Origin of the sequence: Mycobacterium sp. SM3041 (assembly GCF_039668335.1) — a bacterium.
In the GTDB taxonomy this organism is placed as follows: Bacteria; Actinomycetota; Actinomycetes; order Mycobacteriales; family Mycobacteriaceae; genus Mycobacterium.
In genome coordinates, this window is record NZ_JAYXBQ010000066.1 from 1 (window position 1) to 49,116 (window position 49,116).

General features: G+C 68.0%; 52 protein-coding genes, 1 pseudogene and 1 riboswitch. Of the genes and pseudogenes, 28 read left to right on the forward strand and 25 right to left on the reverse strand.

Going from position 1 to position 49,116, the window contains the following annotated elements; all coding sequences use genetic code 11:
* Positions 1-63: 63 nt before the first annotated feature.
* The 6 genes from VXD91_RS21175 to VXD91_RS21200 all read right to left on the reverse strand — a co-directional run bounded on the left by VXD91_RS21175 (position 64) and on the right by VXD91_RS21200 (position 6,513).
* Positions 64-687 (reverse strand): pyridoxamine 5'-phosphate oxidase family protein, encoded by a 624-nt coding sequence (locus tag VXD91_RS21175; RefSeq protein ID WP_318987348.1) that lies wholly within the window; start codon positions 685-687, stop codon positions 64-66.
* Between the two features lie 39 nt (positions 688-726).
* On the reverse strand, positions 727-1,386 hold the full coding sequence (locus VXD91_RS21180; RefSeq protein WP_346416311.1) for a histidine phosphatase family protein: 660 nt from the start codon (positions 1,384-1,386) through the stop codon (positions 727-729).
* A gap of 123 nt (positions 1,387-1,509) precedes the next feature.
* The gene (locus VXD91_RS21185; RefSeq protein WP_346416312.1) at positions 1,510-4,083 is read right to left on the reverse strand and encodes a cellulase family glycosylhydrolase; all 2,574 of its coding nucleotides are present in this window, start codon (positions 4,081-4,083) and stop codon (positions 1,510-1,512) included.
* A gap of 126 nt (positions 4,084-4,209) precedes the next feature.
* A complete protein-coding gene (locus tag VXD91_RS21190; RefSeq protein ID WP_346416313.1) occupies positions 4,210-4,860 on the reverse strand; it encodes a hypothetical protein in 651 nt (216 codons plus the stop codon).
* Between the two features lie 59 nt (positions 4,861-4,919).
* Positions 4,920-5,591 (reverse strand): MspA family porin, encoded by a 672-nt coding sequence (locus tag VXD91_RS21195; RefSeq protein WP_064981960.1) that lies wholly within the window; start codon positions 5,589-5,591, stop codon positions 4,920-4,922.
* 253 nt (positions 5,592-5,844) lie between these two features.
* A complete protein-coding gene (locus tag VXD91_RS21200; RefSeq protein ID WP_064981957.1) occupies positions 5,845-6,513 on the reverse strand; it encodes an MspA family porin in 669 nt (222 codons plus the stop codon).
* A 433-nt stretch (positions 6,514-6,946) separates the two neighbouring features.
* Between VXD91_RS21200 and VXD91_RS21205 the strand changes: the two genes are divergently transcribed.
* From VXD91_RS21205 to VXD91_RS21230, 6 genes are all read left to right on the forward strand, one after another.
* Complete coding sequence (locus tag VXD91_RS21205; protein WP_346416314.1) at positions 6,947-7,474, forward strand: hypothetical protein; 528 nt, start codon at positions 6,947-6,949, stop codon at positions 7,472-7,474.
* Positions 7,475-7,510: 36 nt separating this feature from the next.
* Positions 7,511-8,209, forward strand: coding sequence for a sensor domain-containing protein (locus tag VXD91_RS21210; protein WP_346416315.1), 699 nt, complete (start codon positions 7,511-7,513; stop codon positions 8,207-8,209).
* Between the two features lie 64 nt (positions 8,210-8,273).
* On the forward strand, positions 8,274-8,714 hold the full coding sequence (locus VXD91_RS21215) for an SRPBCC family protein (protein ID WP_133426512.1): 441 nt from the start codon (positions 8,274-8,276) through the stop codon (positions 8,712-8,714).
* Positions 8,715-8,761: 47 nt separating this feature from the next.
* Positions 8,762-9,841 (forward strand): CaiB/BaiF CoA-transferase family protein, encoded by a 1,080-nt coding sequence (locus tag VXD91_RS21220; RefSeq protein WP_346416316.1) that lies wholly within the window; start codon positions 8,762-8,764, stop codon positions 9,839-9,841.
* A gap of 65 nt (positions 9,842-9,906) precedes the next feature.
* On the forward strand, positions 9,907-10,344 hold the full coding sequence (locus VXD91_RS21225; protein ID WP_029104636.1) for an SRPBCC family protein: 438 nt from the start codon (positions 9,907-9,909) through the stop codon (positions 10,342-10,344).
* Between the two features lie 27 nt (positions 10,345-10,371).
* Positions 10,372-11,082, forward strand: coding sequence for a GntR family transcriptional regulator (locus VXD91_RS21230; RefSeq protein ID WP_346416317.1), 711 nt, complete (start codon positions 10,372-10,374; stop codon positions 11,080-11,082).
* Between the two features lie 48 nt (positions 11,083-11,130).
* Here VXD91_RS21230 and VXD91_RS21235 read toward each other — a convergent pair whose 3' ends face one another.
* The gene (locus VXD91_RS21235; protein WP_346416343.1) at positions 11,131-12,291 is read right to left on the reverse strand and encodes a pyridoxal phosphate-dependent aminotransferase; all 1,161 of its coding nucleotides are present in this window, start codon (positions 12,289-12,291) and stop codon (positions 11,131-11,133) included.
* Between the two features lie 11 nt (positions 12,292-12,302).
* Complete coding sequence (locus VXD91_RS21240) at positions 12,303-12,803, reverse strand: DUF2834 domain-containing protein (RefSeq protein ID WP_346416318.1); 501 nt, start codon at positions 12,801-12,803, stop codon at positions 12,303-12,305.
* A 70-nt stretch (positions 12,804-12,873) separates the two neighbouring features.
* On the opposite strand from VXD91_RS21240, the gene VXD91_RS21245 reads away from it, so the two are divergent.
* The 5 genes from VXD91_RS21245 (at position 12,874) to VXD91_RS21265 (ending at position 18,210) form a co-directional block, all read left to right on the forward strand.
* The gene (locus VXD91_RS21245) at positions 12,874-13,458 is read left to right on the forward strand and encodes a TetR/AcrR family transcriptional regulator (RefSeq protein WP_346416319.1); all 585 of its coding nucleotides are present in this window, start codon (positions 12,874-12,876) and stop codon (positions 13,456-13,458) included.
* 60 nt (positions 13,459-13,518) lie between these two features.
* On the forward strand, positions 13,519-15,069 hold the full coding sequence (locus tag VXD91_RS21250) for an NAD(P)/FAD-dependent oxidoreductase (protein WP_346416320.1): 1,551 nt from the start codon (positions 13,519-13,521) through the stop codon (positions 15,067-15,069).
* 66 nt (positions 15,070-15,135) lie between these two features.
* Positions 15,136-15,837 (forward strand): GntR family transcriptional regulator, encoded by a 702-nt coding sequence (locus tag VXD91_RS21255; protein ID WP_346416321.1) that lies wholly within the window; start codon positions 15,136-15,138, stop codon positions 15,835-15,837.
* A gap of 83 nt (positions 15,838-15,920) precedes the next feature.
* Positions 15,921-17,468 carry an NCS1 family nucleobase:cation symporter-1 gene (locus tag VXD91_RS21260; RefSeq protein ID WP_346416322.1) on the forward strand — a complete coding sequence of 516 codons (1,548 nt, stop codon included), beginning with the start codon at positions 15,921-15,923 and terminating at the stop codon, positions 17,466-17,468.
* Positions 17,469-17,487: 19 nt separating this feature from the next.
* Positions 17,488-18,210: an aspartate/glutamate racemase family protein gene (locus tag VXD91_RS21265; protein WP_346416323.1), complete on the forward strand. Its 723-nt coding sequence runs from the start codon at positions 17,488-17,490 to the stop codon at positions 18,208-18,210.
* Here VXD91_RS21265 and puuE read toward each other — a convergent pair.
* Genes puuE through VXD91_RS21280 form a run of 3 tightly spaced genes read right to left on the reverse strand, consistent with a single transcriptional unit; the run spans position 18,207 to position 21,279 of the window.
* Positions 18,207-19,109 (reverse strand): allantoinase PuuE, encoded by a 903-nt coding sequence (puuE, locus tag VXD91_RS21270; protein ID WP_318986789.1) that lies wholly within the window; start codon positions 19,107-19,109, stop codon positions 18,207-18,209. The two genes, VXD91_RS21265 and puuE, sit on opposite strands and share 4 nt — an antisense overlap.
* Complete coding sequence (alc, locus tag VXD91_RS21275) at positions 19,106-20,068, reverse strand: allantoicase (protein ID WP_318986788.1); 963 nt, start codon at positions 20,066-20,068, stop codon at positions 19,106-19,108. The genes puuE and alc overlap by 4 nt, the downstream gene beginning before the upstream one ends.
* On the reverse strand, positions 20,065-21,279 hold the full coding sequence (locus VXD91_RS21280; RefSeq protein WP_346416324.1) for an aldolase/citrate lyase family protein: 1,215 nt from the start codon (positions 21,277-21,279) through the stop codon (positions 20,065-20,067). The genes alc and VXD91_RS21280 overlap by 4 nt, the downstream gene beginning before the upstream one ends.
* A gap of 104 nt (positions 21,280-21,383) precedes the next feature.
* On the opposite strand from VXD91_RS21280, the gene VXD91_RS21285 reads away from it, so the two are divergent.
* The 4 genes from VXD91_RS21285 to VXD91_RS21300 all read left to right on the forward strand — a co-directional run bounded on the left by VXD91_RS21285 (position 21,384) and on the right by VXD91_RS21300 (position 27,213).
* Positions 21,384-22,406 (forward strand): alpha/beta hydrolase, encoded by a 1,023-nt coding sequence (locus VXD91_RS21285; RefSeq protein WP_346416325.1) that lies wholly within the window; start codon positions 21,384-21,386, stop codon positions 22,404-22,406.
* Positions 22,407-22,494: 88 nt separating this feature from the next.
* Positions 22,495-23,631, forward strand: coding sequence for an alkene reductase (locus VXD91_RS21290; RefSeq protein ID WP_346416326.1), 1,137 nt, complete (start codon positions 22,495-22,497; stop codon positions 23,629-23,631).
* Positions 23,632-23,838: 207 nt separating this feature from the next.
* Positions 23,839-25,050, forward strand: coding sequence for an acetyl-CoA C-acetyltransferase (locus tag VXD91_RS21295; RefSeq protein WP_020098862.1), 1,212 nt, complete (start codon positions 23,839-23,841; stop codon positions 25,048-25,050).
* A 15-nt stretch (positions 25,051-25,065) separates the two neighbouring features.
* Positions 25,066-27,213, forward strand: coding sequence for a 3-hydroxyacyl-CoA dehydrogenase NAD-binding domain-containing protein (locus VXD91_RS21300; RefSeq protein WP_133426524.1), 2,148 nt, complete (start codon positions 25,066-25,068; stop codon positions 27,211-27,213).
* Positions 27,214-27,300: 87 nt separating this feature from the next.
* Here the strand turns inward: VXD91_RS21300 and VXD91_RS21305 are convergent, their stop codons facing one another.
* The 6 genes from VXD91_RS21305 to VXD91_RS21330 form a co-directional block, all read right to left on the reverse strand.
* Positions 27,301-27,900, reverse strand: a complete 600-nt coding sequence (locus VXD91_RS21305) for a MarR family transcriptional regulator (RefSeq protein WP_346416327.1) — start codon at positions 27,898-27,900, stop codon at positions 27,301-27,303.
* Positions 27,901-27,973: 73 nt separating this feature from the next.
* Positions 27,974-28,411 carry a TIGR03618 family F420-dependent PPOX class oxidoreductase gene (locus tag VXD91_RS21310; protein WP_346416328.1) on the reverse strand — a complete coding sequence of 146 codons (438 nt, stop codon included), beginning with the start codon at positions 28,409-28,411 and terminating at the stop codon, positions 27,974-27,976.
* Between the two features lie 7 nt (positions 28,412-28,418).
* Positions 28,419-28,841, reverse strand: coding sequence for a PPOX class F420-dependent oxidoreductase (locus tag VXD91_RS21315; protein ID WP_318986782.1), 423 nt, complete (start codon positions 28,839-28,841; stop codon positions 28,419-28,421).
* 60 nt (positions 28,842-28,901) lie between these two features.
* Positions 28,902-29,513, reverse strand: coding sequence for a methyltransferase domain-containing protein (locus VXD91_RS21320; RefSeq protein ID WP_318986781.1), 612 nt, complete (start codon positions 29,511-29,513; stop codon positions 28,902-28,904).
* Positions 29,514-29,517: 4 nt separating this feature from the next.
* Positions 29,518-29,943: a pyridoxamine 5'-phosphate oxidase family protein gene (locus tag VXD91_RS21325; RefSeq protein WP_212813242.1), complete on the reverse strand. Its 426-nt coding sequence runs from the start codon at positions 29,941-29,943 to the stop codon at positions 29,518-29,520.
* A 58-nt stretch (positions 29,944-30,001) separates the two neighbouring features.
* Positions 30,002-31,189: an FAD-dependent monooxygenase gene (locus tag VXD91_RS21330; RefSeq protein ID WP_346416329.1), complete on the reverse strand. Its 1,188-nt coding sequence runs from the start codon at positions 31,187-31,189 to the stop codon at positions 30,002-30,004.
* An 81-nt stretch (positions 31,190-31,270) separates the two neighbouring features.
* Here VXD91_RS21330 and VXD91_RS21335 point away from each other — a divergent pair, with 81 nt between their 5' ends.
* Both VXD91_RS21335 and VXD91_RS21340 read left to right on the forward strand, forming a co-directional pair.
* Positions 31,271-31,822 carry a helix-turn-helix domain-containing protein gene (locus VXD91_RS21335; protein ID WP_346416330.1) on the forward strand — a complete coding sequence of 184 codons (552 nt, stop codon included), beginning with the start codon at positions 31,271-31,273 and terminating at the stop codon, positions 31,820-31,822.
* 111 nt (positions 31,823-31,933) lie between these two features.
* Positions 31,934-32,950, forward strand: a complete 1,017-nt coding sequence (locus VXD91_RS21340; protein WP_318986778.1) for a VWA domain-containing protein — start codon at positions 31,934-31,936, stop codon at positions 32,948-32,950.
* Here the strand turns inward: VXD91_RS21340 and VXD91_RS21345 are convergent, their stop codons facing one another.
* Positions 32,951-33,256, reverse strand: a complete 306-nt coding sequence (locus VXD91_RS21345; protein ID WP_318986777.1) for a type VII secretion target — start codon at positions 33,254-33,256, stop codon at positions 32,951-32,953.
* 83 nt (positions 33,257-33,339) lie between these two features.
* On the opposite strand from VXD91_RS21345, the gene VXD91_RS21350 reads away from it, so the two are divergent.
* The 4 genes from VXD91_RS21350 (at position 33,340) to VXD91_RS21365 (ending at position 35,916) form a co-directional block, all read left to right on the forward strand.
* Complete coding sequence (locus VXD91_RS21350; protein WP_346416331.1) at positions 33,340-34,332, forward strand: LLM class F420-dependent oxidoreductase; 993 nt, start codon at positions 33,340-33,342, stop codon at positions 34,330-34,332.
* Positions 34,333-34,337: 5 nt separating this feature from the next.
* The gene (locus tag VXD91_RS21355) at positions 34,338-35,060 is read left to right on the forward strand and encodes a DUF2071 domain-containing protein (protein ID WP_346416332.1); all 723 of its coding nucleotides are present in this window, start codon (positions 34,338-34,340) and stop codon (positions 35,058-35,060) included.
* A gap of 83 nt (positions 35,061-35,143) precedes the next feature.
* Positions 35,144-35,530: a hypothetical protein gene (locus VXD91_RS21360; protein ID WP_346416333.1), complete on the forward strand. Its 387-nt coding sequence runs from the start codon at positions 35,144-35,146 to the stop codon at positions 35,528-35,530.
* Between the two features lie 47 nt (positions 35,531-35,577).
* Complete coding sequence (locus VXD91_RS21365; RefSeq protein WP_346416334.1) at positions 35,578-35,916, forward strand: cupin domain-containing protein; 339 nt, start codon at positions 35,578-35,580, stop codon at positions 35,914-35,916.
* Here the strand turns inward: VXD91_RS21365 and VXD91_RS21370 are convergent.
* The 3 genes from VXD91_RS21370 to VXD91_RS21380 form a co-directional block, all read right to left on the reverse strand.
* A complete protein-coding gene (locus VXD91_RS21370) occupies positions 35,897-37,492 on the reverse strand; it encodes a GMC family oxidoreductase (protein ID WP_346416335.1) in 1,596 nt (531 codons plus the stop codon). The two genes, VXD91_RS21365 and VXD91_RS21370, sit on opposite strands and share 20 nt — an antisense overlap.
* 79 nt (positions 37,493-37,571) lie before the next feature.
* Complete coding sequence (locus VXD91_RS21375; RefSeq protein WP_020098878.1) at positions 37,572-39,221, reverse strand: DNA repair helicase XPB; 1,650 nt, start codon at positions 39,219-39,221, stop codon at positions 37,572-37,574.
* Between the two features lie 122 nt (positions 39,222-39,343).
* On the reverse strand, positions 39,344-41,581 hold the full coding sequence (locus VXD91_RS21380; RefSeq protein ID WP_346416336.1) for a helicase-associated domain-containing protein: 2,238 nt from the start codon (positions 41,579-41,581) through the stop codon (positions 39,344-39,346).
* A gap of 92 nt (positions 41,582-41,673) precedes the next feature.
* On the opposite strand from VXD91_RS21380, the gene VXD91_RS21385 reads away from it, so the two are divergent.
* Genes VXD91_RS21385 through VXD91_RS21400 form a run of 4 tightly spaced genes read left to right on the forward strand, consistent with a single transcriptional unit; the run spans position 41,674 to position 43,230 of the window.
* Positions 41,674-41,859: a hypothetical protein gene (locus tag VXD91_RS21385; protein WP_110811866.1), complete on the forward strand. Its 186-nt coding sequence runs from the start codon at positions 41,674-41,676 to the stop codon at positions 41,857-41,859.
* A 41-nt stretch (positions 41,860-41,900) separates the two neighbouring features.
* Positions 41,901-42,335 (forward strand): cyclic pyranopterin monophosphate synthase MoaC, encoded by a 435-nt coding sequence (gene moaC, locus VXD91_RS21390; RefSeq protein WP_346416344.1) that lies wholly within the window; start codon positions 41,901-41,903, stop codon positions 42,333-42,335.
* Positions 42,332-42,811: a MogA/MoaB family molybdenum cofactor biosynthesis protein gene (locus VXD91_RS21395; protein WP_346416337.1), complete on the forward strand. Its 480-nt coding sequence runs from the start codon at positions 42,332-42,334 to the stop codon at positions 42,809-42,811. Before moaC ends, VXD91_RS21395 begins: the two co-directional genes overlap by 4 nt.
* The gene (locus VXD91_RS21400) at positions 42,808-43,230 is read left to right on the forward strand and encodes a molybdenum cofactor biosynthesis protein MoaE (protein ID WP_346416338.1); all 423 of its coding nucleotides are present in this window, start codon (positions 42,808-42,810) and stop codon (positions 43,228-43,230) included. Before VXD91_RS21395 ends, VXD91_RS21400 begins: the two co-directional genes overlap by 4 nt.
* 240 nt (positions 43,231-43,470) lie before the next feature.
* Here the strand turns inward: VXD91_RS21400 and VXD91_RS21405 are convergent, their stop codons facing one another.
* The 4 genes from VXD91_RS21405 to VXD91_RS21420 form a co-directional block, all read right to left on the reverse strand.
* Positions 43,471-44,595 carry a transglycosylase family protein gene (locus tag VXD91_RS21405; protein WP_346416339.1) on the reverse strand — a complete coding sequence of 375 codons (1,125 nt, stop codon included), beginning with the start codon at positions 44,593-44,595 and terminating at the stop codon, positions 43,471-43,473.
* An 8-nt stretch (positions 44,596-44,603) separates the two neighbouring features.
* A riboswitch (cyclic di-AMP (ydaO/yuaA leader) is annotated at positions 44,604-44,800 on the reverse strand.
* A 210-nt stretch (positions 44,801-45,010) separates the two neighbouring features.
* Positions 45,011-45,268, reverse strand: coding sequence for a MoaD/ThiS family protein (locus VXD91_RS21410; protein ID WP_020098885.1), 258 nt, complete (start codon positions 45,266-45,268; stop codon positions 45,011-45,013).
* A 2-nt stretch (positions 45,269-45,270) separates the two neighbouring features.
* On the reverse strand, positions 45,271-46,332 hold the full coding sequence (gene moaA / locus VXD91_RS21415; protein WP_346416340.1) for a GTP 3',8-cyclase MoaA: 1,062 nt from the start codon (positions 46,330-46,332) through the stop codon (positions 45,271-45,273).
* Positions 46,329-46,733, reverse strand: coding sequence for a YccF domain-containing protein (locus VXD91_RS21420; protein ID WP_346416341.1), 405 nt, complete (start codon positions 46,731-46,733; stop codon positions 46,329-46,331). Before VXD91_RS21420 ends, moaA begins: the two co-directional genes overlap by 4 nt.
* A gap of 149 nt (positions 46,734-46,882) precedes the next feature.
* On the opposite strand from VXD91_RS21420, the gene VXD91_RS21425 reads away from it, so the two are divergent.
* From VXD91_RS21425 to VXD91_RS21435, 3 genes and pseudogenes are all read left to right on the forward strand, one after another.
* Positions 46,883-47,293 carry a cold-shock protein gene (locus tag VXD91_RS21425; protein WP_053854517.1) on the forward strand — a complete coding sequence of 137 codons (411 nt, stop codon included), beginning with the start codon at positions 46,883-46,885 and terminating at the stop codon, positions 47,291-47,293.
* 83 nt (positions 47,294-47,376) lie between these two features.
* A pseudogene (locus VXD91_RS21430) lies at positions 47,377-47,904 on the forward strand (glutathione S-transferase family protein); the annotation flags it as partial.
* A 36-nt stretch (positions 47,905-47,940) separates the two neighbouring features.
* Entirely contained in the window at positions 47,941-48,888 is a 948-nt protein-coding gene (locus tag VXD91_RS21435; protein ID WP_346416342.1) for a hypothetical protein, read from the forward strand.
* Positions 48,889-49,116: the final 228 nt, after the last annotated feature.

Here is a 49,116-nt window from a genome sequence, read left to right on the forward strand (position 1 = left end):
GTCGCACTCGTCGGCGGTGCTGTTCCGCCAATTTGAGGGCGTCGCGGTCGCTACCGATCCCAATTACGCGTCGGCTGAGCGCGCCTCCAACTCCGCCACCCGTGCCTTGAGCGCGTCGATCTCGGCCTGCAGTTCGGCCTCGCGGCCGTCGAACCTGGCCTGGTATGCCTCGCCGAGTTCGCGCAGGTACTCGCGGTCGAAGCGGGGAATGATGGAGCGTGAGCAGTTCCAGTCGAAGGCCTCGACCGCGATCTCGATCTCGCGCTGCGGACCGTCCTCGATGACCGTCCCGCGGCCGAAGACCTTGAGGCGGGTGCGTCGCGGGTAGTCGACGAAGAACATCGCCAGCCGGTCGTCGGCGGCCAGATTGCCGAGGGTGACGAACTGGTTGTTGCCGGGCAGATCGATGAACCGCAGCCGGTCGGTCTCGGGCAGGTACCGTACGAATCCGGCTGGGCCACTGCGGTATTGGAGGTAGGGCCAGCCGTTGGGTGTGACGGTGGCCAGACAGAACTGGTCGGCGCGCCGGATCATCAGCAGCTCGCGGTCGTCGAGGCGCTGCGGTCCGTCGTCGGCGCGCTCGGTGTGCCGGCCGTACGCCAGATAGCTGCCGTTGCGCTGCTGACGATCCAGGGCATCGGGGCCGAATGCCAGGTGGTGGTAGTGATTGTTGGGCTCGGCGGACACAACGGCTACGCTACGCCCGCCTTCGAGCCCGACGATCGGCTAGCGCGGCGGATTGAAGGTGTTCGGGGTTTCCGGGTGGATGCGCTGCACCGTGGGGGCCGGGCGCGTGCCCTGTGGGCTGCCGGGATGCAGCGTCACCTGCCAAATACTGCTCAGGTCATTGGGTGTGAAGCACGTCTTGTCCAGGCACGGCACGCATTGCTGGTCGGGGCCGCATCCCGCCACCACGGGAATGCCGAGGAGATTCATGATGCGGAAGATGTTCTCGGTGTTGCCGCCCACGAGTGCGACCGATCCGGCGGGAAGGCTCGAGACTGCTTGGGCCAGCGGTTCGGCGGCTGCGGCGGACGGAGTGCTGGGATCCGCGTTGGGCAACTGCTGAACCGCCAGTCCGCGCGCGGCGGCGGTGTACGACACGGTCTGCTTGGACCGCAGCGCACTCGATGCGTACACGTTGTTGAACCTGATGTCCTGCAGGACCTTGGCGACGGCCTTCGCGTATTGAATCCCGTTGCTCGACAGCGGGAGGGTGGGATCGGAGAACACCGGTTCACCGTGTTCGACGATGTACACGACGGTCGGCGCCCGGTTGGGTGCGTCGGCTTGTGCGGGATTGCTCGCCACCACGATCGGTAGTGCGCACACAGCGCCCGCGATCGCGATCGAAGCTCGGGTTGTGAGCTTTCGCCGTGCCGCCATCGTTGTCCTCCTGGCCGTGAATGATGTTTCCAGGCACCATCTTTCGGTGCGCGCTGAACGGTACGACCGGAGCTGACGAGGCAGCGGGCGAGTTCCGCTGGATGGGATCACGGTCCGGCAACGCTACGGCGCGGCGGTCACCACGACCTGAACGACACCGGTGTCGGCGTCCGACGCGATCACCAATGTCGGTGCGTTCGCGGCCGAGACCACGTGGCCGCCGGTGACGCTGACTGTGTACCCGTTCGGGTAGGCGATGGCCGGCACCGACATGGTGCTCAACGAGCCGGCCGCGAAGCTACCCGAACCGTCCGCCTTGGCGGTCGAGTAACTGAAAGTGAAGGCGCCATTGGCATTTGACAGCTTGAGCGGCGTGCCGGACACCGCCTGTGGGTACGGCGCGGCCAGCACCTGCAGGTTGCCGGTGTTGACGTTGTCACCGATCGGCGGCAGGGCCGGGTCGTAGACCACCGACTCGCCGTCGGTGCTGCCGCTGGTGGTGATGTCACCGACACCGGAGTAGGCCCATTCGGACCAGCTCATCAGGTACCGGTCGGCGGCATTCATCTCGGCTCTCAGATCCGATGGCAGGTGGGAGGCGCCGAATTCGTCCATGAACACGGGGATGTTGTTGGCTTTCCCGTAGGCGTGCGCGGTGGCGGCCTGCTGCATGGCCAGCCATCCGCAGATGCTGCTGGTGGCCGAGCCGGCGCAATAGTCATGAAACGCCAGAACGACTTTCGCGTCGTCGATGGCGCCCAACTGGATGGGTAGGCCGAGGATCGCGGGAACTTCGGACACCGCGGGATTGGCGGGTTCGACGAACAGCGCGGTGTTCGGATCGACGGCCCGGATGGCGGCGGCCACCTGGTTGTACATCGGCGTCAGCTGCTGCGTCGCGTAGAACGGACTGCCCAGCAGCGTCGGCAACCATGACGTGCCCGGGAAGGGTTCGTTCATGATGTCGTACCCGATGACGCTGGTGTTGCCGGCGACGGCGGCAGCGACCGTCTCCCAGGCCTTGGCGTAGTTGTCCTCGAGGCCGATTCCGTTGGCGGCAGTTGTGTTGTTCCAGAAGCCATCCCACGCCGCGGTCTCGGCGGGGTTCAGGTAGTAGCTGCCGGGGAAACCGAAACTCCGGTTGGGCAGCCCACCGGTCTTGGTGGCCCACTCCGGAGCACCCTCGCCGCCGAGAGATGCGCTGTAGAGGTCCTGGTGCATGTCGATGATCGTGTAGATGCCGTGCGCCGAGAGCATGTCGACGGTCTGCCGGATCGAGTCGACGTAGGCGGCGTCGTACACGCCGGGCTGGGGTTCGACCCCGGCCCAGATGACCCCGAGTCGCACCACGTTGAAACCGTTGGCCGCCAGGAATGCGGCGTCGTCTTCGCTGAATCCGCTGGCCGCCGGATCGTAGGGCCCCAGCTTGTACACCTCGTTGAACCCGTGCAGCAGGACGACCTGCCCGTCGCTGTTGGTCAGCCAGACGCCGGTCGGCGTCACGGACAGCATGGAGTTGTTCACGCCGGTCTGCACGAGGGTGGCGCCGGTACCGGACTTGCCGACCGCGCCGTGGTTGCCCAGCAAGCCCGCGTTGCCGCCGGCGCCGCCGAGCGCCGGCAGGCCCGTGGAGCTGCCGCCGACGCCGCTGTTTCCGGCGTCGCCGCCGCCACCACCGATACCCAGGATGAAGGCACCGTTGCCGCCGTTCCCGCCGCGGCCGCCATCGGCTCCGTCGCCGCCTCGGCCACCGGCGCCGCCGCCGCCGAACAGCACGCCGCGACCGTTTCCGCCCTTGCCGCCGGGCCCGCCGGTACCGCCGGCCTGGGCACCGCCCGCACCACCGTGGCCGCCGATGCCCATCAGGAAACCGCCGGGGCCGCCGGTGCCGCCCGACGCTCCGGCGCCACCGGCCCCGCCCCGTCCACCATTGCCGACCATGCCCGCCGCGCCGCCGTTGCCTCCGGGGACCGCGGCTTCGGTGCTGTCCCAGCCGGCTCCGCCATCGCCGAACAGCCATCCGCCGGCGGTGCCGTTGGGTGCGGTCGCGGTGCCGGTGCGGCCGTTGCCGATCACGTAGGTGCCGGCCAGCCTGTTGATGACGCCGTCGACGCCCTGCCCGAGCGGACTGGTGATCCAGCCTTGGATGCCGGTGTGCAGCGGGTTGTAGATCACCGCCTGGAACCAGCCGGCCGCATTGGTGGGAAGTGCCGGTACGGCGTTCGGCGCCGCCTGAGTCGCTGCGGAGGGGAGCGTCGCGGCGACAGCGGTTGCGCTGGTGCCGGTGGCTTGCGGGGTCGCCGGAGCAGCCGCGGCCACTGCCTTGGCAGCTGATTTGGGTTTGGTGGCAACGGGTTTCGACGTGGTGTGCGGTCGCGGCGATGAGGCAGCGGTGGTCGCTGCGGCCGTGCGCTGCGGCTGTTTACCAGCTGAACGCGTCGCCGGCGTGCTGCCGGCGGATGGGCGGGTTCCGCTCGAGCGGGGCGGCGCAGCATGTGCCGGCCGACCGGGGGACTTGGTTGAACTGTCGCTGCCGGCATGCGCGGTGGCACTGGCCGCCGAGGCGGCGGGACTGCCGGCAGCGTCGTGCCCGGACTCGGTGTCGGCCCATGCGACAGCGGTCCCGGTGGTGAGTGCTGCCCCGATGATGGCCGCCGCGATTCCCCCGACGCCGTACAGACCGGCGCTTACCGTCATTGCTCGTGTATACGTGACCGGTCCGTGCGCCGCGGCCAAAACGGCGCGGCCGTCTGAATTCGGCATGGCCGGACGAACAGACGATTCGGGCCCGTCAACCGGAGTTGACGGGCCCGAATCGTGTGTTCAGTTGGCGGGTGCCGGCGGAACCGGGGGAACCGGTGCGCCGGGCGGGGGCGGGACATCGGCGGGGTCCGGACGGAACTCCACCAGACCCGGCGGGATGTTGGTGCCAGGTGGCGGCGCCGTGCCGGGCAGGGACTCACCGAGCTGTTCGCGCGGCATCTGTCCGAGCAGGCCGCCCTTCAGGCGACCGTCGCGGTACATGTCGATGTAGCGACCCAGCCACTGCCGGCCGGTCACGTCTTCGTTCTCCTGGCCGGCTTCGACGCCGAACTGCTCGCACTTACCCGGAGCCGACGGCTTGATGCACTGCTGCGGGCCGTAGGCGTTGTTGAAGGCCCGCAGATTGGGAGGCGTGACGGGACCACCCGCACCGGGGGCCGAGGGCGTGGCGTACTGGCCGAGAACGGAGCCGCGGTCGAGACCGGTGAGGTCCGACGGTGCGCCGAGGGCGGCGGCCAGCGGATTGACGTCGTTGGACTGTCCCAGGACGTTCAGACCCTGCGGGCCCAGGTTGGCGCCCGCGATCGGAACCGCCAGGTTGGCGCCCGGACCGTCGGCCGCAACCGGGGCCGGCGGCGGCAGAGCGGGGCCGGGTGCCGGAACCGGAGTGGGCACGACCGGGTCGGCGGATGCGATATCAGTTTGCGTCATTGCCGCCGCCGCAGCGAAAACCGCTGCGGCGGTGACAATTCCGCGGGTAACCCGATGCATCAGACCGACTTGGTGATGCCGTAGTAGGCGACGATGTCGTCCGTGTCGGTGGTCGAGCTGGTCAGCACCGCGTACGACCGCAGGAACGACTGACCGACGCAACCGTCGACCTTGATGTGGGTGTCCTTGAGGGTCACGCGGACCGGAGCCGACTTGAAGGTCTTCTTGTCGACCGGCACCTGGGTCACGGTGCCCGGCTTGGCGTGGATTTCGATGGTGCCCGACATCGGGACGCTGACACCGGTGGGCAGCAGGCCGGCCAGGGTGGAGCCGGAGGTGCTGATACCGATCTGGCCGATCAGACGGACCTGGCCGAGCTCGATACCGCAGCCGATCTGGTAGCCGGCCTCCAGCGTGCCGCCGTTGAGCTTGGTCTTGCCGTTGCCGGTGACGGTGCCGGTGAACGTGCCGCCCACCAGGTATTCACGCGAGCTGACGGCGGTGGTCAGCGGGGCGACGGGCAACTGGGTCTCGTTCTTGGCCACGACCTCCAGGACCCAGCCGTCCGGGCTGGTGATGCGGGCCGGCTCGTCGGAGGCCACGATGCCGGTGTCCGGCGGCGGGCCGTCGAAGCCGGCGGGATCGACCGGGTCGGCCAGGGCGAGCGGCGTAACGGTCGCCGACAGCAGCACGCCCGCTGCGGCAGCCAATGTGGCAAGTCGGTTCAACATGGGGTTACGGCGCCTCTCGTGGGTTGGAATCCGAGAATGAAACGGTTTTCGATTCTCGGAGCATTCAATATTCGGATTTCGAATCGGTGAACGGCTGGCCAATTACTCGGAACTGGCATTTTTATGTGGAAGGATCAAATTGTTTAATCAGTGACAATATTTTTGATCTGACTGATTAAATTCACGTCGGATGTCCGTGGCCGGTGCGGGCGGGGCTCGTGGCGAGCTTGTTCGCCCGCACCGGGCAGCAGCGTCAGACGGACTTGGTCACACCGAGGTAGGTGATGACGTCGTCGGTGTTGTCGGTCGAGCTGGTCAAGGTGGCGTACGACCGGATGAACGACTGGCCGGCGCACTGGTCGGTCTTGATCCGGACGCCGGTGATCGTCACGCGGGCGGTGGTGCCCTTGAACGACTTCTTGTCGATCGCGACGGTGGTCACGGTGCCGGGCTTCAGGTACACCTTGCCCTGCAGGCTGATACCGGTACCGAAGCTGGGGTCGGTGCCGGCGAACGGGATCTTGATACCGGGCGTGAAGCTGGCGCCGGGGTTGATCTCAGCCTCGTCGGAGATGATGCCGCAACCGATCTGCTCGCCGGCTTCCAGCGTTCCACCAGCCAGTTTGGTCTTGCCGCTACCGGTGATCTTGCCGGTGAAGGTACCGGCGACCCAGTACTCACGCGAGGAGATCGCGGTGGTCAGGGGGGCGACGGGCAGCTGGGTCTCGTTGCTGCCGGTGACCTCGATGTGCCAGCCGTCCGGGGTGTCCAGGATGCCGGCGGGGCCCGACGGCACGGCGCCCTCGCCCGGAGGCGGCGGGGCCGGGTTGCCGGCCGGCTGCACAGCCGGGTCGGCTGGCGGGTCAGCGAGTGCCAGCGGCGCGGTGCCGACCGGGAGCACCACGCAAAGGGCTGCCAACATGGCATAACGGTTCGACATGGTGATGAGCGCGCCTCTCGTATCGGGTAATCAGCGTTGCTGCGGATCGCTGTGCGTTGCTGAATTTGTGTCGCTGCGGAGCATCTACTGGCCGGGTTGCCGGACGGTTAACGGACTGCAAAAACTTGCCCCTGCGTTATCAACCAGTGGGCAACACAGGAATATGCGTGTATTGGTGAATTCATTTGTCGTGGTGGCAGCATATTGAATGCCCAGTTCAGCGAGTGTGATCTGGGTCATTCGACCGGCAGTACAATACAACCGACGGAGATTGGAAATCACCGGTTTGTCTTGTGTTCACCAACTGGCCATCTACACGCCTGACCGTGGGAGGGTCGAACGCCGAGCGTCCGTCATTGCCGGGTGTCCATGCCCGGTGGATGCGGCGGTCGCACCGAATGACTTGGAGGAAACGGTGAAGTCTTCACGCACCTGGGTACGTCTGGTTGTCGCATCGGCTGCCGTCTTCGGCGCCGGGGCGATGTACCTGCCCACCGCTGCGGCCGACGATGAAGCTGCCCCGATCGGCCCGATCGATGCCGGCGCCGGCGTGCAGTCGACGGGTGTCACCTCGTCGAACGCGGACCCGGCCGCGGTGCAGGCGTGCTCGCAGTTCGCCTCCGCGCTCGACAGTGCAGCCTCCGGTTACGAGGGCTTCGCCGACAGCCTCGACGCCAACGATCCCTACGTCCACCAGAGCAACGTGGCCGGCCGGACCACGCTGCGGCAGTCCGCCGCGGTCGCGATGGACGCCGCCAACACGCCCGGTCTGTCCCCGGAGATCGCCAACCCGATGCGGTCCTGGTCGGTCGGCGCCGCCAAGCTGTTGGTGAAGATGGGTATCGGCATGACCGGCGGCAGCCTCGACAGCACCGCCACCGAGGTCAACACCAATGCCGAGGCCGTCCAGCGCGGCTGCGCCGCGGCCGGCACGCACGCCTGAGCGCGCGGATATATCGCGCGGATATATAAGGAACACGTGAAGCGACACGCCTTCGGCGTCGCCGTGCTGTGCCTGGCCTTGGCGGCGTGCGGCGGCAAGGCCGGCACACCGACACCAGCCAAGCCGACGACGGTGGCCGAGTCGGGCATCGACAGCCTGCTGCTGACACCCGATGAGATGAACAAGACGATGGGGGTCACCGGCATGGTGGGCCGTCCGCCGAAAGACGGGATGGACGACCACCGCAACCTGCTGCCGAACCTGAACTGCCTCGGTGTGTGGCAGATCGACGAGTCCGTCATCTACTCCAAGGACGGCAACGACCTCAAGAGCGGCCAGGATTGGAAGGCCGTGCGGCAGCAGACGTTGCAGGTGCCCGACAGCGACCAATGGGACTACCTGGCGGCGCAGTCGGTCGTTTACTACCCGACAACCGATGCGGCCCGGAACTTCTTCAACCGGTCGGCCGAGCGGTGGGCCAAGTGCACCAACCACCACGTGAACATCCGGCTCAACGACAAGCCGTTACCGAAGTGGCTGTCCGGCGACCTGGAGCGCACCGACACCAAACTCGCGATGCCCATCATGCGCGGCACCGGGCCCGAAACACGTTGGTGCCAACACGTTCTGCAGCGCGTCGAGAACCTGATCATCGATGTCGAAGCCTGCACGCCCAAGGCGCCGGTGACGGCGGCCGCCGACATCGCCGCGAAGATCCAGGCGGACATCCACTAGCGGGTCGTCCCGCTGGTTGCACCATCTGGGCACGGCGCGTGGTCCCGTGGTCTATGGTCGCGCCATGGCAGTCAGCGCGTCGCACGAAGTGACCATCGAGGCAACCCCTGAAGAGATCATGGATGTCATCGCAGATCTTGCGCAGACACCCGTGTGGTCGCCGCAGTACACCAAGGCCGAGGTCCTCGACACCTACGAGAACGGCCGGCCGAAGCAGGCCAAGATGACCATCAAGGCCGCCGGTATGGCCGACGACCAGATCCTTGAATACACCTGGACCGACCTGACGGGCAGCTGGGTGCTGATCAGGTCGTCGTCGCTGAAGAAGCAGGAAGCCAAGTACACGCTGACCCCGGCCGGCAACAAGACCAAGGTGAAGTTCGAGATCACCGTCGACCCGGTGGTGCCCATCCCGGGCTTCCTGCTCAAGCGCAGCGTCAGCGGTGGCGCCGAGACCGCCACCGAGGGGCTGAAGAAGTTCATGGCCAAGAACAAGAAGGGCTGACGCACACCGGGATTCAGCCGCTCCGGCCCATGGGCTAACGTCGCGGGATGACGAATGCGGGGCCATTGGCCGGAGTCAAGGTGATCGAACTCGGCGGAATCGGCCCCGGGCCGCACACCGCCATGATGCTGGCGGACCTCGGCGCCGACGTGGTGCGGGTGCGGCGTCCCGGCGGGCTGACGATGCCGGCCGAGAACGTCGACCTGCTGCACCGCGGCAAGCGGATCGTCGACCTCGACGTCAAGTCCGACCCGGCCGCGCTGCTGGCCCTGGCCGCGAAAGCCGATGTGCTGCTTGACTGTTTCCGTCCCGGCACCTGCGAGCGCCTCGGCATCGGGCCGGCCGAATGCGAGGCCGTCAACCCCCGCCTGATCTTCGCCCGGATCACCGGCTGGGGGCAGGACGGACCGCTCGCTCAGACCGCGGGCCATGACATCAACTACCTGTCGCAGACCGGTGCGCTGTCGGCCATCGGCTACCGCGACCGGCCGCCGGTGGCGCCGCTGAACCTGGTCGCCGACTTCGGCGGCGGTTCGATGCTGACGCTCATCGGCATCGTCACCGCGCTGTACGAACGCGAACAGTCCGGCCGGGGCCAGGTCGTCGACGCGGCGATGGTCGACGGTGTCAGCATGCTGGCCCAGATGATGTGGACCATGAAGTCCACCGGCGTGATGAAGGACCAGCGCGAGTCGTTCCTCCTGGACGGCGGCGCCCCGTACTACCGCGTCTACGAGACCTCCGACGGCGGCTACATGGCGGTGGGCTCCATCGAGCCGCAGTTCTTCGCTCAGCTACTTGTGGGCCTGGGCCTGGATCCCGCCGAGGTGCCGAACCAGTTCGACCTCGCGCGCTACGACGAGATGCGCGACATCTTTGCTGCCCGGTTCGCGAGCCGGACCCGCGTCGAGTGGACCGAGACATTCGCCGGGACCGACGCCTGCGTCACTCCCGTGCTCACCTGGACCGAGGCCGCCGCCGGCGAGCACCTCCGGGCCAGGTCGACGATCGTCACCGTCGACGGTGTGGACCAGGCCGCCCCCGCGCCGCGCTTCTCGCGGACTCCGTCGGGCCCCGTCGGTGCCCCGCCGCAGCAGACCACCCCGATCGACGAGGTCGGTTGGTAACAGTTTTGGAAGTTAGCTGACGCATTCTCTACCCGAGGCCGGTGGAGAGGACTAAATTTGCCCTTATGGCAGTTATGGCGTCCCGAGAGCTGGTGATCGACGCCTCGCCCGAAGCCATCATGGATGCGCTGGCCGACATGGACGAGGCGTCGCAATGGCGCAGCTTGCACCGGGAACTACAGGTACTGGATCGGTATCCCGACGGTCGTCCGCACCATGTCAAAGCGACCGTGAAGATCATGGGCATCACCGACAAGGAGCTCCTGGAGTACCACTGGGGTGATGACTGGGTGGTGTGGGACGCGGCCGACACCTTCCAGCAGCGTGGGCAACATGCCGAGTACAAACTGACTCGCGAGGGCGACCGGACCCGGGTGCGATTCGACATCATCGTGGACCTCGTCGCTCCCATTCCCGAGTTCCTGTTGCGCCGAGCCCGCAAACTGGTGCTCGATGCTGCGGTCGACCGGCTGCGGGCCCGGGTGACTCGCCTCTACGGGTAGTCCACAGTCTGTCGACAGGGGGTTCGTATGACCGACCGCCCACCTTCTCCGTTGTTGGAGAAGCTGGTGGTGGTGCGGAACGGCGGGCCGCAGCAGACCGTGGTGACCGAGCTGCGCCGGGTGATCCTGCGCGGTGACGCGCCCCCGGGAACCCCGGTGCCGCTGACCGAGGTCGCCGAACTGTTCGGCGTGAGCCACATCCCCGTCCGCGAGGCACTCAAGACGCTCATCAGCGAGGGCCTGGTGACGCACCGGCCCAACTCGGGGTACACCGTCGCCCGGATGACGAAGCAGGAACTGCACGAGATGTACGTCGTGCGCGCGGCGTTGGAGGGTGCGGCGCTTGCGATGGCCGCGCAGAAGGCGTCCGATCACGAGCGGACATTGGCGATCGAAGCCAATGACCGGATGGCGCAAGCGATTCGGGACTCCGACGGCGCGGCGTTCCAGCGGGAGAGCCGCAACTTCCACATGGCGCTGGTGCGCCCGTCCGGCATGCACCGGCTGCTGCACATCCTCGAAATGTCCTGGAACATGATCGAACCCGTGCAGGCCATGATGCATGTGACGCCGGACGACCGAGCCAAGCTCAACGGCGATCACGAGGAGATGCTCGAGGCGTTCCTGGCCCGGGACACCGAGCGCCTCAGTGCCATTGCGCAGCGGCACAACGACAGCGTCGACGCCGCGATCGGCACCCTGCCCACCGACACCGGGCTCCTCACCCAGGACACCTAGGGATTTGTGCACGATTTTCCGCGCCGACCGCGGAAAATCGTGCACAAATCACAGGGTGCGGAGGCGGCTGATGGCCTCGTCGAGGGTGTCGTCGCGTTTGCAGAAGGCGAAGCGCACCAGGTGATTCCAGCCGGCGGAGTCAGGCGAGTCGGGATCGAGGAATGCCGACATGGGGATGGCCGCGACGCCGACGCGCTCGGGTAGCGCGGCGCAGAATGCGGTGCTGTCGTCGTACCCCAGCGGCCGGGGATCGGCGCACAGGAAGTAGGTGCCGAAGCTGTCGTGCACGTCGAAGCCGATGTCGGTCAGGGCACCGGCCAACCGGTCCCGCTTGCCGCGGTAGGACTTTCGCAGCGCCGCGACCCAGGCGTCCTCGTGGTCCAGCGCGTGCGCGACGGCCGGCTGGAACGGCGCGCCGCCGACGTACGTCAGATATTGCTTGGCGGCGCGGACCCCGGCGATCAGGTCGGCGGGCCCGCACGCCCAGCCGATCTTCCAGCCGGTGCAGTTGAACATCTTGGCGGCGCTGGAGATGGTGACGGTGCGCGCGGCCATGCCGGGGTACCCCGCCAGCGGCCGGTGCTGATGACCGTCGAACGTCAGCTGCTCGTAGACCTCGTCGGTGATGACCAGGAGGTCGTGCTCGATGGCGAGCGCGGCGATGGCCTTCAGCTCGTCGTCGCTGGCGACCATGCCGGTCGGGTTGTGCGGTGAGTTCAGGATCAGGGCGCGGGTCCGGGGCGTGATCGCGGCGCGAAGCCGGTCGATGTCGATGGCGAAGCCGTGGCCGTCGGGCGCCAGCGGAACGACGACGCGGCGGCAGCCGGCCATGGCGATCACGGGGGAGTAGGAGTCGTAGAAGGGCGCGATGATCAGCACTTCAGAGCCCGGTTCGACCAGCCCGATCACTGCCGACGCGATGGCCTCGGTGCCGCCGACGGTGACCAGTACCTCGGTGTCCGGGTCGTAGTCGATGCCGTAGTGCCGCTTGCGCTGGGCGGCGATGGCCTGGCGCAGCGCGGGGATGCCCGGGCCGGGCGGGTACTGGTTGACGCCGTCCGCGATGGCCTGCTGCGCCACCGTCAGCATGGGCGCCGGGCCGTCCTCGTCGGGAAAACCCTGGCCGAGGTTGACGGCGCCGACCCGGGCGGCCAGCGCCGACATCTCGGCGAAGATCGTGGAGGCGTAGGGCCGCAGGCGGGCGGCCATCCCCGGTGGCGTCACCCCTGGATTGTCGCAGAACTCCTGACGTGGTCGACGGTGCGCTCGTGCCGCTGCTGCCGCGCGATGACGGCGAAGTAGAACGCCAGCGCGAATGCGCAACTGGTGAACAGGCTGCTGACGAAGAACAGCCACGGGTGCCGGATGCCGCGTCGCAGCCCGTCGGCGATGGTGAACAGCGGCAGCAGGATGACGTTGATGATGGTGTAGTCCTGGCCGGCCGAGGACGCCGCGGGGTTGACGAACATCAGCCGGATGTAGTCCGACCAGCTGCCTGGACCGGTGATCGGATTGCCGCCTGGCGGTTGGTATTCCATGACGAACTTGGTGTTGAAGTAGTAGCCGAGCGCTATCGAGGCGATGCCGATCACGTAGTAGGCCGACTCGAGTGCCGAGAACGCGGGTCCGTCGGCGGGCTTGCGGAAGACGGCAGGATTGAGCTTGACGATGAACGCGATCGTGATCAGTCCGAGGACGGCGTGGACGATGAGCGAGACCATGTCAGCGGAGTCTGCTCGCCGCGAAATGTTTTGTCAATCATGACAAAACATTCTGCGGTACCGTACTGGGATGCCCCGGCCGCCGCAGACCGTACGTAGTGAACGCACGCGTGAGGCGCTGCAACAGGCGGCGTTGGTCCGATTTCTGGCGCAGGGTGTCGAGGGCACCACGGCCGAGGAGATCGCCGCCGACGCCGGTGTCTCGCTGCGCACGTTCTACCGGCACTTCACGTCCAAGCACGAGCTGCTGTTCGCCGACTACGACGCCGGTCTGCACTGGTTTCGGACCGCGCTCGCCGGGCGACCCGCGGACGAGCCGGTGCTGGCGGCTGTTCAGGCCGCGATCTTCGCCTTTCCGTACGACTTCGGCGCCGTCACCAAGATCGCTGCGCTGCGCGAGCAGGAACTCGACGCCGACCGGATCGTCAGCCACATCCGGCAGGTCGAGGCGGACTTCGCCGATGCCATCGCCGAGCATCTGGCGCGGCGCGGCGGGTCGGATGACCTGCTGCGCATCGCGGTGACGTCGCGGACCATCGCCGCCGCGGTGTTCGGGGCCATGGAGGTGTGGATGCTGGGCGCCGAGCGGTCGCTGGCGGATCTGGCGCGCATGTGTCACCAGGCACTGGATCAGCTGGCCGCCGGGCCCGTCTGACCTCCGTCGGCAAGTTTTGTCACTATTGACAAAACTATGCGCGGGTGCGACTCTGCGGAAATGGCGCAATTCGACGCAATCGTGGTGGGAGCAGGGCACAACGGGCTGGCTTCGGCGGTGCTGCTCCAGAAAGCGGGCCTGCGCACGCTCTGTCTGGAAGCCAAGCTCTACGCGGGCGGCATGGCCTCGACCGTGGAGCTCTTCGACGGCTTCAAGTTCGAGATCGCCGGCTCGGAGCAGTTCCCGACGTCGCTCAAGGTCAGCCAGGAGCTGGGCCTCGACGAGGTGCCGAGTGTCGAACTGGAAGTCATGTCGGTGAACATGCGGGGGATCGGCGACGAGCCGTTCCTCTTCTACTCCGATCCCATGAAGCTGCTCACGCACATGAACGAGGTGCACGGCGCCGAGGCCGTCAACGGCATGGCCGGGCTGATGGCCTGGAGCATGGCACCCGCCCGGGCCCTCGGCCGGTTCGACGCCGGACTGCCGCCCAAGACGTACGACGAGATGTATGCCTGTGCCACAAACGAATTCGAGCGGTCGGCCATCACCGACATGCTCTTCGGCTCGGTGACCGACGTCCTGGACCGCTACCTGCCCGACAAGGACAAGCACGGCGCCATCCGCGGCATGCTGTCGGTGCTGGCGTGCAACTCCACCTACCGCGGACCGGCCACCCCCGGCAGTGCCGCCGCGCTGGCCTTCGGCCTCGCGGTGCCGACCGACGGTGCGTCGCTGATGCGAAAGCTCAAGGGCGGCATCGGCGCGCTGACCAAGCACCTCGAGGACACGTTCGTGGCGCACGGCGGCGAGGTCCGGCTGCGCAGTGCCGTCGCCGCCGTCACCGTCGACGACGGGCGGGTCACCGGCGTCCGGCTGGAGGACGGCACGGAAATCGCTGCGCCCGTGGTGGTCTCGTCACTCGCACCATCGGTGACCGTGGACCGCCTGCTCGGTGCCGCCGCGCCTGACGACGTCCGGGCCCGCTACACGCGCGTCGACCACCGCGGCAGCTACCTGCAGATGCACTTTGCCCTCGACGGCATTCCCGAGTTCGCCGAGCCGTACGAGATTCTGAACAACCCCGAATTACAGGGCACCATCGGCCTTTTCAGCACACCCGAGGAACTGCAGCAGCAATATGACGCCGCGCGCTGTGGAATAGTGCCGGCCGACCCGTCCATCGCCTGGCAGATCCCGTCGGTCCAGGACCCCGAGCTGGCCCCGCCCGGCAAGCACGCATCGTCGGCCTACGCGCTGTGGTTCCCGGTAGAAGGCGGCGGCGACTACGGCTCGATGAAACGAGAAATGGGACAACGGGTCATCGACAAGATCACCCGCGTGGCACCCAACTTCGAGAAGCTGATCCTGCGCCACACCACCTTCACACCGCGGCACATGGACCGCATGTTCGGCGCTCCCGGCGGCGACTTCTGCCACGGCCTGATCCACCCCGAGCAGATGGGACCCAACCGGCCCGGGCCGCGCGGCTACCTCGATCAGGAACTGCCGGTCGCGGGCCTCTACCTGGGCGGCGCCGGCTGTCACGGCGGCCCGGCCGTCAACTTCATCCCGGGCTACAACGCCGCGCACGCCGTCCTGAACAACTGACTCGGCTTACTCAGCCGAAACGTCACCGAAACGGGTTCGGCAACAACACCGACCTACGCTGCGGGGATGCGGCCCCACCGGCGTTCTGTCCTGCTCGGACAGCTGGTGGCGGATCGGGCCGCGCCGTCACAGCAGGGCGTGCTGAACGAACTGCGCCGCGCGGTGCTCGACGGCGGGGTGCCGCCGGGGACGCCGATCCCGTTGGCCGAGGTCGCGGATGTCTTCGGCGTCAGCCAGATCCCGGTGCGGGAGGCGCTGAAAACGCTCATCGGAGAAGGGCTGGTGGAGCACCGGCTCAACTTCGGCTACACCGTGGCCCTGTTGACGCCGCAGGAACTACGCGAAATGTACATCGTGCGTGAGGCTTTGGAGTCGGCGTCGCTGGGGGTCGCCGTGGCCAACGCAACCGATGCCGACCGCGCGGCGGCGGTCGCGGTCAATGTCAGTCTGGAGCAGGCCATCCGCGACGACGACGCCGGCGCCTACCACCGGCAGAGCCGGGAGTTGCATGCCGCGCTCACCCGACCGTCACGCATGTATCGGCTGCTGCACATGCTGGAGGCGGCGTGGAACGTCACCGAACCCGTGCAGTCGATGCTGCATGTCAGCCGTGAGGACCGGGCCGACCTGCATGCCGATCATTGCGCTATGGTCGACGCCTTCGTCGCCGGCGATGCGGAGCGCCTGATCGCCGTCGCGGAAGACCACGCCGTCCGGCTCAACGCGGTGATCGCGAAACTGCCGACGGACACCGGGCTGCTGGCGTAGCGGCGAACATATATCTTTTCCGCAATTGCCCCATATCTCCGGGGAAACAGCAGGGAAACGTTGCATTTCTAGCGTTTTCGAGCATGACTGACACCCTCGTTCCCAAGGACACCACCCCACCGGGCGCGGTGATCGGCGCAGGTGACATCGTCGAGGCCGCCGGCCACCCGGTCGGCGGCGGCGTCATCAAACCGGATTACGACCCGCGATTGACCAACGAGGACCTCGCTCCGCTGGGCAAGCAGAGCTGGGGTTCCTACAACATCTTCGCGTTCTGGATGTCCGACGTGCACAGCGTCGGCGGCTACGTCACCGCGGGCAGCCTCTTCGCGCTGGGCCTGGCCAGTTGGCAGGTGCTGGTGGCGCTGCTGATCGGCATCACCCTCGTGTACTTCCTGTGCAACCTGGTCGCCAAGCCGAGCCAGGCCGCCGGTGTGCCGTATCCGGTGATCTGTCGCACCGCGTTCGGCGTGCTGGGTGCCAACATCCCGGCCATCATCCGCGGGCTGATCGCGGTGGCCTGGTACGGCATCCAGACCTACCTGGCATCGGCCGCCCTGGATGTCGTGCTGCTCAAGCTGTTTCCGGGGCTGGCCCCCTATGCCGACCTGGGCACCCACGGCTTCCTCGGGTTGCCGCTGCTGGGCTGGGCCAGTTTCCTGTCGCTGTGGGTGTTGCAGGCCTGCGTCTTCTGGCGCGGCATGGAGGCGATCCGCAGGTTCATCGACTTCTGCGGCCCCGCCGTCTACGTCGTCATGTTCCTGCTGTGTGGCTACCTCATCTACAAGGCGGGCTGGGGCGCAATCGATCTCAACCTCGGCGCGGTCAAGTACACCGGCCTCGACTCGGTGCCGGTGATGCTCGGCGCCATCGCGTTGGTGGTGTCCTACTTCTCCGGTCCGATGCTCAACTTCGGTGACTTCTCCCGCTACGGCAAGTCGTTCGCCGCCGTCAAGAAGGGCAATTTCCTCGGGCTGCCGGTCAACTTCCTGGTGTTCTCGGTGCTGGTGGTGGTCACCGCGTCACTGACGCTGCCGGTGTTCGGCGAACTGCTCACCGATCCCGTGCAGACCGTGGCCCGCATCGACAGCACCTTCGCAATCGTGTTGGGTGCCTTGACCTTCACCATCGCCACCATCGGCATCAACATCGTCGCCAACTTCATCAGCCCGGCGTTCGACTTCTCCAACGTCAGCCCGCAGCGCATCAGCTGGCGTGCCGGCGGCATGATCGCCGCGGTTGGCTCGGTGCTCATCACCCCGTGGAACCTCTACAACAACCCGGAGGTCATCCACTACACGCTGGAGATCCTGGGCGCCTTCATCGGCCCACTGTTCGGCGTGCTGCTCGCCGACTACTACCTGGTGCGCAAGCAGAAGGTGGTCGTCGACGACCTGTTCACGATGTCCGAGTCCGGAAAGTACTGGTACACGGGCGGATACAACAAGGTCGCGGTCATCGCCACCGTGTCTGGCGCGGTGCTCGCGGCGCTTCCCGTGCTCCTGGCGGGCACCGTGTACGGCATGCACACCGCTGCCCAGTACAGCTGGTTCATCGGTTGCGGTGTCGCACTCGGCCTCTACCGGGTCCTGGCCGTCCGCGACCGGTTCGTCGCCGAGTCGGTGGCGTGACCGTGGGGGAGTCCTTGGGATGAGCCGGATTTGGGTCATCAACCCCAACACCACCACATCGATGACCGCCGGGATCGGCCGCTGCGCTCAGGCAGTGGCCGGTCCCGGTGTCGAGATCGTTGCCGTGACATCCGAATTCGGTCCGCCCTCCATCGAAAGCCACTACGACGAGGCGATGAGCGTGCCGGGTCTGCTCGAGGCGATCCGGCGCGGTGAGGACGCCGGGGCCGACGGCTACGTCATCGCGTGCTTCGGTGATCCGGGACTGGACGCGGTGCGGGAGCTCGCAACCGGCCCGGTCGTCGGCATCGCCGAGGCCGCCATGCAGACCGCCAGCCACCTGGGCCGGGGCTTCTCGGTGGTGACGACGCTGTCACGCACCATGGGCCGGGCCGCCGATCTCGCGGAACGCTATGGCATGCAACGCTTCTGCCTCGGCATCCACGCCTGCGACATTCCGGTGCTGGACCTGGAAACCGATCCGACGGCACGCAAGGTCATCACCGAGGCGTGCCGGGAGGCGTTGGACGCCGACGGCTCCGATGCCATCGTGCTGGGGTGCGCGGGCATGGCCGAGATGTGCGCGGCGATCACCGCCGAGCTCGGGGTGCCGGTGGTCGACGGGGTGAGCGCCGCGACGTTGACGGTGCAGGCACTGGTGCGGATGGGGCTGCGCACCGGCAAGCGTGGCGAGTTCGCGACACCGCCGGCCAAGGAATACACCGTCCGGCGCGAGGTCTAGCCGGCCGGGTGCACGGCGCGCCAATGCTCGGCGATCTCGATGCGCCGGGCGAGCCATACCCGGTCGTGGGACTGCACGTGGTCGAGGAATCGTTCCAGCGCGGCACTGCGGGCCGGCCGGCCGACCAGCCGGCAGTGCAAGCCGATCGAGAGCATCTTGGGGCTACCGCCCAGCCCCTCGGCGTAGAGCACGTCGAAGGCGTCACGCAGATGAGCGAAGAACTCCTCGCCGTTGGAAAAGCCTGCCGGAGAAGCGAATCGCATGTCGTTGGTGTCGAGCGTGTACGGCACCACGAGGTGGTCGGTGTCGGCGACCCGCACCCAGTACGGCAGATCGTCGGCATAGGAGTCCGAGTCGTAGACGAAGCCGCCGTGCTCGACCACCAGCTCCCGCGTGTGCGGTGAGTCCCGGCCGGTGTACCAGCCGAGCGGCGCGGCGCCGGTGAGCTCGGTCAGGATCCGCACTGCCTCGGCCATGTGCGCGCGCTCGGTGTCGCGGTCGACGAGCTGATAGGACTTCCACCGCAGGCCGTGGCAGGCGATCTCGTGCCCAAGTTCGCCGAAAGCGGCCAGCGCCTCCGGATTGCGCTGCAGGGCCCGCGCCACCGCGAAGATGGTCAACGGGATGTCCCGGCGCTCGAAAATCCTGAGTATCCGCCACAATCCGGCGCGCGAGCCGTACTCGTAGAGCGATTCCATGCTCATGTGCCGGTTGGGGAACGCGTCGGCCGGGGTCATCTCGGACAGGAACGTCTCCGAGGCCGGATCGCCGTCGAGCACGTTGTTCTCGCTGCCCTCTTCGTAATTGAGGACGAACTGCACAGCAATGGCCGCGCCCCCGGGCCACTGCGGGTCTGGCGGGGTGCGGCCATAGCCGACCAGGTCGCGCGGGTAGCTCACGCGAGTTCCCCGAACAGCCGCAGGCGCGCCAACCCGCCGTCCGGATAGATGTCCAGCCGGGCCTCGGACACCACGTCGTCGGCCTCGATGATGAAGCGGTGCCGGGTGTCGGGCAACAGATCGGTGCGGGGCAACAGGTCGACCCACTGTCCGTCGGCGCGCAGTGCCGTCAATGCCGCTGCTCCGGGGCTGTTTCCGATGAAGTAGGACGTGTCGATCTCGGCGAGCCGCACCCGGCCCGGTCCGGCGAGCCGGATGCGCACCCAGTCGTTGGAATCGTCACGGCGCCGGGCGGTTTCCCAGCCGTCACCCATCACCTGGGCCTGTCCAGGGAAGATCAGATTCTGCGGTGAGCTGTAGAAGCGATTCGAGGCGTCGAGCACCAGACCGCCGTTCTCCAGCGCCGCCAGGTCCAACGGGCCGACACCGAGGAATCGCTTGTCGGGGCGGCCTTCTCCGTGCACCCGCAGCCGCGCCACCCCGCCGTCCGGGTAGATGTTGAGCCGTACATGCGTCCAGCGCTGTTCCGAGGAGACCTCGAAGTTGTTACGGGTGTCGCCGTACACGCGCGAGCGCTCGATGAGCGGTACCCAGCCGGGGTCGACGGCCAGCTGTTCGGCGGTGGGGTAGCCGTCGACCTCGATGGCATCGACGGAGACGGCCGGCGGATAGTTGCCCTTGAACCACGCGGTGTCGACCACCACGCCGCGGATGACGCCCGGCACACCGAGCCGCACGATCGCGGTGTCGTGGCCTTCGTCGCGACGACGCCGCGTCTCCCAACCGTCGTACACCTGCCCCTTGTGACCGAACGAGGCCGGCCGATACACCGACGGGCCAGGGGAGATGAGGTTCTCCTTCTCGGCGAACAAGTCGTCGTTGGCCCAGATCACCGCCCCGCCGAGGCTCCGCAGCGCGAGGTCGGGCAGCCAGGTGAAGTCGGGCAGTGATTCAGTCATGGCAGCTTCCGGTTCTTGAGGTTTCGTAGCACGTCGACGGTAGCGCCGGGCGCGAACGCGAGTACGTCGTCAGCGCCGAACGCGCCGCAGTCCAGCCCGCGCAGCACCACCGCCGCCAGCGCCTCGGCGGTCGCGGGTTCATCGACGATCGGGCCGCCGCTGCGGTCGAGGTAGGCCTGCAGCCGGGGCGCCGCGGCGGACATGGCGGCCCGAAAGAACGTGAAGGTGGCCAGCCACCGGGTCACCAGGTGACCGGGGTGCATGTCCCACCCCTGGTAGAAACCGCGCTCGAGGGACCGGGTGACGAGCCGATGGTGGCGCCGGATCGCCTGCACCACTTGCTCTTCGGAGCCGACCGGGGCCACCTGCGTCGAGCCGTCGGCGACCCAGACGCCGGTTTGCGCGGCGGCGGTCTGCATCACCGCCTTGGCGTGGTCGGCCACCGGGTGATCGAGCGCCTGGTGCTGCGGTGCGATACCGCAGGCGGCGCTGTAATCGTATGTACCGTAATGCAATCCGCTGCACCGTCCATCGGCGAGCTGGATGGCGCGGGCGACGGTCGCGGTCCCGTCGGGGCCGAGGACCGCCTGCGGGCTCTCGATCTGCAGCTCGAAGCGCAGCGTGTGCTCTGGCAGACCGTGTGCGGTCTCCAATGCCTCGCACAGCCAGACCGCCGCGGTGACCTGTTCGGCCGCACGCAGTTTCGGCACGGTGAAGACGAAGCCGTCGATTGCACCGGCGTCGAGCACCAATTCGAGGGTGCGCAGGGCCCGGCGGCGCTCTGCGGTCGTCAGTCCCTTGATGCGAATCCCGCTGTGGCTCAACCCGAGTGCGGGCAGGGTCGCCGCCGCCCGCGCCGCGTCGCGATCCTCTACGTCGTCGCCGCGGTGGCCGTAGCCGTCCTCGAAATCCAGGCGCAGGTCGGCAATCGGCGCGGCGGTGAGCTGGTCGCGCACCAGCGACACCGTGGCCTGGTCGCCGAGTTCGGCGAAGACCGCCGCGTGCCGGTCCAGCAGTTCGAGCGCGGCCCGACCCCACTGCGCCGGCGTATCGGGAGTCGCGTCGGCCGCGCTGACGTAGACGGTGTGTATCGGCTGGACGGCGGCAGAGCTTCCCGGAAACCGCGCCGCGAGGTCGGCGTCGACGCGGGACAACAGGGTGTCGATGCGCTGGAGCGCATCCGCCGGGATGCGATGGTGGGGGTCCGACACCTGCCTATCGTGCCGTGCCGGCGCGATCTCAGCATGTCGAGCCAGAGTCGGTGTCAGGGGAGCTGATCTAGTCTCGGCAGAGCGATGTCGCAAAAGGAGGCCCTATGACCAGCGCCGAACGGATCGACGATCCGGCCGAGAACGCGGTGCCGAAAACCGGCACGTACGCCGGCCCGGAGTGGATGGGCAAGGCCAACTGGCACTCGGTCGCCGAGTCCTACCTGCTGCGGGCCGTGAAGCCGCTGCTGTTCCTGCTGACCAAGCTCATGCTGGCCATCAACTGGCGCTTCCCGCAGGCCCTGCTGAACCGCGCGTACGACGGTTCCGAGCGGGTGACCAACTGGATGCCCGCGGTGCGCGGGTCGCGCACCGAAAAGGTCGAGCTGCCGAACTGCCCGGCCGAATGGGTCTGGAACGAGACCACCCCGCCGGTCGACGGCCGCGTCATCATCTACTTCCACGGCTCGGCGTTCATCGCGCTCGGCATCAACAGCCACCGGCCGCTGGTGAGCCACATCGCCCGGGACAGCCGCGCGCGGGCCCTGAGCGTGGGCTACCGGCTCTGCCCGCGCAACCTCGTCGAGGACGCGGTCGAGGACGGCGTCGACGCCTACCGCCACGTGCTGGCGCAGGGCGTGAAGCCCGAGAACATCGTCCTGGCCGGTGACTCGGCCGGCGGCTTCATCGCGGCGATGACGGCCGTGACGGTGCGCGACCTCGGCATGGCGCCGCCCGCCGGGTGCGTGCTCCTCTCGGCTGCCACCGACAGCGACATGACGCCGAAATACGAAGCCGCGGCCCGTGTTCCGGACGCGATGTTCCCGGTCGACTTCCTCCGGATGATCAATGAGGTCTTCCTGCTGCGCAACGGCGGGCGCGAAGCGACCCCGTCCCCGGTCGATGCCGACCTGCGCGGCCTCGGCCCGTTCCTGCTGCAGGTGGGTTCGGAAGAGGCGCTGCGCCCCGACTCGGAGCTGCTGGCCGAGCGCCTCGCGGCGGCGGGCGTGCCGGTGCGGCTGCAGGTCTTCGACCGCGCCGTCCACGTCTTCCAGGCCTTCGCCTTCTCGAACCCCGACGCCCGTCGTGCGGTCGGCGAGGTCGCCGAGTTCGTGAAGTCCGTCGCCTGATTCCGCCGAGTGTCGGCTCGTGTTCGACGAGTCACCACGAAACAGCCGAACACAAGCCAACATTCGGCGCTGTTGACCACAGTCGGGAATGAACCGGCGCCGTGCGGCGGTTGCCTACTCCGTGACTGCCGCACCCTTCCGTCTGTCCCCCGACGCCGCGCTGCTCAAGCCCGTTCAGGTCGGAGACACGTCGGCCACCAACCGCCTGTTCATGGCACCGCTGACCCGGTCGCGGGCCGACGCCGACGGCACACCGTCGGACCTGGCGGCCGAGTACTACTCGCAGCGCGCCGGCGCCGGGATCATCATCTCCGAGGCCACGGCCGTCTCGCGCAGCGCCAACGGCGCCTACATGAACACCCCCGGCATGTACACCGACGGGCACCAGGCGAAGTGGGCCGGGATCGCGCAGGCCGTACACGATGCCGGCGGAAAGATGTTCGTGCAGCTGTGGCACGTCGGCCGCATGGCGCATTCGGAGATCAGCGGGGCCCAGCCGGTCGCGCCGTCGGCCATCGCCGCCGACATGGTCACGCACACTCCCACAGGCAAGAAGCCGTTGGAGATCCCGCGGGCACTCGACATCGAGGAGCTCCCCGGCATCGTCGCCGACTTCCGTGCCGCCGCACGCCGCGCGGTCGACGCCGGGATGGACGGCGTGGAGATTCACGGCGCCAACGGTTACCTGTTGCACGAGTTCGCGTCCGATGTGGTCAACCAGCGCACCGATGCGTACGGCGGATCGCCGGAGAACCGGGCCCGGCTGACCGCCGAGGTCGTCGAAGCCGTCGTTGCCGAGATCGGCGCCGGCCGGGTCGGGTTGCGGATATCCCCCGGAAACCCCGCCGGCGACATGCATGAGAACGACGCGTTCAGCACGTACGAGGCCCTGCTGAACCGGATTGACCCGCTCGGTATTGCCTACCTGCATGTCGTCATCGATCCCACCGCCGACCTGTTCGGTGCGATCCGCGCGCTGTGGTCGGGGACGTTCGTGCTCAACACGGGCCGGGGCTCTGGCACCGATTTCTGCCAGCTCAACAGCTTCGTCGACCTGGGTGCCATCAGTGCCGCCGCGGTCGGGCGGTCCTTCCTGGCCAATCCCGACCTGGTCGACCGGCTGGTCCTGGGGGCCGAGCTCAACGAGCCGGATGTGGCGACGTTCTACGCGTCGGGTCGCGTCGGCTACACCGACTATCCGTTCCTCACCGAGGCTGTCGCCTAACTCCAGGCGCAGCGGCCACTCTTTGGCCAAGGGCCACTTATTGCACGTCAGGTTCACGCGGACGTGCGGTAGGTGGCCTTTTGCGTTGGTCTGGTCACTCTCCCAACCACCTGGTTGGGAGGGCCTGTTACGCTTCCGGGCAGGGGACCGTCTACTTGCGGGTAGATCCACCCACAACCCCATCTCAATAGGACCTGGAGCAAACACATGTCCGAAGAAGCCTTCATCTATGAGGCCATTCGCACGCCCCGTGGCAAGCAGCGCAACGGTGCACTGAACGAGGTCAAGCCGGTCAACCTGATCGTCGGCCTGATCGACGAAATGCGTCGTCGCAATCCCGATCTGGACGAGAACCTGATCAGCGACGTCATCATGGGCGTCGTCTCGCCCGTCGGTGACCAGGGCGGCGACATCGCCCGCACCGCCGCGCTCGTGGCCAAGCTGCCCGAGACCACCGGTGGTTTCCAGCTCAACCGCTTCTGCGCCTCCGGCCTCGAGGCCGTGAACCTGGCCGCCCAGAAGGTCCGTTCCGGCTGGGACGACCTCGTGTACGCCGGTGGCGTCGAGTCCATGAGCCGCGTCCCGATGGGTTCGGACGGCGGCGCGTGGGCCGGTGACCCCGAGACCAACTACCGCATCGGCTTCGTCCCGCAGGGCATCGGCGCCGACCTGATCGCCACCATCGAGGGCTTCTCGCGCGAGGACGTCGACGCCTACGCCGTGCGCTCGCAGGAGAAGGCCGCCGCGGCCTGGTCCGGCGGCTACTTCGCCAAGTCGGTCATCCCGGTCAAGGACCAGAACGGCCTGACCATCCTGGACCACGACGAGCACATGCGTCCGGGCACCACCCTGGAGAGCCTGGCCAAGCTGAACTCCGCGTTCGCGGGTCTGGGCGCCATGGGCGGCTTCGACGACGTGGCGCTGCAGAAGTACCACTACGTCGAGAAGATCGACCACGTCCACCACGGTGGCAACAGCTCGGGCATCGTCGACGGTGCCGCGCTGGTGCTGATCGGTAGCGAGGCCGCCGGCAAGTCGCAGAACCTGACCCCGCGCGCCCGCATCGTGGCCACCGCCACCAGCGGTGCCGACCCGGTCATCATGCTGACCGGCCCGACCCCGGCCACCAAGAAGGTCCTGGACCGCGCCGGCCTGACGGTCGACGACATCGACCTGTTCGAAATCAACGAGGCCTTCGCTTCGGTGGTGCTCAAGTTCCAGAAGGACCTGAACATCCCGGACGAGAAGCTGAACGTCAACGGTGGCGCCATCGCGATGGGCCACCCGCTGGGCGCCACCGGCGCCATGATCACCGGAACCATGGTCGACGAGCTCGAGCGCCGCGGCGCCAAGCGTGCCCTCATCACGCTGTGTATCGGCGGCGGCATGGGCGTGGCCACCATCATCGAGCGCGTCTAGGGAGATTGAAAGAACATGGCTGAGAAGACAATTCAGTGGGACAAGGATGCCGACGGCATCGTCACCCTGACCATGGACGACCCCACGGGTTCGGCCAACGTCATGAACGAGCACTACAAGGAGTCGATGCACTACGCGGTGCAGAGCCTGCTCGCCGAGAAGGACTCCATCACCGGTGTCGTCATCACCAGCGCGAAGAAGACCTTCTTCGCCGGCGGTGACCTCAAGGGCATGATGAAGATCGGCCCCGACGACGCCGGCGAGGCGTTCGCCATGGTCGAGGACATCAAGGCCGACCTGCGCGCCCTGGAGACCCTGGGCAAGCCCGTCGTGGCCGCCATCAACGGCGCCGCCCTCGGCGGCGGCCTGGAGATCGCCCTCGCGTGCCATCACCGCATCGCGGCGGACGTCCGCGGCAGCCAGATCGGCCTGCCCGAGGTCACCCTGGGCCTGCTGCCCGGCGGTGGCGGCGTCGCCCGCACCGTGCGCATGTTCGGCATCCAGAAGGCCTTCATGGAGGTCCTGAGCCAGGGCACCCGCTTCACCCCGGCCAAGGCGCAGGCCACCGGCCTGGTCGACGAGCTCGTCGACACCGTCGAGGAACTGGTGCCCGCCGCCAAGGCGTGGATCAAGGCCAACCCCGAGGGCGGCGTGCAGCCGTGGGACGTCAAGGGCTACAAGATGCCCGGTGGCACCCCGTCGAGCCCGGGCCTGGCCGGCATCCTGCCGTCGTTCCCGGCGCTGCTGAAGAAGCAGCTCAAGGGTGCTCCGATGCCCGCGCCGCGCGCCATCCTGGATGCCGCCGTCGAGGGTGCGCAGGTCGACTTCGACACGGCGTCGCGCATCGAGAGCCGCTACTTCACCCAGCTCGTCACCGGCCAGACCGCCAAGAACATGATCCAGGCGTTCTTCCTGGACCTGCAGGCCATCAACGGTGGCGCCTCGCGTCCCGAGGGCATCGCCAAGCAGGAGATCAAGAAGATCGGTGTGCTGGGCGCGGGCATGATGGGCGCCGGTATCGCCTACGTGTCGGCCAAGGCGGGCTACGAGGTCGTCCTCAAGGACGTCACGCAGGAAGCCGCTGACAAGGGCAAGAACTACTCCGAGAAGCTCGAGGCCAAGGCGCTCGAGCGTGGCAAGACCACGCAGGAGAAGTCCGACGCGCTGCTGGCCCGCATCACCCCGACCGCGGACCCGCAGGACCTCAAGGGCGTCGACTTCGTCATCGAGGCCGTGTTCGAGAACCAGGAACTCAAGCACAAGGTGTTCCAGGAGATCGAGGACATCGTCGAGCCCAACGCGCTGCTCGGCTCGAACACCTCCACCCTGCCGATCACCGGTCTGGCGACCGGCGTGAAGCGCCAGGAGGACTTCATCGGTATCCACTTCTTCTCGCCGGTCGACAAGATGCCGCTGGTGGAGATCATCAAGGGTGAGAAGACCTCCGACGAGGCGCTGGCCCGGGTGTTCGACTACACCCTCGCCATCAAGAAGACCCCGATCGTCGTCAACGACAGCCGCGGCTTCTTCACCTCGCGCGTGATCGGCACCTTCGTCAACGAGGCGCTGGCCATGCTGGGCGAGGGCGTCGCGCCCGCGTCCATCGAGCAGGCCGGTTCGCAGGCCGGTTACCCGGCTGCGCCGCTGCAGCTTTCGGATGAGCTCAACCTGGAGCTCATGCACAAGATCGCTGTCGCCACCAAGGAAGGCGTCGAGGCTGCCGGTGGCACCCACGTGGCGCACCCGGCCGAGGCTGTCGTCGAGAAGATGATCGAGCTCGGTCGCCCGTCGCGTCTGAAGGGCGCGGGCTTCTACGAGTACGTCGACGGCAAGCGCACCCAGCTGTGGCCGGGTCTGAAGGAAGCCTTCAACTCGGGTTCGACCGAACTGCCGCTGCAGGACATGATCGACCGCATGCTGTTCGCCGAGGCACTCGAGACCCAGAAGTGCATCGACGAGGGCGTGCTGACCTCGACCGCTGACGCGAACATCGGCTCGATCATGGGTATCGGCTTCCCGCCGTACACCGGTGGTTCGGCGCAGTTCATCGTCGGCTACCAGGGCGAGCTCGGTGTCGGCAAGGAGGCCTTCGTGGCCCGGGCCAAGGAACTGGCCGCCAAGTACGGCGACCGCTTCCTGCCGCCGGCGTCGCTGGAGAGCTAGCCTCTAGCACCACCAAAAACCCCCAAATCCCAAGGGATTTGGGGGTTTTTGCGTTGGTGGGTGACGCCGATGCGCGGTGGTGGCTGGTCAGGCGCCGGAGTCTGTCGCCTGGGGTGCCTTCACGTGGATCCACAGTTTGTCGAGGATGCGCTGCAGGTCCCGGCGCTCGCGCTCGCTCAGCACTTCGATGAGCCCGCCGCACGCCTGCTCGAAGATCGGAAGCGCTTCGGCGACAAGCTTTTCCCCTTCGGGTGTGATGCGGACCGGTGTGCTGCGGCGGTCGGTGGCATGCCGGGTGCGGGCGACCAGCTTCCGGTTCTCCAGCCAGTCGATGAGACCGGTGGCGCTGGCCTTGGTGATGCCGAAGTACTCGGCGATCCCGCTGGGGGTCTGGCGGACAGTCCATTCGTCTTCTGGTTGGGCGAGCTGTGCCGCGAAGATCATCAGGACATCGAGCTTGGCTTCCGAGATGTTGACGCGTTCGAGCTTGCGGTTCACCGCGGCGATGACGTCGTCGGCCAGCCACAGCAGGGACAGTCCCAGCCGGGCCGCACTGACGTCCCTCGCCGGATCGGCACCCTTCATGAGGTTGAGCACGGGCCGCATGGCCTCCGGCGCCGTGAGTTTGACCCGGGCGGCCGAGAGGCCGCGGCGAACGGTGGCGGTGCTGATCTGTGGCCGGCCCATGCCGGCAGTTTAGAAACCTGACAGCAAGGCAACCGAACCGAGTCGTGTCATGCCACCCCGGCAGGTTTCGAGGTCAGCGCGCGGGGTTCGAGTACACCCGCGTCGGTGAGATGAGCACCGCGGCGCGGCCCTCGTCCCGCATGACGCGGTCGTAGGTGTCCCAGTCGTCGTGGGTGCCGCCGGCGGCGGTGAAGACGTTGCGCAACAACACCCTCAGTGTCTCGGCATCGGTGTCGTCAGGCCCGATGACCTCCGCCGTGCCTTCGACCGTCAGCCACTGCCACCCCGCGTGCGCGACGACCGAAGTGCGCGGGTCGGCCCGCAGATTGCGCAGCTTGCGGGTTGATCCGATGGCGACGAGCGCCACGACCGGCTCCCCGGTCGTCGGATGTGGCAACACGCCGGCATTGACCACCGACGACTGGACGCTGCCGTCACCACGCAGCGTGTTCAGCACAACCGGCCCGTGATCACGGGCGGACAGTTCGGCGAATTCAGACAGGTCGGTCATGGCGTCCTCAATCCGCCACGTCAAATGCGGCAATGACTTTCGTCGGTTTGACCCGGACCACCAGCTCGCCGGGGACACCGTTGCGGCGGCCGTATTCCTCGGCGCGGTCGGCGCCCATGTAGCGGCCGCCGGTACGCGTGGCGATGTCGAGCAGCTCGTCGGGGTCCTCACTGATCGCCGCGACGCCCTGAATCTGGACGAACGCATAGGGCGGGGACGTGTCGTCGACGCACAGCACCACGCGTGGGTCGCGGGCCAACGCCCGACCCTTGGCGGTGTCCTTGCCGGTGTTGAACACCAGCTCGCCGCCGTCCACCACGAACCACACGGGTGCGGCCAGCGGCCGGCCGTCGGCCGCCACCCAGCCGAGCACCGCGGTGCGCGTGCCCTCGGACAGAAACGCGATCACATCGTCAGAAAGTTCGCCCATGTGGCCACGCTACGCCCGGCGACTGACGGCCCGATGCCGGCAAAGTCTGGCCGCGAAACCTCAGGTGCGGCGCCGCTTGAACAAGTAGTACCGCGCCGGGTTCTTGCCGCCCCGATCCAGGCCCGGCTCGTCACCGCTGTCGAGCAGCGTCCACCCGAGCGCGAAGCGCCGCTCCACCTCGGCCGGATCGATCCCGGGCACCCCGAACGAGGCGCCCGGCACGAACGCGACGATCAGCAGGCGCGCGTCCGCGGCGGCGACCGCCGTCACCTCGCCGACGTAGGCGTCGCGGTCGTCCGCGCTCATGCCGTGCAGGCACCCGTTGTCGACGATCAGCGTGAAATCGGCGCCGATGCCCTGCCCGGTGAGCCGGGTGGCATCGGCCTGGTCGAACCGCACCGCGCCCGGCGCCGTGGCGTCCCGCTTGGCGGCTTTGGCCCGCGCCTTCTGGACCGCCGTCGCGACGTAGTCGATGCCGGTGACGTCCCAGCCGAGCCCGGCCAGATACAGGGCGTTGTCGCCGGTGCCGCAGCCGATGTCGAGCGCGGTGCCCGGCGTCAGCGCACCGTCACCCTCGACCAGCTCGCGCAGACTGGTGGCTAGTGGATGCCCGTCCCACGGGGTGAATCCGAGCCGGTAGAAGACCCGGAACAGTCGCTGTCGGGAGGACATGGCATCACAGCGCCCCGAGGTCGGCCGACAGCCAGTGCTTCGGGTCGACGGTGACGGTCACGCTGGGGCCGTGCTCGCGCCGGGCGATCTCGAGGTAGGCCGGGGCCTTCTCCTTGCCGAGGTACCGCTCGGCCATCTCGACCAGCTGTTCATCGGTGCCGGTCTCGATGCTGAGCACCGGGCCGTCGACCGCGACGTAGCGGACCGTCGGCTCCAGCCGCTCGGCCATCAGCGACACGTGCCCGGCCGCCTCGATCAGCTTGTGTTTACGGGAGCCGAGCCCGGTGAGCAGCCAGAGCTTGCCGCCGGGGCTGTATTGGTACCAGATCGGCAACGTCAGGGGACCGCGGTCCGGGCCGGCGTTGACCGACAGTGCCCCGATGTGTGGTTCGGCCAGAAATTGTTCGCGTTCATCCTTGGAAAGGGCCATGAACCCAACGTAGCGAAAAAGGGTGACAGCGCAGCGGCTTCGGCCACACGCGCAGACGTCAGTCGGGCAGCGGCATGGTGTCGTACAGCCGGACGCCCTTCGCGTTGAGCCGGGCCAGGCGCCCGGTCAGGCCCCGCGGCAACACCGAGATGGTCCGCGCGACGCCGACGAGTGTTCGTGCGCCCCAATCAGATCCGGGCACGATGGTCCTGGCGTTGACGCGCGCCATGGTGCGGCTGCCGGCCACCGGCGCGGCCATGGTGCGCTCGTAGGCGGCGAACGCGGCAGTGTGATCGCCGCGAGCCGCGGACAACGCGTGGGCCAAGACGTATGCGCCGTACACCGCCAGGCTCGTGCTCCCGCCGACAGCAGGGCCGGGGCAATACCCCGCGTCACCGACCAACGTGACCCGTCCCCGCGACCAGGTGCTCATCTCCAGTTGGGTGATGGCGTCGAAGTAGAACGCCGGGGTGTGGTCCACCTCGCGCAGCCAATGGTCGACCTCGGGAACCAGGCCGGCGAACGCCGCCCGCAGGTGGCGCTGCTGAGCTGCGATGTCGCGGTAGTGGTAGTCCAGCGGCTCATCGGTGCGAAACAGGAACACCGCCCGGGCATCATCGAGGTGGTCGGCGCTGTACACCATGGCCATCTTCCGCGGCGCCAGGTAGCCGCTCATCTCACCTTTGGGCGCAAGCACTTTCGGCACCGACACCACGGCCAGATAGCCGCCGAGGAACCGTTCCCGAACCTCGTCGCCGAAGACCAGTTGCCGGACCCCCGAGTGCAGCCCGTCGGCGCCGACCACCAGGTCGTAGCGCTCGGGGGCACCGTGCTCGAACGTCACCTCGCCGGCGTCGGTGATGGACGTGATCTGGTCGCCGAAGCGGAACTCGGCGTCGTCGCGGACGGCGTCGTAGTACGCCTGACTGAGGTCGTCGCGCATGATCTCGACGTGGCGGTCGGACATGGCCGCGATGAGTTTGACGTAGTCGATGTGCGTCCACCGGGTACGCGGCGGACGGTTGACGGTGAGCGCGGTCGTCCCGGTGGCCCGGGCCTCGATGCGCCCCAGTACGCCCATCCGTTCGGAGATTTCCATGGCCGGCCGGAAGAGGTCGACGGCATGGCCACCGGTCTTGCGCAGGGCCGGTGCACGTTCGACGACCGTCACATCGAATCCGTTGCGGGACAGCCAGTAGGCCAGGACCGGGCCGGCGATGCTGGCGCCCGAGATGAGCACTTTCATGGATTCCTCCGCATTTACTTAACGGTCGGTAAGTGGATGTCGGGTCAGCTTACCGCCCGTTAAGTAAGTTAGGGTGGCTACGTGGCGAGAACCCCGTCCGAGACCCGTGTGCGCATCCAGGATGTGGCGCGCGAGCTATTCAGTCAGAAGGGCGTGCAGCGGACCAGCCTGCAGGACATCGCCGATCGGCTCGGCATCAGTAAACCCGCGCTCTACTACCACTTCAGCTCGCGTGAGGACCTCGTGCGCAGCATCCTGCAGCCGCTGGTCGAGGAGGGCGAGGAATTCGTCGCTGCCCGCGAACGCCTGCGCGGCTCGGCCCGGGCCACCCCACGCGAGCTGTTGCAGGGCTACTTCGACTTCCACTACCGGCACCGCGCCGACCTCATGCTCATCGTCACCGACCTGACCACGCTGGCCGACCTGGGACTGATCGACAGCATGCTGGCGTGGCGCGAGCGGCTGGGCAAGCTGGTCTTCGGACGTCGGCCCACCCTCGAACAAGCCACCCGGGCCGTCATCGCGTTCGGCGGCCTGCAGGACTGCTGCCTGCAGTTCCCGGACGTGCCGGCCGACCAGCTGCGGCGAGCGGCGGTCGACGGCGCGATGGCCGCGCTCGGACTGCCGGACTGACGGACCGATCGCGTCCGGCGCCGGCCGCATCCGGTACCGCACTCGTCGGCGTCGGTACGATTGCCCCATATCGGTCCGAGCGACGACGCCGAACGCAACGGAGAGTGCCTGTTGGAGATCCCCTTTATCGGGCCACTGACGCTGTCCGGGTTCTCGAGTGCCTGGTTCTTCCTGTACCTGATCGCCGTCGTCGGCGCCGTCGCGATCTACCTGCTGCTGCGCAAGGCCCGTCGCAAGCGGGTGCTGCGGTTCGCCAACACCGAACTGCTGGAGCAGGTCGTCGCGGCCCGTCCCAAGACGCGCTCGCGCTGGCGGCACCTGCCGGCGGTGCTGCTGGTGATCTCCCTGGTCCTGCTGACCACCGCCATGGCCGGACCGACCCACGACATCCGGATTCCGCGTAACCGCGCCGTCGTCATGCTCGTCATCGACGTCTCCGAATCGATGATCGCCACCGACGTCAAGCCCAGCCGCATCGAGGCGGCGAAAAGCGCCGGCAAGACGTTCGTCAAAGGCCTGACGACCGGGATCAGCGTCGGCCTCGTCCAATTCTCGTCCAGCGCAACGATGCTGGTCGCGCCGACCAGCGACCACGACGTCGTGGCGCGGACCATCGACACCCTGGAGCCGTCGCCGCGCACCGCGACCGGCGAGGGCATCTTCACGGCCTTGCAGGCCATCGCCACGCTCGACGCGGTCATGGGCGGCGGTGACGGTCCGCCGCCCGCACACATTGTGCTGATGTCGGACGGTAAGGAAACCGTGCCGGCGGACCCGAACGACCCGCGCGGCGCACTGACGGCGGCCCGCGCGGCCAAGGACCAGGACGTCGTGATCTCGACCATCTCGTTCGGTACACCGTCGGGTGTCATCACCTACGAGGGTCAGGAAGTGCCGGTCCCGACCGATGACCTGTCGCTGCAGAAGATCGCGAAGGTCACCGGCGGCGAATCGTTCCGCGCCGAGACCCTCGATCAGTTGACCCGTGTGTACGCCAACCTGCAGGAGCAGATCGGCTACCAGACCATCCGCGGCGATGCCAGCGGCAGCTGGACGCGCGTCGGGTTCTTCGTGCTGGTGCTCGCGCTGTTCGCGGGCCTGCGGATCAACAACCGCCTGCCGGGCTGATCAGCGTCCCGGCATCGTCGTGCCGATGGCGTTGCCCGCCGCGGCGTCGGTGCTCTGGTAGTTGGTGGCCGCGGTGCGCAGCGAGTCGGCGAAGCCGGTGACGGCCTTGCCGAGGTTCTCGCAGTCGGTGTTCAGCACCGGGCCGACGCGCTGACAGGCGGCGCCGGAGGCGAGCCCCGACATGCCGGCCGCGGCCGAATTCAGCGATTCTCCCGGCTTGGCTCCGCCGACCGCGGAGCCGCACGACGCCATGGTGCTCGCCGCGGCCGTCAGAACCTGCGGATCGACGCGCAATTCGGGTGCCATGGTCTTCAGCCTAAGCCCGGGCCGTGAGGGTTCCCGACGCCGTTTCGTGGAGCGGCCCGCACGTATTGCATAAAGTCGGGACCATGCGCTTCGGATTGTTCATCCCGCAAGGTTGGCGACTCGATCTGGTGGGGATCGCCCCACAGGACCAATGGCAGGTGATGCGTGACCTGGCCGCGCACGCCGACGCCGGACCCTGGGATTCGCTGTGGGTCTACGACCATTTCCACACCGTGCCGATGCCGACGGCAGAGGCCACGCACGAGGCCTGGACGCTGATGGCGGCGTACGCCGCCACGACCTCGCGGATCAAGCTGGGCCAGATGTGTACGGCGATCAGCTACCGCAACCCGGCGTATCTGGCGAAGGTGGCGGCGACCACCGACATCATCTCCGGCGGCCGGGTGCAGATGGGCATCGGTGGCGGCTGGTACGAACACGAATGGCGCGCTTACGGTTACGGCTTCCCGTCGGCCGGTGTGCGACTCGCCCGGCTCGACGAAGGCGTGCAGATCATGCGCACCGCCTGGCGTGACGGCGTGGTGAGCTTCGACGGCAGGCGCTACCAGGTCGACGGCGCCATCGTGCAACCCAAGCCGTTGCAGGACAAGGGTATTCCGCTGTGGATCGCGGGCGGCGGTGAGAAGGTGACGCTGAAGATCGCCGCGAAGTACGCGCAGTACACCAACTTCACCTCCGAGCCTGACGGCTTCGCGCACAAATCCGAAGTCCTGCAACAGCATTGCCGCGAGGTCGGCACCGACTACGACGGCATCGTCCGCTCGGCCAACTTCAACGTGGTGATCGGGGAGTCCGAGGCCGACGTCGCCGCGCGCATCGCCCGGATTCGCGACCGCCAGGTCACCGTCGCGCACGAAGCTGCTGTCGACGCGATGGTCAAGAACCTGACCTCGCCCGACTCCGCTTGCGGCACAACCGAACAGGTCATCGAGACGCTGCGGAAGATCAAGGATCTCGGCAGCGAGTACGCCATCGTGTACTTCCCGGAGGCCGCCTACGACAGGTCGAGCATCGAGGCGTTCGAGCGCGACGTCATCCCCGCACTCAGTGACTAGCGAGCATGGACGGGTTTCTGGTCGACGCACCGCCGCTGCGGCCGCCGGTGTGGGTCGAACAGTTCTGGGGTGACCTCACGTTCCTGCACTGGCCCGTCGATCCGGCGAGCGTCGCGCACCTGTACCCGCCCGGCACCGCGCCGGACATCTTCTCCGACGGGCTGACATACGTCGGCTTGGTGCCGTTCGTCATGCACCGGTCGGCGGTGGCCGGCGGTGTGCCGCTGCCGTACTTCGGGACCTTCGCCGAAACGAACGTGCGGCTCTATTCGGTGGACGCCGCCGGCCGGCACGGGGTGCTGTTCCGGTCGCTGGAGACGACGCGGCTCGCGGTCGTCGGGGCGACGCGGCTCGGTATGGGCGTGCCGTACACCTGGGCCAAATTGCGCGTCACCCGCACCGCTGACCGGATCACCTACGCGGGCACGCGCCGGTGGCCGGAGCGCGGCCTGCGGACCCTGGCGGAGCTGGCCATCGGCGCACCCGTCGACCCCACGCCGTTGGAGGTGTGGCTGACCGCGCGGTGGGGCGCGCACACCCGCAAGGCCGGCCGGACCTGGTGGGTGCCCAACGAACATCCCACCTGGCCGCTGCGCCAGGCCGAGGTGGTCGAGCTGACCGACGATCTGGTGCCCGCCAGCGGTGTGGTGCCGGTGGGACCGCCGTTGCGCGCGTTGTTCTCACCGGGCGTGCCGGCCCGCTTCGGGCGGCCCACCGCGCTCCGCTGAGCCTTTCCTCGAAGGTGTCCGATTGCGGTCCGGAAGATGAACGGCTGGTAGCGCAAAGGTGCAGTCTCGGTGATCATTGCGCCATGTTGCCGACGATGCGCGAAACCGGACGCCGAGCCGCCCCGGTGCCGATCCCTTCCAATGCCACGGCCACCCGGCGCACGGTGCGCCCCGGCGCCGTGGGTGGGCGGTCGCGGTTCGATGCCGAGGCCCGGCCCGCCCACCGCGCGGACCTGGCTCAATCGCGCCTGTTCGCGGCACTGCTGCTCGACGAGATCGCTGATCTGGAAGACCAGATGACGGTGTTGGAGCGGCGATCGCGGCGCGCGCAAGCCACCGCGCAGGCGGCAGTGGAGTCCCCGACGGACGCTCTGCTGGCCCTGCGCCGGAGGGTGCTGGAGGTGCAGCGGATGCTCGACGCACTGCGTCGTCGCTTCCCGGGCGAGGGGGATTCGCTGCGCGTGATTTAAACCGTCAAACGGTTCCGGCGGGCATTGCTGAAGCGGATATTTGAGGCATGGAGAAAATCTCGCTGACCGCGCTGGCCCGCCGGCATCTGGACATCGCGCGCGATGGAAATGGCGGGCGCAGCGCTCACACGGTCTTCGGCGGCCACGAGCATGCATTGCGGCAGACGCTGATCGCTCTCGCCGACGGCAACGAGTTGGGCGAGCACGAGAGCCCCGGCGAGGCCACGCTTCAGGTGCTGCAGGGCCGGGTGCGCCTCGTCGCCGAACAGGCCAGTTGGGACGGCATGGCCGGCGACCATCTCATCATCCCGTCCACCCGGCACAGCCTGAAGGCGCTCGCCGACTCGGTGGTGCTGCTGACCGTCGTCAAACAGCCGGCGCGTTAGCCGGGATGAACGTCATCGCGCGCTCGGCGAGCGCGGTGATCGTCAGGCTCGGATTGGCGCCCACATTCGCCGGGACGGCCGCACCGTCGGTGACCAGCAGGTTCTCGTAGCCGAAGACGTGGTTGCGGCTGTCGACGACACCGGTCTCGGGGGACTCGCCGATCACCGCGCCGCCGAGGATGTGCGCTGTCGACGGGATCGCGAAAATGCCTTCTGTCACACCGGAATACGCGACGCCGCCCATGCGGCGGGCAAACCATTTTGCCGCGTCGTAGGCGGCCGGCACGAAGTCGGGATTGGGGTTGTCGGGGTCCTGCTCGGTCGTCAGGGCGACGTTGCCGTTGGGGAGGCGCATCTTCACCTTGAGGCGCATCGCGTTGTCGATGGACTGCATGACCAGCAGGATGATCACGCGCCGCGACGTGTCCTTGATCTTCCAGGCCGCCAGCGCCGCTTTCGGGTTCTTCGCGGCGGCGGCCAGGAAGTGCAGCGGCCGGGTGCCCCGCTTGCCCGCCTCGATCATCAGATTGAACAGCAGCGACTGGGTGTCGCCGCCCTTGCCGTAGGTGACGACCTCGATGTGCGTGGACGGGTCGGTGTAGATGCTCGAGGTGATCGCGATCGAGTGCGTGAAGTCGTCGGGGTAGTCCTTGGGCGCCATCACCGCCATGATCGATTCACTGTTGGTACGCACCACATAGCCGAGCCGATCGGAGATGTTGGGCAGTGAACCGCTGAGCTTGCAGCGCTGCAGGAGGCGGTTGGTGCCCAGCGCGCCGGCTGCGACGACGACGCCACGGGCGCGCAGCTTCTCGGCAGTGCGCTTGCCCCACGCGCCGCTCTTCTGGTGTGTCACTTCGTATCCCGCCGAACCGTCGGCGTCGAGCGGCTTGATGTCGGTCACCGCGCGCTCGCTGAAAATCTGCACGCCGAGTTTCTCGGCGAACCACAGATAGTTCTTCCGCAAGGTGTTCTTGGCGCCGTGGCGGCAGCCGACCATGCACGAACCACACTTGATGCACCCCGTGCGGTCGGGGCCGTCGCCACCGAAGTACGGGTCCGGCACCGTCTTTCCCGGCTGCCCCAGGAACACCCCGACATGTGCCCGCCGGTACGTGTCGCCGACGCCGATCGCCTCGCCGTACTCCTTCAACAGCAGGTCCGCCGGTCCGTCGTCGTCGTACTCGACGACACCGAGCATGCGCTCCGCCTCGTCGTAGTGCGGCGCGAGTTCGGACTCCCAGTCGGCCAGCCCTTTCCACTGCGGGCTCTCGTAGAAATTCGGGAACGCCCGGTAGAGCGTGTTCGCGTACCCCAGGCTGCCGCCGCCGACGCCGCAGCCGGAGCCGATGAAGATGTCCTTGAACAGTGTCAGCCGGAGGATGCCGCGCATCCCGACCTGCGGTGCCCAGTAGTAGTTCTTGGCGTCCTTGGTCTCGTTCGCGAAGTCGGCGTCCTCGAAGCGGCGGCCGCATTCGAGAATCGCTACGCGATAACCCTTTTCGGCCAGCCGCAGCGCCGAGACGCTGCCGCCGAAACCGGATCCGATGACCAGCCAGTCGTAGTCGTACGTCATCCGTGACCTCCGCGGGTGGGGCGAACTGCGACGAGCGTAGTCCCCGGCGGTCACGGCCGCACCTGATTGCTGGGACTGGCTAGATAGCCGGTCCCAGCAGGTCGTCGGCGTCCTTGATGACGTAGCCGTAGCCCTGTTCGGCGAGGAAGCGCTGACGGTGTGCGGCGTACTCGGCGTCGAGGCTGTCGCGCGAGACCACCGAGTAGAAAACCGCGCCGCCGCCGTCAGCCTTGGGGCGCAGCAGCCGGCCCAGGCGCTGGGCCTCCTCCTGCCGTGACCCGAACGTGCCCGAAACCTGAACGGCCACAGACGCTTCCGGCAGGTCGATGGAGAAGTTGGCCACCTTCGACACCACCAGCGTGCGGATCTCGCCCGACCGGAACTGGTCGAACAGGGCCTCACGCTCGGCGTTCTTGGTCGAGCCCTGGATCACCGGGGCGTCCAACTCCTGCCCGAGTTCCTCCAGCTGGTCCAGATACGCGCCGATCACCAGGGTCGGCTCGTCGGGATGCCGGGCCAGGATCGACTTCACCACCGCGATCTTGGTGTGCGCCGTCGAGCACAGCTTGTAGCGCTCCTCGGGCTCGGCCGTCGCGTACGTCATCCGCTCGTTCTCGGTCATGGTGACCCGGACCTCGACGCACTCGGCCGGCGCGATCCAGCCCTGCGCCTCGATGTCCTTCCACGGGGCGTCGTACCGCTTCGGGCCGATCAGCGAGAACACGTCGCCCTCACGGCCGTCTTCGCGAATCAAGGTGGCGGTCAGGCCGAGTCGGCGCCGGGACTGCAGATCTGCCGTCATCCGGAACACCGGCGCGGGCAGCAGGTGCACCTCGTCGTAGATGATCAGACCCCAGTCGCGGCTGTCGAACAGCTCGAGGTGCTTGTACTCGCCCTTCGTGCGGCGCGTGATCACCTGATACGTCGCGATGGTGACGGGCCGAATCTCCTTGCGCTCGCCGGAGTACTCGCCGATCTCCTCCTCGGTCAGCGACGTGCGCGCGATCAGCTCGCGCTTCCACTGCCGGCCCGCGACGGTGTTGGTGACCAGGATCAGCGTCGTCGCGCCGGCCTTCGCCATGGCGGCCGCACCGACCATCGTCTTGCCCGCGCCACACGGCAGGACCACGACCCCCGAGCCGCCCGACCAGAACGAATCCGCGGCCAACTCTTGGTAGTCACGCAGTTTCCAGCCGTCCTGCTCCAGCGCGATCGGGTGCGCCTCGCCGTTGACGTAGCCTGCCAAATCCTCTGCGGGCCAGCCGATCTTGAGCAGCATCTGCTTGACCCGGCCGCGCTCGGACGGGTGGACGATGACAGTGTCGTCGTCGATCTGGGCCCCGAGCATCGGGGTGATCTTCTTGTTGCGCAGCACCTCGGCGAGCACGGCCCGGTCCAGGCTTACCAGCGTCAGCCCGTGCGCCGGGTGCTTCACCAGCTGCAGGCGCCCGTAGCGGCCCATGGTGTCGACGATGTCGACCAGTAGCGGCTGCGGCACCGCATACCGGGAGAAGCTGACCAGCGCATCGACGACCTGCTCGGCATCGTGGCCCGCGGCGCGCGCGTTCCACAGCGCCAGCGGCGTGATCCGGTAGGTGTGCACGTGCTCGGGCGCACGCTCCAGCTCGGCGAACGGCGCGATCGCCGCCCGCGCCGCCCCGGCCTGCTCGTGGTCGACCTCGAGCAGCACGGTCTTGTCCGACTGGACGATCAGGGGTCCGTCAGTCATGCGCCATCCACTCCATCAATTGCTCGCAAGCCATCCGATCCATTATCCAGACGCGCGCGAGTTGTCCATTTCCCCGCGAGCCGGGCCGCCCACCCGCGAGAGCAACGGGACCACGGCGCGCGTTATTCCGGCGCAACCACCGAGGTCACCCGGTGGATCGCGAATTCGCGGACCCGCCCGGCGGCCGGGTCGTAGGCCGTCAGCTGGCCGCCGCGGACGTTGACCGGCGCCACCACCCGCTGCGTGGCCACTCCCGCGGCGTCGACGTACCCGATGACCACCGACGACTGCGTCAGCGCGGCGTCGGTCAGCAGTGAGATGGCGGCCGCCGGGTCGAGTCGCTCGCCGTTGCCGCCGCGGCCGGTCTGCCGCAGGACGGCGACGATGGCGCCGAGCGTCTTCTCGTTGGGCGCCTGCGGGTGCCGGAACGTGCGCCGGTGAATGGGCGTGGAGACGCGGGCACCGAGTGGGCGCAGGTCGACGATGGTGCCCGACCAATCCTCGGCGGCCGGGGCAAAGCCCGCAGTGCGCAGGCCGGCCAGCACATCGGCGATCGGGGCGGGGGACACCGCGACAGTGGGGGCCAGGGCCCGCAGGCTCAGCTGCTCGAGCGTGGGCGAGGCCAGCGCCTGCGCCAGCAACGCCGGGTCCTCACACCGGATGAACGACGACGCCATGCCGACCCGCAGCTGCCCGTGCCGGCGGGCCACGTCGTCGATCAGGTAGGTGAGGCCCTGCGGCACCGGCGTTTTGGAGTGCCGGGCGAACAGGGTGTGGATCTCGCTGGCGGTCCGTCCGGTATCGAGGGCGCGGCGGATGGACTGCTCGCTGATGCGGTAAACCGTTGCCGCGCCGGCAGATTCGATGTCGGCGACGGTCGCAAGCTGGTCGGCGAGGTCGCGTTCCAGCGGCCCCGGGACGACGACCGTCAGGTCGGCCTGCAGCAGGAAGTGGTCGATCGGGTCGGGCAGTGCCGCCGCCATCGCGGCGACGACCTCTTCCTCGGGTGCGCCGGCCAGGAGCAGCCGGATGGGCCCGGCGATGGCGCCGCGGCCGACCATGCCCAAAGCGTGCGCCTCGGTGAGCAGTTCGTCGGTGGGCTCGGGTTGCAGCCGGGCGGTCCAGCGCGGCCGGCGCCACAGCATCGCCGCCGAGGCGGTGGCGGTGTCCATGGTGCCGCCCGGCGGCAGCTCGGCGAGCACCGTCAGCAGCAGCCGGCGGTCCAGCGGCGCGGCCGACGAATACAGCGCATTGGTCAGGGCGGCATAGGGCTTGCCGTCGGGGCCGCGCTTGCCCACCAGGCCGGGACGGCACGGCAGGCCCAGCCAGGTGGTGGCCAGCAGATGCCAGCGCGTCGCGGCGCTCGATTCGATGAACCGGTCCGCGGCCACGGTCGGCGCCCAGCAGGGACCGTCGTCGTGGTCGTCCGAGTCCGGGATGCCCGACGCGATCAGCGTCGCCGCCGCGCACAGTTCCAGGATCAGGGACAGCCGGCCTTCGTCGATGCCGGTGACCTTCGTCAGCCGCTTGGCGTCGCGGACCCCGAGGCCCCCGCTGCGCAGCTCGGGAACCGGTGTCGCCGAAAGGGTTTCGAGGACCAGCTCCACCTCACGGAGCAGGTCGATGGCCGAACCGGCCGCAGCCGCGTCGACGTCCTGCTCCGCGAGCACGGGTGTCGACGGTGCCGGTGGTGTCAGCGTCGTCGGCCCCGGTGCCTGGCCCCGCAGCACCTGCCCGACGAGCCGCGGCAGGATCACCGTCTCGTCGTCGATGCGGCGCAGCAGCCCGGCCGCGATCAGCTGCGGCACCGGACGGTCGGGTGCGGTCCCGGGGGCCGCGTCCTTCGTCCGGCCGATCGGGGATCCGTCGGCCAGCCGCTCCAGCAGTTCCCGCTGTGGTGTGTCGATCGCGGCCAGCTTCGCGGCGATGCCGTCGGCGTCGGGGTCCTCGACGGTGACCTGTCCGGGATACCAGGGCAGCACCGACGCCGCCTCCGAGACCACCCGCACCGTGTCGCCGCCCCACACCAGCCCGCGGGTGCGCAGCTCGTCGAGCGCCGAGGTGACGACCTTCTTGTTGGCGCGCCCGGCCAGCAGTTTGAACAGCGCCCCGGTCGGCACGGCGATGGTGGTGGCCTGCAACGTCAGCAGCGCATCCAGTACGGCCAGCTGAAGAAAATCGAGATCGTCGGTCGCGGCCTTGACCGATTGCCGCGACTGGGCGCGGGCCGCCAGCGCCGACAGGGTTGCCGGCGGCGGTTGGGTGAGGTCGGGCCGGACGCTGAGCAGCTGCACCAGCTGCGCGTCCGACATGTCGGCCAGCCAGGAGCCCAGCGGCACACCCGGGGATTCGTCGATCATTGCTGACCAGCGTAAAGCAGGTGACTTTGTCCTCCGCGCGTCCTCCGGCGCCCGGCCTCGCCAGCGGGCGCAGCGCCTGCCACAATGTCTCCGTGGCTGACAAGAAGAAGAACCAGTACGTCGACAATGGCTGGCCCGAGGTGTCCGGCGACGACCACGCCGTGAGCGAGCTGGCAACCGACCGTACCGGCGCGCTCTCGCCGTTCGGCGACCTGGAGTTCCCGCTGCCGGCCGAGAAGCTGCCGTACATGCACCCGGTCACCGTCGTCAACAAGTAGCCGTGGAGCTCTCGCACCTGGACGAAACGGGTGCGGCCCACATGGTCGACGTGTCCGCCAAGGACGCCACCCGGCGTACCGCGGTCGCGGCGGGCGTCCTGCACACCCACACCGACGTCGTCGACCTCATCACCAGCGGTGGACTGCCCAAAGGTGACGCGCTCGCGACCGCCCGCGTCGCCGGCATCATGGCCGCCAAGCGCACCAGCGACCTGATCCCGCTGTGCCACCAGCTGGCGCTCACCAAGGTCGAGGTGGCCTTCGAGACCAGTGCGAGCGGTGACGCCATCGGCATCACCGCCACCGTGCGCACCACGGACCGCACCGGCGTCGAGATGGAAGCCCTCACCGCCGTCAGCGTCGCGGCGCTGACGCTGTACGACATGATCAAGGCCGTCGACCCGGCCGCGCGCATCGACGACATTCGGGTGCTGCGCAAGGAGGGCGGCAAGACCGGTCTCTGGGAACGGGCATGACCCGCTCCGCCCGCGTCGTCATCGCCTCCACCCGCGCCGCCGCCGGGGTCTACGCGGACCGCACCGGCCCGCTCATCGTCGCCTGGCTCACTGAGCGCGGGTTCGACGTGCCCGCGCCCGTCGTCGTCACCGACGGCGCCCCGGTGGGCGCCGAACTGCGCCGCGCGATCGCCGACGACGTGGACGTCGTCCTCACCTCCGGCGGCACGGGAATCTCGCCGACCGACGCCACCCCGCAGGCCACGCTCGAGGTCCTCGACTACCAAATCCCCGGGCTGGCCGACGCGATCCGGCAGTCGGGGCTGCCGCACGTCCCGACCTCGGTGCTGTCGCGTGGTGTGTGCGGCGTCGCCGGCCGGACGCTGATCGTGAACCTGCCGGGCTCGTCCGGGGGAGTGAAGGACGGGCTGGGCGTGCTGGCCGGAGTGCTGGACCACGCGCTCGACCAGCTCAGCGGAAAGGACCATGCCGGGTGATCGTGCTCCGCGCCGACCTCAGTGAATCGCCGATCGATGTCGCGTCCCACGAGGCGCTGGTCGACCACAGCTCCGCCGGTGCCGTCGTGAGCTTCGCCGGTGTCGTGCGCAACCATGACGGCGGTCGCGGGGTGACGCGGCTGGAGTACTCGGCGCACCCGTCGGCCGCCGACGTCCTGGCTGAGGTCGCCGCCGACGTCGCCGCCGCCTCCGAAGGCGTGCGGGCCATCGCGGTCAGCCACCGGATCGGCGTGCTCAACATCGGCGACGCCGCTCTCGTCGCGGCGGTATCGGCCGATCACCGCGCGGCGGCATTCCGCACCTGTGCGCTCCTGGTCGACACCGTCAAGGAGCGGCTGCCGGTCTGGAAGCACCAGTTCTTCACCGATGGCACCGACGAATGGGTCGGCTCGGCCTGAGATCGTGTTCCCGCTCGGCTCGCCCGAAGACGGGCACGGAAGTACATAGCGTCAATCACCGCCGCGCGCAGCCGCCGTGATTGACGCCAGGTACGTATTTCGGGCGTCGGCAGTCCCTGAGTGCAATATCCGCCCGCTGGTCGCCCACTGATTGAACTCACGTACTTCTCCGGCGTCACACGCTGACCAACGAAAAGAAATCGCCCCGGTCGATGACCGGGGCGATTCTCTTTGTCTGTATTACGGAGCCGGCGGGGCGTCGACGATCGGGGCCGGGCCGGGCGCCGGAGCGTTCGGCGGGGCCGGGATGCTGCCGCCGGGGGCGCCGGTGCGCGTCGAGGCGACGGCGAGCAGGGCGTCACGACCCGAGATGTCGTTGTTCTGGACCGCGTGCCACAGCTGCTTGAGGTAGCTCATGTTGGCGCTGTCGCCCGTCTCGGGCGCGTCCATGGTCGAGCCCGGGGGCAGGTTGGTCGGGCTGGCGAGGTGCGGCGTGCCGTTCGGCGGGGTCTGCAGCGCGGCCGGGGCGGCCGGCGCGGGAGCCGCGGCGTCGGCAACAGGGGCCGGAGCCGGGGCCGGGGCGTCGACGACCGGGGCCGGCTCGACCGGCAGGTCCTGCTTGGCGTGCAGGGCCCAGACGCCGGGCTCGGCGGGCGCGTCGGTGGTGTCCCAGTTGGCGGCCTGGATCACGGGCGCCGGGGCCTCGACGGGGGCTTCCGGGGCAGGTGCTTCGACGACGGGCGCCTCGGGGGCCGGGGCCGGAGCCTCGGGGGCGGGAGCGGGAGCCTCGGGCACGTCCAGGGCGGGGGCCTCAGGGGCGGGGATTTCGTTCGCGACGTTGACGATCGCCGGACCCTCGGGGGCCTCAGGGGCGGGCGCGTCCAGCGGAGCGGCGGCCTCCTGCACCGGGGCCGGGTCGGCCGCGGCGTTGAGCTCGGGGTTGTCCAGCGGGGCGGCGGCCGGGGCCGGCGCCGGGTTGTTCTTCACGACGTTGCGCGGGGTGGCACCGGACAGGCCCGTGCCGCAGACCGGCCACGCACCGCGGCCCTGGCTGGCCAGGACGCGCTCGGCGACGGCGATCTGCTGGTCCTTGCTGGCCATGTTGGCGGCGGGCGCGTACTCGCCACCGCCGTGGGCGCTCCAGGTGCTGGGCGAGAACTGCAGCCCGCCCTGGTAGCCGTTGCCGGTGTTGATGGCCCAGTTCCCGCCGGATTCGCAGCGGGCTACCTTGTCCCATTCGCCGTCGGTCGCGGCGGAAGCCTGTGCGGCGAGGGCGATGGTGCCGCCACCAAGAACCGCGCCGGTGAAGGCGATCTTGGCGACAGAGACACTGGACGTGGTCGGTTTACGGTGGCGTCCACTCATGAAAAAAGCAGTCCTCTCGTCAACGCCTGCGAGGTCAGCTGTCGGGTTCGGGCTGGAGAGGTTGCCCGGCCTGCAGAGCAGGCTTCACCCCAAGGAGCCGAAGCTCCTGGTCCTGATTTCCTCGGTGGACCGGTTGGGTCCCCCGCCTCCATCCACGGGTTGTCGTCGGCCGCACCTGATGGATGGAGCTAGGCGTTTCAAGTGCGGGTGCCAAAGGGTCGCTCTGGCTTGAGAGACGACGGTATCGGGTCAGTTGGGTTCCGTCACCTCGACGGATTTTGGGCGTTTCGGGCCCGAGCAAATTATGAGAGGACTTTAAAGCCGCTGGCTGATTCGGCGTTTTCGCAGGTGTTGTTGCGGGTCAGAGGCGCCACAGCCAGGTCGTTACCGATTCGTTATGTGAGGCATTTCACAATTAGCCGCCGGCGAAGGGGGGTAGGACATCGAGCGTCTCGGCCGTCGCCAGCGCGGTGTCCAGATCGCGGACGGCGACGCCGTCGCGCAGGAATGAGCAGCGTGAGAGCACTTTTGCCACATCTGCCCCACGGGTACCAATGGAGTTCACCAGATCACGGACGGTTACACCCTCATTGAGCTGCAACGTTTCGGTCTCGATTCCGGTTGCGGCCTTCGCGGCGGCGAAATAGCGCACCGTCACCACCAATTCAGCCACCCTCAGCCGCCGATCGCACTCATCGGGCGGTCCGGCTGGACAAAACCCGGATCGTTTATTCCATGACCCGCCGGCTTGGCCCACATCGCGGCCCGCCAGGCGGCCTCGAGCGCATCGTCGTCAGCGCCGCCTCGCAGCAACGCCCGTAGATCCGTCTCCTGCTGTGAGAACAGGCAGCTGCGCACCTGACCGTCGGCCGTCAGCCGGGTGCGGTCGCAGGTGCCGCAGAACGCGGCGGAGACGGACGCGATGACGCCGACGGTGCCCAGCACCGTGCCGTCGTCGTGGACCTGCCAGAGCTCGGCGGGTGCCGAGCCCCGCGGCGCCGGGTCCGGGCGCAAGCTGAATTCGCGGCGCAGTGCCCCGAGAATCTGGTCGGCCTGCAGGACCGAACCGCGCTGCCAGTGGTGCCCGGCATCGAGCGGCATCTGCTCGATGATCCGCAGCTGGTAGCCGTGCTCGAGACAGAAGCGCAACAGCGCCGGGGCATCGTCGAGCCCTGTTGCCGGATCGAGCACGGCGTTGACCTTGACGGGACTCAGACCGGCGGCCTTGGCTGCGGCGAGGCCGTCGAGGACGTCGGAGAGCCGCCTGCGCCGGGTGATGGCGGCGAATCGGTCCGGATCGAGGGTGTCGAGGGAGACGTTGACGCGATTGAGGCCGGCTTTCTTGAGCGCGGCCGCGCGCTTGGCCAATCCGATGCCGTTGGTCGTCACGGCGATGGCCGGACGTGGTTGCAACGCGGCCGCCGCCGCGACGACGTCCTCGAGATACGGAACCAGGAGTGGCTCACCGCCGGTGAACCGCACGCCCGTGATGCCGAGGCGCATCACGGCCACCCGGATCAGCCGGGTGAGCTCGTCGAGAGTGAGCAGGTCGGCGCCGGGCAGCCAGTTCAGGCCCTCGGCCGGCATGCAATAGGTACAGCGCAGATTGCAGCGGTCGGTGACCGACACCCGCAGATCGGCGGCGACACGGCCGTACGTGTCGATCAGCGGCCCGGTTGCCGGGGCCGGACCGACAGGCCGCGCGACGGTGGGGAGGCCGAGGGGTGTGAGTGTCATGTCTGCCAGGTTGGAGCGGGGTGGGTCTGGTCGACGGGGACGATCTGCTTGCCGAGCGGCAGCAGCGACACCGGGATCAGTTTGAGGTTGGCCAGCGCCAGCGGGATACCCACGATCGTCAGGGCCTGTGCGATGGCAGTGGCGATGTGGCCGAGCACCAGCCACCAGCCGCACAACACCAGCCAGATCACATTGCCGACCAGGGCGCCTGGGCGCGGGCCGGGCTTGTCGACGACCGTCTGACCGAACGGCCACAGCGCATACACGCCGATGCGGGCCGCGGCGACGCCGAACGGGATGGTGACGATGAGAATGAAGCAGATCAGTGCGGCGAGGAAGTAGCCGAGCGCCAGCCAGAAGCCACCGAAAACCAGCCAGATGATGTTCAGGACCAGGCGCATGTCACCTCCCGCAAGTAGAACTCTCAGTCTACTGAGTAATGGGGATGCTGCGATCAGAGGTGGCCGAGTAGAATCAACGACAACGCGTCCTGCGGAGGTGGGGCGCTTTCGTTATGTAACCGTATGTTGAGAACGAGCAGGTGAGACCAGTGCCAAGCGGCCGGGTTAAGTGGTACGACACGGAGAAGGGCTTCGGCTTCCTCTCTCAGGAAGAGGGCGAGGACGTCTACGTCCGGTCTTCGGCGCTGCCCGCCGGGGTTGAAGGTCTCAAGGCCGGCCAGCGCGTCGAGTTCGGCGTCGCTGCCGGACGCCGCGGCCCGCAGGCGCTGAGCCTCAAGCTGATCGACCCGCCGCCGAGCCTGTCGCGCACCCGTCGCGAGGCGGCCGCCCCCGAGCACAAGCACACGCCCGACGAGCTGCACGGCATGGTGTCGGACATGATCACCCTCCTCGAGGACGTCGTGCAGTCCGAGCTGCGCCGGGGCCGTTACCCCGATCGCAAGACGGCCCGCAAGGTGTCCGAGGTGGTCAAGGCCGTCGCGCGCGAACTCGACGCCTGATCCACGCGCCGAACGTTGGCTTGTGTTCGAGAGCCGGCTGATTTCTCGTACCCAAGCCAACTGTTCGCGGGCAGACTGGGGACGTGACCTACGTCAAGCCAGGTTCTGAGTACACCCGCGACACCAACTACATCAGCACCCGGATCACGGCCGACGGTCGTGACGGGTACCCCGTGGAACCCGGCCGGTACCGGCTGATCGTTGCCCGGGCCTGTCCCTGGGCCAACCGGGCGATCATCGTCCGCCGGCTGCTGGGGCTGGAAGACGTTCTCTCCATTGGCTTTTGCGGTCCGACGCACGATCAGCGCAGCTGGACGTTCGACCTCGACCCCGGCGGCGTCGACCCGGTGCTGAAAATCCCGCGGCTGCAGGACGCGTACTTCAAGCGCGACCCGAACTATCCCAAGGGCATCACGGTGCCGGCGATCGTCGACGTACCCACCGGCGCGGTCGCGACCAACGACTTCCCGCAACTGACGCTGGACCTGTCCACCGAATGGACGGCGTATCACCGCGAAGGTGCGCCGCAGCTGTACCCGGAGCACCTGCGCGACGAAATCGACACCGTCCCCAAGCGCGTCTACACCGAGGTCAACAACGGTGTCTACCGCCACAAAAGGCACACCCAACTTTTGGCGGCGTGACCGGTGGCCGCGTTTGCCGACTTTGCGACCGAATTCCAAAGGCGTCGTGCGCATCTCGAACAGTTGCCCGGCAAGGTCTACCACGAATGGGCTGAGTCGCTGAACCGCGCGGCGAAGCTATTCAGCCGAAACACTGAGGAGCTTTGTGCGCACCTCGGCCAGTTCGTTGGTCAGCCAACGGTTGCGACCGAACTGCCGGAAGAGTTTGACGAGGAGGCGGCCCGCCTTCTGCTCAACTATCTGGCTGCGCTGGCTGGACTGCGTGATGCACAGCGCGTGGTGCATCGCAGGCTGTGGCCAGACCCGGTCGAAGAGGCCGGCTCATGTGAAAAGTGCGGCCGGAGTGATCCGAAGCGGACCAAATGGGAGACCACGGTTTGGGATCCGAAGCGTCTGGAGCTGCTTGGCGATGCGCGGATTGTCTTTCTTACCAAGCTGCGTGATTACTCGCTGCACTACGCCACACCCGTCATGACGGTGGCTACTCAATTCAGATCACTCGGCGGCAGCGGGGGTCCGATGCAGATGGCGAACTCCGTGGGAATAGCGCGAGACAAGCTGCTCGAATGGAGTGGCTGGAATGCGACCTCGCGTGCCTTCATCACCGAACATGACGGCGACATCATTGACTTGCTGCCACTAGTTGCGTTCTTCTCGCAAAGGGTGCGCGAGTTCATTACGTGGTTCGGTGCTCAGATTGACGGTGCGGTCGGACAAGAAGCACGTGAGTATGTCGAGAAGCACAACGATCTCCGAGCCTGGTACAAGGTCCACGAAGCCTCTGCCCAGTATCGCGCGGTCCGGAATTCAGAGCATCACCGACGCCGCGTCAATGCCCGACTCGAACGAGCCGCGTACACGCCGGTCAGTTGGCGCGTCATCGCAGTTGCCGAGAACGGCGAGTGTATCGTCGGCGAGTCTGATTGGCCACCTTTCCATTCCCCCGCCTGACGCTAGATAAACGCGATGGCGTCCAAGTCGCTGAGCAGGAACAACACGCCGTTGCTCCTGCCGGACACGCCCTGCCTCGGGTGCTTAGCGTGCCTTGCAGTGGGACGCGCTGGATCTTTACGGACTCAAAGCCAACCCGACCCCTCTGAGTGGCAATACCCGGGATGGCGGCGCCGCAGACGGCGAGCGCCGCTCAGATAGCGGTTGCTCTTGTAGCGGATTCACACC

What these genes read in the sequence shown, in the direction of transcription:
- VXD91_RS21180 (WP_346416311.1), bottom strand. Translation starts at nt 1,386, where the DNA reads ATGGCGGCACGGCGAAAGCTCACAACCCGAGCTTCGATCGCGATCGCG.
- VXD91_RS21185 (WP_346416312.1), bottom strand. Translation starts at nt 4,083, where the DNA reads ATGACGGTAAGCGCCGGTCTGTACGGCGTCGGGGGAATCGCGGCGGCC.
- VXD91_RS21190 (WP_346416313.1), bottom strand. Translation starts at nt 4,860, where the DNA reads ATGACGCAAACTGATATCGCATCCGCCGACCCGGTCGTGCCCACTCCG.
- VXD91_RS21195 (WP_064981960.1), bottom strand. Translation starts at nt 5,591, where the DNA reads ATGTTGAACCGACTTGCCACATTGGCTGCCGCAGCGGGCGTGCTGCTG.
- VXD91_RS21200 (WP_064981957.1), bottom strand. Translation starts at nt 6,513, where the DNA reads ATGTTGGCAGCCCTTTGCGTGGTGCTCCCGGTCGGCACCGCGCCGCTG.
- VXD91_RS21215 (WP_133426512.1), top strand. Translation starts at nt 8,274, where the DNA reads ATGGCAGTCAGCGCGTCGCACGAAGTGACCATCGAGGCAACCCCTGAA.
- VXD91_RS21220 (WP_346416316.1), top strand. Translation starts at nt 8,762, where the DNA reads ATGACGAATGCGGGGCCATTGGCCGGAGTCAAGGTGATCGAACTCGGC.
- VXD91_RS21225 (WP_029104636.1), top strand. Translation starts at nt 9,907, where the DNA reads ATGGCAGTTATGGCGTCCCGAGAGCTGGTGATCGACGCCTCGCCCGAA.
- VXD91_RS21230 (WP_346416317.1), top strand. Translation starts at nt 10,372, where the DNA reads ATGACCGACCGCCCACCTTCTCCGTTGTTGGAGAAGCTGGTGGTGGTG.
- VXD91_RS21235 (WP_346416343.1), bottom strand. Translation starts at nt 12,291, where the DNA reads ATGGCCGCCCGCCTGCGGCCCTACGCCTCCACGATCTTCGCCGAGATG.
- VXD91_RS21240 (WP_346416318.1), bottom strand. Translation starts at nt 12,803, where the DNA reads ATGGTCTCGCTCATCGTCCACGCCGTCCTCGGACTGATCACGATCGCG.
- VXD91_RS21245 (WP_346416319.1), top strand. Translation starts at nt 12,874, where the DNA reads ATGCCCCGGCCGCCGCAGACCGTACGTAGTGAACGCACGCGTGAGGCG.
- VXD91_RS21250 (WP_346416320.1), top strand. Translation starts at nt 13,519, where the DNA reads ATGGCGCAATTCGACGCAATCGTGGTGGGAGCAGGGCACAACGGGCTG.
- VXD91_RS21255 (WP_346416321.1), top strand. Translation starts at nt 15,136, where the DNA reads ATGCGGCCCCACCGGCGTTCTGTCCTGCTCGGACAGCTGGTGGCGGAT.
- VXD91_RS21260 (WP_346416322.1), top strand. Translation starts at nt 15,921, where the DNA reads ATGACTGACACCCTCGTTCCCAAGGACACCACCCCACCGGGCGCGGTG.
- VXD91_RS21265 (WP_346416323.1), top strand. Translation starts at nt 17,488, where the DNA reads ATGAGCCGGATTTGGGTCATCAACCCCAACACCACCACATCGATGACC.
- alc (WP_318986788.1), bottom strand. Translation starts at nt 20,068, where the DNA reads ATGACTGAATCACTGCCCGACTTCACCTGGCTGCCCGACCTCGCGCTG.
- VXD91_RS21285 (WP_346416325.1), top strand. Translation starts at nt 21,384, where the DNA reads ATGACCAGCGCCGAACGGATCGACGATCCGGCCGAGAACGCGGTGCCG.
- VXD91_RS21290 (WP_346416326.1), top strand. Translation starts at nt 22,495, where the DNA reads ATGAACCGGCGCCGTGCGGCGGTTGCCTACTCCGTGACTGCCGCACCC.
- VXD91_RS21295 (WP_020098862.1), top strand. Translation starts at nt 23,839, where the DNA reads ATGTCCGAAGAAGCCTTCATCTATGAGGCCATTCGCACGCCCCGTGGC.
- VXD91_RS21300 (WP_133426524.1), top strand. Translation starts at nt 25,066, where the DNA reads ATGGCTGAGAAGACAATTCAGTGGGACAAGGATGCCGACGGCATCGTC.
- VXD91_RS21305 (WP_346416327.1), bottom strand. Translation starts at nt 27,900, where the DNA reads ATGGGCCGGCCACAGATCAGCACCGCCACCGTTCGCCGCGGCCTCTCG.
- VXD91_RS21310 (WP_346416328.1), bottom strand. Translation starts at nt 28,411, where the DNA reads ATGACCGACCTGTCTGAATTCGCCGAACTGTCCGCCCGTGATCACGGG.
- VXD91_RS21315 (WP_318986782.1), bottom strand. Translation starts at nt 28,841, where the DNA reads ATGGGCGAACTTTCTGACGATGTGATCGCGTTTCTGTCCGAGGGCACG.
- VXD91_RS21320 (WP_318986781.1), bottom strand. Translation starts at nt 29,513, where the DNA reads ATGTCCTCCCGACAGCGACTGTTCCGGGTCTTCTACCGGCTCGGATTC.
- VXD91_RS21325 (WP_212813242.1), bottom strand. Translation starts at nt 29,943, where the DNA reads ATGGCCCTTTCCAAGGATGAACGCGAACAATTTCTGGCCGAACCACAC.
- VXD91_RS21330 (WP_346416329.1), bottom strand. Translation starts at nt 31,189, where the DNA reads ATGAAAGTGCTCATCTCGGGCGCCAGCATCGCCGGCCCGGTCCTGGCC.
- VXD91_RS21345 (WP_318986777.1), bottom strand. Translation starts at nt 33,256, where the DNA reads ATGGCACCCGAATTGCGCGTCGATCCGCAGGTTCTGACGGCCGCGGCG.
- VXD91_RS21350 (WP_346416331.1), top strand. Translation starts at nt 33,340, where the DNA reads ATGCGCTTCGGATTGTTCATCCCGCAAGGTTGGCGACTCGATCTGGTG.
- VXD91_RS21355 (WP_346416332.1), top strand. Translation starts at nt 34,338, where the DNA reads ATGGACGGGTTTCTGGTCGACGCACCGCCGCTGCGGCCGCCGGTGTGG.
- VXD91_RS21360 (WP_346416333.1), top strand. Translation starts at nt 35,144, where the DNA reads ATGTTGCCGACGATGCGCGAAACCGGACGCCGAGCCGCCCCGGTGCCG.
- VXD91_RS21365 (WP_346416334.1), top strand. Translation starts at nt 35,578, where the DNA reads ATGGAGAAAATCTCGCTGACCGCGCTGGCCCGCCGGCATCTGGACATC.
- VXD91_RS21370 (WP_346416335.1), bottom strand. Translation starts at nt 37,492, where the DNA reads ATGACGTACGACTACGACTGGCTGGTCATCGGATCCGGTTTCGGCGGC.
- VXD91_RS21375 (WP_020098878.1), bottom strand. Translation starts at nt 39,221, where the DNA reads ATGACTGACGGACCCCTGATCGTCCAGTCGGACAAGACCGTGCTGCTC.
- VXD91_RS21380 (WP_346416336.1), bottom strand. Translation starts at nt 41,581, where the DNA reads ATGATCGACGAATCCCCGGGTGTGCCGCTGGGCTCCTGGCTGGCCGAC.
- moaC (WP_346416344.1), top strand. Translation starts at nt 41,901, where the DNA reads ATGGTCGACGTGTCCGCCAAGGACGCCACCCGGCGTACCGCGGTCGCG.
- VXD91_RS21395 (WP_346416337.1), top strand. Translation starts at nt 42,332, where the DNA reads ATGACCCGCTCCGCCCGCGTCGTCATCGCCTCCACCCGCGCCGCCGCC.
- VXD91_RS21405 (WP_346416339.1), bottom strand. Translation starts at nt 44,595, where the DNA reads ATGAGTGGACGCCACCGTAAACCGACCACGTCCAGTGTCTCTGTCGCC.
- moaA (WP_346416340.1), bottom strand. Translation starts at nt 46,332, where the DNA reads ATGACACTCACACCCCTCGGCCTCCCCACCGTCGCGCGGCCTGTCGGT.
- VXD91_RS21420 (WP_346416341.1), bottom strand. Translation starts at nt 46,733, where the DNA reads ATGCGCCTGGTCCTGAACATCATCTGGCTGGTTTTCGGTGGCTTCTGG.